Origin of the sequence: Pseudomonas sp. (genome assembly GCF_049300855.1) — a bacterium.
Lineage (GTDB): Bacteria > Pseudomonadota > Gammaproteobacteria > Pseudomonadales > Pseudomonadaceae > Aquipseudomonas.
In genome coordinates, this window is record NZ_JBAQKH010000030.1 from 173015 (window position 1) to 230235 (window position 57221).

The window sequence follows — 57221 nt, forward strand, 5'->3', positions numbered from 1 at the left end:
CTCAGGCACCGATGGCCATCGTTGGCGATAGCGAAACCACCGGCACCCAGATTCACTTCAAGCCATCGGCTGACACCTTCAAGAATATCCACTTTAGCTGGGACATCCTCGCCAAGCGTATTCGTGAACTGTCCTTCCTCAACTCCGGTGTCGGCATCGTCCTCAAGGACGAGCGCAGCGGCAAGGAAGAGCTGTTCAAGTACGAAGGCGGCCTGCGTGCGTTCGTTGAGTACCTGAACACCAACAAGACTGCGGTCAACCAGGTGTTCCACTTCAACATCCAGCGTGAAGACGGCATCGGCGTGGAAATCGCCCTGCAGTGGAACGACAGCTTCAACGAGAACCTGTTGTGCTTCACCAACAACATTCCACAGCGCGACGGCGGTACCCACCTGGTGGGCTTCCGTTCGGCACTGACGCGGAACCTGAACAACTATATCGAGCAGGAAGGTCTGGCGAAGAAGCACAAAGTCGCCACCACCGGTGACGATGCCCGTGAAGGCCTGACCGCGATCATCTCGGTGAAAGTGCCGGATCCAAAGTTCAGCTCGCAGACCAAAGACAAGCTGGTGTCTTCCGAAGTGAAGACCGCGGTCGAGCAGGAGATGGGCAAGTACTTCTCCGATTTCCTCCTGGAAAACCCGAACGAAGCCAAGCTGGTCGTCGGCAAGATGATCGACGCTGCCCGTGCCCGTGAAGCGGCGCGCAAGGCCCGTGAGATGACCCGCCGCAAAGGCGCGCTGGACATCGCTGGCCTGCCAGGCAAGCTCGCTGACTGCCAGGAAAAAGACCCGGCACTCTCTGAACTGTACCTCGTGGAAGGTGACTCCGCGGGCGGCTCTGCCAAGCAGGGACGTAACCGCAAGACCCAGGCGATCCTGCCGTTGAAGGGCAAGATCCTCAACGTCGAGAAAGCGCGTTTCGACAAGATGATCTCTTCCCAGGAAGTGGGCACTTTGATCACCGCGCTGGGCTGCGGTATCGGTCGCGACGAGTACAACATCGACAAGCTGCGTTATCACAACATCATCATCATGACCGATGCTGACGTCGACGGTTCGCACATCCGTACGCTGCTGCTGACCTTCTTCTTCCGTCAGTTGCCGGAGCTGATCGAGCGTGGCTACATCTACATCGCCCAGCCGCCGCTGTACAAGGTCAAGAAAGGCAAGCAAGAGCAATACATCAAAGACGACGACGCCATGGAAGAGTACATGACGCAGTCGGCCCTTGAAGACGCGAGCCTGCACCTGAACGAAGAAGCCCCGGGCATTTCCGGTGAAGCGCTTGAGCGTCTGGTGAACGACTTCCGCATGGTGATGAAGACCCTCAAGCGTCTGTCGCGCCTGTACCCACAGGAACTGACCGAGCACTTCATCTACCTGCCGGCCGTGAGCCTGGAAAAGCTCGGCGACCACGCCGCGATGCAAGAGTGGCTGGCCCAGTACGAAGCACGTCTGCGCACCGTCGAGAAATCCGGTCTGGTCTACAAGGCCAGCCTGCGTGAAGACCGTGAACGTGGCGTGTGGCTGCCAGAGGTCGAACTGATCTCCCATGGCCTGTCGAACTACGTCACCTTCAACCGCGACTTCTTCGGCAGCAACGACTACAAAACCGTCGTCACCCTCGGCGCTCAACTGAGCACCCTGCTCGACGAAGGCGCGTACATCCAGCGTGGCGAGCGCAAGAAAGCGGTCACCGAGTTCAAGGAAGCCTTGGACTGGCTGATGACCGAAAGCACCAAGCGCCACACCATTCAGCGATACAAAGGTCTGGGCGAAATGAACCCGGATCAGCTGTGGGAAACCACCATGGACCCAAGCGTGCGTCGCATGCTGAAAGTCACCATCGAAGACGCCATTGGCGCAGACCAGATCTTCAACACCCTGATGGGTGATGCGGTCGAACCTCGCCGTGACTTCATCGAGAGCAATGCGTTGGCGGTTTCGAACCTGGATTTCTGATCCTCGTTTGCGTCAAATAAAAAGGCCAACGCATTGCGTTGGCCTTTTTATTGGCGGATCAAAAGATCGCAGCCTGCGGCAGCTCCTACATCGATCTCTGTAGGAGCTGCCGAAGGCTGCGATCTTTTGATCTTTTACTCGGAGGCCGCAGACACACTCTCCAACCGATACCCATACCCATAAATCGTCAACAGCTGCCAACCCCGATCCGCCGTCAGCCCGAGCTTGTTCCGGAGCCGATAGATATGCGTATCCAGCGGCCGCGACGAAGCCATCTCCTCATGCGGCCAAAACCGCTCATACAGATAATCCCGCGACAGCGGCCGCCCCAGATTGCTGAACAGACACCGCGCCAGCCGATACTCGCGCTCGGTCATGACAATCGGCTTTCCCTCTCGAGTGACGGTGAGTTCAGCGTCATCAAACGTCAAATCATTGAAGCTCAGCACTTCCGTCGCCGCCGCCCGTTGCTGGCTATGCCGTCGGAGCACTGCAGCCACCCGCGCTTTCAACTCATTCGGCCGAAACGGCTTGCTCACATAATCATCCGCCCCCGCATTCAACGCCTGAACGATATCGCTCTCGCCATCACGGCTGGTGAGCATGATTGCCGCCGGTGGCGCTTCCATGTGTTCACGGGTCCAGCGTAGCAGGGCCAGGCCGGTGAGGTCGGGCAGTTGCCAGTCGAGGATCAGCAGGTCGAAGGTTTCCCGGCGCAGTTGGCGCAGCAGGTCTTCGCCACGCTCGAAGCTGTGCAGTGACCACGGCTGTTCGCCGGCATCGGCCATTTGCTGCAGGGTTTGCTCGACCCGGCGCAGTTCGGCGGGTTCGTCGTCCAGAATCGCAACGCGCATTCGCGGTTATTCCTTGTTGCTTGGGCAGTTGGCGGACAACCATAGTCGCTCGGCCCTCGCAGTGAAAGTAAGCGGCCCGCCGTTGGTCGACGTCCGCTATGATTCTTCGGGTCTACGTCTCAGACCTGTGGCCTATGAAACCATTCAAATTGCCCTGCCCTTTTTCCACATGAACCACGATCGCCGGCGTGAAAGCCGAGAGCCGAGTCAGGTGCAGCGCCTGTTTCGCCAACTGGTGCGCGAATGGTTGTGGATAAGTCTAGTGCTGTTGCCGCTGACTGCGCTGCTGTCTTATCGCGCGCAGATCAACTTGCACGATGCGACTCCCGCCATCGGCGCGCTATTGTCGGTTGCTTTGGTGGCCGGCAGTCTTGGCCTGCTGTTATGGCGTCCGCGTTGGGCGCTCTGGATCACGTTGATCGGCATGGCGTGCGCGCTGCTGGCCAGTGCGGGGTTAGCGGAAATGCGCCGTTGGTGGTCGCCGACACCGGCGGTGCTGGGGATGTTGTTCGGTTATCTGATCTGGAACTGGCGGCGCTTAAGCGTGGTGCTGACCTACTTCGGTTGGGAACTGGCACGGCTGGATCGCGAACCGAAAGTGTTTCCTGAACGCCGTCGCTCGCAATTCACCGGCGCTGATCGCCTGCAGGGTCAGATCATGGCGCTTGAGCAGGCCATGAGCCGTACCCGCGATACGCGGCGGTTTATTGCCGATGGCCTGGAGTACTTGCCGGTCGCCACGCTGATCACTGATCCCAAGGGGCAGATCCTGTTGGGTAACCGCAAGTCCCGCGCGCTGTTTGATCATGCGCTGGTGGGGGATGACGTGCTTGATCAGCTGGCGCGCCTGGGTTATCCGGAATTATCCACAGCGGCGCGACCGACGCTGTCCGCCCTGCCGCTGCTGGAATTCCGCGACAACAAGGAGCGCAGCCTGCGCTTGGAGCGTGCCGCGTTGCTGCCGGTTGACGGCGACACCCCGATAGGCTGGCTGCTCAGCCTGACCGACCTCAGCGCCGAACGGGCCGCCGAGGAGCAACGCGGAGTTCTGCTGCGGTTCCTCTCGCACGATCTGCGTGCTCCGCACTCGGCGATCCTTGCCTTGCTCGATGTCCACCGGCACCAGGCTGGCGCCGATACACCGCTGTTCGAACAGATCGAACGTCAGGTGCGTCGCGCGCTGGATCTGACTGACGGTTTTGTTTTACTGGCGAGGGCCGAATCCGAGGCGTATCAGTTCCAGCCAAGTCTGTTCGCGATGTTGGTGCTGGACGTGCTGGACCAGGCACTGCCCATCGCCCAGCAGAAACGCATTGAGCTGCTCCACAACATGGATGAGGAATCCCAGGAGCGGCTGATCTCGGCTGACCAAGGCTTGCTGACCCGTGCACTGTTCAACTTGCTGGAAAACGCCATCAAGTACAGTCCGCCAGACACCACTGTCCGGTTGCATGTGAGCTGTCAGGAGGAATGGTTGCGTTGCGAACTGTCGGATCAAGGCAAAGGCATCGCCGCCGATGAATTGCCGGATCTGTTCAGTCAGTACCGGCGTTTTTCCTCCGCCCAAGGCATCGATGGCGTGGGGCTGGGCCTGTCGATGGTCAAAGCGGTGGTTGATCACCATGGGGGTAAAATCGAATGCCGCAGCGTGGTGGATCAAGGCACCACGTTCCTGCTGGAGTTACCGCTGATTCACGAATAATCAGGCACAAAAAAACCGGCTATATCAGCCGGTTTTTTTACATCGGAAAAAAACTTATGCACCTTTTACGGTCTTTTATGAGCTTGAGAAATATATAAGTAAATCAATTACTTAATCTCAATATTCAAGCCTTTTCAAACAAACCGTACACAGGTTATCCACAAAATCTCAGACAGCGATCTGATCATTTGCCGCCGGTGCCTGCGGGGCCGGTGGCAGCGAGCCCATTTCGCGTTGGGTCTTCTCGTTCCAGGCTTGTACCCGGTCGTTCAACTGAGCGATGGCGCGCGGGCCTGTGCCTTCGGCGTACATCGGTTCACCGATGACCACAGTGATCACGCCGGACTTTTTGCCCCAACCGACTTTCGGCCAGAACTTGCCGGCATTGTGTGCAATCGGCAGCACCGGAAGCGCCGCATTCACCGCCAAAGCGCTGCCACTGCGGGAGAACTTGCCGACGGTGCCAAACGGCACACGCGTACCTTCCGGGAAGATCAGCACCCAAACGTTGTCCTTGAGCAGCTCATCACCCTTCGCCGCGACCTGTTTCAGCGCCGCTTTCGGGTTGTCACGATCAATCGCGATCGGCCGCAGCATAGCCATCGCCCAGCCGAAAAACGGTACGTACAGCAGTTCGCGTTTGAGCACCTGGCTCAGCGGCGAGAAATAAGCGGAGAGAAAGAATGTCTCCCAGGTGCTCTGGTGGTTCGATTGAATCACGCAGGGCCGGTCAGGCACGTTTTCCGCGCCTTTGATTTCGTAACGAATACCGAGGAACACCTTGGTCAACCACAAGGCGCAACGACACCAGTACACGTTGATAAAACGATAACGCGCCTTGAACGGCAAAAACGGCGCGATAAAAAAACTCAAGCTGCACCACAGCAGGGAGGTGGTGCCCAGCAGCAGGTAAAAGAGAAAAATCCTGATGGCCCGCAGTATCGACATAGTGACGTTTACCGTGACGGGGCAATGCCCGAATGTTCAAGCGCACTCCCGATCAATCCCTGGTCAGGAACTTCAGAAGTACTCTAGTTGTGGATAAGTTCTGCGGCAATCGCCGCCAGATCGTCAAAAATCAGAGTGCCAACCGGCAGGGTTTTGCCCTGAGTCTTTGCGCCTTTTCCGGTCTTTACCAAAACTGGCTGTGAATCGACGGCTTTGGCGGCCTCCAGGTCACCAAGGCTGTCGCCGACGAACCAGACATTGGCAAGCGTGACGTTGTAATGCGCGGCGATGGTTTTCAACATCCCCGGTTTCGGCTTGCGGCAATCGCAACCTTCATCCGGCCCATGCGGGCAATACACGATCAGCCCGACTTCACCGCCCTGCTCCGCCACCAGTTCGCGCAAGCGCGCGTGCATGGCATCGAGGGTAGCGAGGTCGTAGTAACCGCGAGCAATGCCCGACTGGTTGGTGGCCACCGCCACCGTCCAGCCGGCCTTGCTCAACTGCGCAATCGCTTCGATCGAGCCGGGCAACGGAATCCACTCCGCCACGGACTTGATGTAAGCGTCGGAGTCGTGATTGATCACTCCGTCCCGATCGAGAATCAGCAGTTTCAACAGCAATCCCTCAACCCAGCAACGAAATGTCGGCAACGCCGAGGAACAGGCCACGCAGACGCGCCAGCAGCGCGTAACGGTTGGCCCGCACATTGGCGTCGTCGGCATTGACCATCACCGCGTCGAAGAACGCATCGACCGGCTCACGCAATGCCGCCAGGCGTGCCAGCGATTCGTTGTACTGACGCGCCGCAGCCATTGGCTGCACCGCTTGATCCGCTTGCTGGATCGCCGAGTACAGCGAGAACTCGTTGGCGTTGTCGAAATACTTGGCTTGCACCTCGGTCGGCACCGCGCCTTCGAGTTTGCTCAACAGGTTCGATACACGCTTGTTCACCGCCGCCAGCGCTGCCGCTTCCGGCAGTTTGCGGAAGGCTTGTACCGCTTGCACACGCTGGTCGAAGTCCAGCGCCGAACCCGGCTTCAGGGCACGGACCGACAGGTAAGTGGCGACTTCAACGCCTTCATCTTCGTAACGCGCACGCAGACGGTCGAAGATGAACTCCAGCACGGACTCGTTGAGGCCGGCAGCCTTGACCTTGGCACCGAACGCGGCCACGGCGAAAGCCACGGCGTCGTTCAGGTCGAGATCAAGTTTCTTCTCGATGAGGATACGCAGCACGCCGAGTGCCGCACGGCGCAGGGCATACGGGTCTTTGCTGCCGGTTGGCAGCATGCCGATACCGAAAATGCCGACCAGGGTGTCGAGTTTGTCAGCGATGGCAACGGCAGCACCGGTCAGGGTGGCTGGCAGTTCAGCACCGGCACCGCGTGGCATGTACTGCTCGTTCAGCGCCAGCGCGACGTCTTCCGGCTCGCCGTCATTGAGGGCGTAGTAGTAACCGGCGACACCTTGCATCTCCGGGAACTCGCCGACCATTTCGGTGGCCAGGTCGCACTTCGACAGCAGGCCTGCGCGGGCAGCCCAAGAAGCGTTGCCACCGATGCGTGCGGCGATGTACGCGGCCAGCTTGGAAACGCGCTCGGCCTTGTCGTAGACGCTGCCGAGTTTTTCCTGGAACACCACGTTTTTCAGGCGATCGTTAAAGGCTTCGAGCTTCTGCTTCTTGTCTTGCTTGAAGAAGAACTCGGCGTCGGTCAGGCGTGGGCGAACCACTTTCTCGTTACCGGCGATGATCTGCTGCGGGTCTTTGCTTTCGATGTTGGCCACAGTGATGAAACGTGGCAGCAACTTGCCGTCGGCATCCAGCAGGCAGAAGTACTTCTGGTTGTCCTGCATGGTGGTGATCAGCGCTTCTTGCGGCACGTCGAGGAAACGCTCCTCGAACGAGCACACCAGCGGCACCGGCCATTCAACCAGTGCGGTTACTTCGTCGAGCAGTGCCGGCGGAACGATTGCCGTGCCTTCCTGACGGGTGGCCAGCTCTTCGGTGCGCTTGCTGATGATCTCGCGACGTTCGTTGGCGTCGGCCAGCACGTAAGCGCCACGCAGGTCGGCGAGGTAGCTCGACGGCGAACTGATGCGCACGTTTTGCGGGTGATGGAAACGGTGACCACGGGAATCACGGCCAGCCTTCTGCGCGAGGATGGTGCAGTCGATGACCTGGTCACCGAGCAGCATCACCAGCCATTGCGTCGGACGCACGAACTCTTCCTTGCGCGCACCCCAACGCATGCGTTTCGGGATCGGCAGGTCGTTCAGCGAATCTTCGACGATGGTTGGCAGCAGGCTCGCGGTCGGCTTGCCGGCGATGCTCTGGCTGTAACGCAGTTTCGGGCCGCTCTGATCGATTTCGCTCAGATCGACGCCGCACTTCTTGGCGAAGCCCAGTGCTGCTTGAGTCGGATTGCCGTCAGCGTCGAAAGCGGCCTGACGTGGCGGGCCATCGAGGTTGATGCTGCGATCCGGTTGCTGGGTAGCCAGCGCTGTGATCAGCACAGCCAGACGACGCGGCGCGGCGTAGACGGTTTTGGTTTCGTAGCTCAGGCCAGCGGCTTGCAGGCCCTTGTCGATACCGGCGAGGAACGCCTCAGCCAAAGTGTTGAGGGCTTTGGGTGGCAGTTCTTCGGTGCCCAGTTCAACCAGAAAATCTTGCGCACTCATTGTGCTGCCTCCAGCTTGGCCAGTACTTCGTCACGCAGGTCCGGGGTCGCCATCGGGAAGCCCAGCTTGGCGCGTGCCAGCAGGTAGGCTTGCGCAACGGAACGCGCCAGGGTGCGTACGCGCAGAATGTATTGCTGACGCGCGGTCACCGAGATCGCCCGGCGCGCATCCAGCAGGTTGAAGGTGTGCGAGGCCTTCAGCACCATTTCGTAGCTCGGCAACGGCAGCGGCTGGTCGAGTTCGATCAGGCGCTTGGCTTCGCCTTCATAGAAATCGAACAGTTCGAACAGCTTGTCGACGTTGGCGTGCTCGAAGTTGTAGGTGGACTGCTCCACTTCGTTCTGATGGAACACGTCGCCGTAGGTGACTTTGCCCATCGGGCCGTCAGCCCAGACCAGGTCGTAGACCGAATCCACGCCTTGCAGGTACATGGCCAGACGCTCGAGACCGTAAGTGATCTCGCCGGTCACCGGGTAGCACTCGATGCCGCCAGCTTGTTGGAAGTAGGTGAACTGAGTCACTTCCATGCCGTTCAGCCAGACTTCCCAGCCCAGACCCCAGGCGCCGAGGGTCGGCGATTCCCAGTTGTCTTCGACGAAGCGAATGTCGTGGACCAGCGGGTCCAGGCCGACATGCTTGAGCGAGCCCAGGTACAGCTCCTGAAAGTTGTCCGGGTTCGGCTTCAGCACGACCTGGAACTGGTAGTAGTGCTGCAGACGGTTCGGGTTTTCACCGTAACGGCCGTCAGTCGGACGGCGGCTTGGCTGCACGTAGGCGGCGTTCCAGGTTTCCGGGCCGATGGCGCGCAGGAAGGTCGCGGTGTGGAAAGTGCCGGCGCCTACTTCCATATCGTAGGGCTGAAGTACCACACAACCTTGCTCGGCCCAGTATTGCTGGAGCGCGAGGATCAAGTCTTGGAAGGTACGCACGGCTGGCGTAGGCTGGCTCACGAAATTCACCTGTTTCTTGGGCTGCGATTTAAAGAGCGGGAGTATACCCGATTCATTGCTGCGCACGCCCCCTGGAGCCTTATGCCACGCTGCTTTTGGTGTACCGAAGATCCGCTGTACATGGCTTATCACGACCAGGAGTGGGGCACGCCGCTACGCGATGCGCAGGGTTTGTTCGAGTTGCTTTTGCTCGAAGGGTTCCAGGCCGGGCTGTCGTGGATCACCGTGTTGCGCAAGCGCGAGCGTTATCGCGAGGTGCTGTTCGGCTTCGACGTGCAGCGCGTGGCGCAGATGAGCGACGCGGAAATCGACGAATTGATGCTCGATCCGGGGATCATCCGCAACCGCCTCAAACTCAATGCCGCCCGCCGTAATGCCCAGGCCTGGCTGGCGCTGGAGGACCCGGTGGCGTTCCTCTGGTCGTTCGTCAACGACCGACCGATCATCAATCATTTCAAGGATCGCAGCGAAGTCCCGGCGATCACCGCCGAAGCGCTGGCGATGAGCAAAGGCCTGAAAAAGGCCGGGTTCACGTTCGTCGGCCCGACCATTTGCTACGCGCTGATGCAGGCCTCGGGCATGGTCATGGACCACACCCAGGATTGCGACCGCTACGCGCAGCTCGCCAACGGCGGTTAGAATGGCCGCCTAGCGCACCGCACAAGATCAGGAGTGACCTGTGGAAAAGTTTAAAGGCGCCTTGCTGGTAGGCGCTCTGCGGCTGTTTGCCCTGCTGCCATGGCGGGCCGTGCAGGCCGTGGGTTCGGCGATCGGCTGGATCATGTGGAAAACCCCCAACCGCTCCCGCGACGTGGTGCGGATCAACCTCGCCAAATGTTTTCCACAGATGGACCCGGCCGAACGTGAGCGTCTGGTCGGGCAGAGCCTGAAAGACATCGGCAAATCGCTGACCGAAAGCGCCTGCGCGTGGATCTGGCCGGCGCAGCGTTCGATCGATCTGGTGCGCGAAGTCGAAGGCCTCGACGTTCTCAAGGATGCGCTGGCCTCGGGCAAAGGCGTGGTCGGTATTACCAGCCACCTCGGTAACTGGGAAGTGCTCAACCACTTCTATTGCAGCCAGTGCAAACCGATCATTTTCTATCGCCCGCCCAAGCTCAAGGCGGTGGATGAATTGCTGCGCAAACAGCGCGTGCAACTGGGCAACAAAGTCGCCGCGTCGACCAAGGAAGGCATCCTCAGCGTTATCAAGGAAGTGCGCAAAGGTGGTGCAGTGGGCATTCCCGCTGACCCGGAACCGGCCGAATCCGCCGGGATCTTCGTGCCGTTCTTCGCGACTCAAGCATTGACCAGCAAATTCGTACCGAACATGCTCGCCGGTGGCAAAGCGGTCGGCGTGTTCCTGCATGCGCTGCGCCTGCCCGACGGTTCCGGCTACAAAGTGATCCTCGAAGCAGCGCCGCAAGCCATGTACAGCACCGATACCGCCGAGTCCTGCGCTGCGATGAGTAAAGTCGTCGAGCGCTACGTGGCGGCGTATCCGAGCCAGTACATGTGGAGCATGAAGCGCTTCAAGAAGCGTCCGCCGGGCGAAGAGCGCTGGTACTGAGCTTTTTAGATGTGATTGGCATGATCTGTGGATAACCTCATTGGCGAGGTTATCCACAACCGTTCATTCAAGGGCGCAGCAGATGTCCGAACACCGCAAATCGTTTCGCATCAAGATCACCCACGACAGCTTCGGCGAGTGCCTCGGGCAGACGCGTAACCTGTCGCCCACCGGGGTATTTGTGCAACATCCGACTTTGGCATCGTTGCCCAAAGGCGCAGTGGTTTACGGCCAAGTGCAGGATTTACCCACAGGCGCGCCCCGGGTGCGGATGGAAGTGGTAACGGTGGATGCCGAGGGCATTGGCCTGAGGTATTTGTGAAACGTTACGGCGCCTGACGATCGAGCTTCTTCAAGAACACCGTCATTTCTTTCTCGGCCTGCTTGTCGCCGTGGGCGCGGGCGGCTTCCAGACCCTGTTCCCAGGCTTGACGCGCGGCAGCATGATCGCCCAGCGCCAGATGCGCCTTGCCCAAGAGTTTCCACGCTGCTGAATACTTTGGATCGAAACCGACACAGCGCTGGAAGTGTTCGGCGGCTATGGCGTTTTCGCCACGATCCAGATAGCCCTTGCCCAGGCCGAAGCGCAGCAATGAGTTATCCACACCCTTGGCGAGCATTTTTTCCAGGGATTCGAGCATTGGTGGATTCCTTTCTCGGGTGTCTGGTCGTTCCCACGCTCTGCGTGGGAATGCCTCAATGGACGCTCTGCGTCCGCTCTTGGGACGCGGAGCGTCCCGGGCTGCATTCCCACGCGGAGCGTGGGAACGATCAACCTCAGAAGAAGCTCAACCCCACATGAAACAGCTTCTCCACATCGCGAATATGTTTTTTATCCACAAGGAACAGAATCACGTGGTCGCCCGCTTCGATCACCGTGTCATCGTGGGCGATGATCACCTGTTCATTGCGGATCACCGCGCCAATCGTGGTGCCCGGTGGCAGGCCGATCTTCTCGATGGGCTTGCCGATCACCTTGCTCGACTTCGCATCACCGTGGGCAATCGCCTCGATCGCCTCCGCCGCACCGCGACGCAATGAGTGCACGCTGACGATATCGCCACGACGCACGTGCGCCAGCAAGGTGCCGATGGTCGCCAGTTGCGGGCTGATGGCGATGTCGATGTCACCGCCCTGAATCAGGTCGACGTAGGCCGGGTTGTTGATGATCGTCATGACCTTCTTCGCCCCCAGCCGTTTCGCCAGCAGCGACGACATGATGTTGGCTTCGTCGTCGTTGGTCAGCGCGAGGAAAATATCGGCATCGGCGATGTTCTCTTCCAACAACAGGTCGCGGTCAGAAGCGCTGCCCTGCAACACCACAGTGCTGTCGAGGGTATCGGATAGATAACGGCAACGCGCCGGATTCATCTCGATGATCTTCACCTGATAACGGCTTTCGATGGCCTCGGCCAGACGCTCGCCGATCTGCCCGCCGCCCGCAATGACGATGCGTTTGTAGGTTTCGTCGAGGCGACGCATTTCGCTCATCACCGCGCGAATGTTCTCACGGGCGGCGATGAAAAAGACTTCGTCATCGGCCTCGATCACCGTGTCGCCCTGCGGCAGGATCGGCCGGTCACGGCGGAAAATTGCTGCCACGCGGGTTTCGACATTCGGCATGTGCTCGCGCAACTGCCGCAGTTGCTGACCGACCAGCGGCCCGCCGTAATAGGCGCGCACCGCCACCAGTTGCGCGGCGCCTTCGGCGAAGTCGATCACCTGCAAGGCACCCGGATGCTGGATCAGGCGCTTGATGTAGTTGGTCACCACTTGCTCGGGGCTGATCAGCACGTCGACCGGAATCGCTTCGTTCTGGAACAGTTGTTCCTCGCGATTGAGGTAGGAAACTTCGCGCACCCGGGCGATTTTGGTCGGGGTGTGGAACAGCGTGTGGGCGACCTGACAGGCGACCATGTTGGTCTCGTCGCTGTTGGTTACCGCCACCAGCATGTCGGCGTCGTCGGCACCGGCCTGACGCAGCACCGACGGCAGCGAGCCACGGCCCTGCACGGTGCGAATATCGAGGCGGTCGCCGAGGTCGCGCAGGCGTTCGCCGTCGGTGTCGACCACCGTGATGTCATTGGCCTCGCTGGCCAAATGTTCGGCCAGCGAACCGCCGACCTGTCCCGCACCGAGGATGATGATTTTCATCCAGTCACTCCATTGAATCCGTTTAGCCGCGCGCGGCAGCGATCTTGATCAGCTTGGCGTAGTAGAACCCGTCATGCCCGCCCTGCCGGGCCAGCAATTGGCGACCATGGGGCTGCTTGATCCCCGCCGTCGTGGCCAGATCCAGTTCGCGGGCGCCGGGTGTGCGCTCAAGGAACGCGGCGATGACTTCGGTGTTTTCGGTCGGCAGCGTCGAGCAGGTGGCGTACAGCAGGATGCCGCCGACTTCGAGGGTTTTCCACAGGGCATCGAGCAACTCGCCTTGCAGTTGCGCGAGGGCGACGATGTCGTCCGGTTGACGGGTCAGCTTGATGTCCGGATGGCGGCGGATCACACCGGTGGCCGAGCATGGTGCGTCGAGCAGAATGCGCTGGAACGGTTTGCCGTCCCACCATTTCGCGGTATCGCGGCCGTCGGCGGCGATCAGTTCGGCGTTGAGACCGAGGCGTTCAAGGTTCTCCTTGACCCGCACCAGACGCTTGGCTTCCAGATCCACCGCCACCACGCCGGCCAGCGCCGGTTCGGCTTCGAGGATGTGGCAGGTCTTGCCGCCCGGCGCGCAGCAGGCGTCGAGCACGCGTTGGCCCGGCGCCAGATCGAGCAGGTCGGCGGCCAGTTGCGCGGCCTCGTCCTGCACGCTGATCCAGCCCTCGGCGAAACCCGGCAGGCTGCGCACGTCGGCAGCGGCTTCGAGAATGATGCCGTCGCGACTGTAAACACACGGCGTCGCGGCAATTCCGGCTTCAGTCAGCAAGCCGAGGTAAGCGTCACGGCTGTGATGGCGGCGGTTGACCCGCAGGATCATCGGCGGATGCGCGTTGTTCGCCTCGCAAATCGCTTCCCACTGCTCAGGCCAGAAGGCCTTGAGGGATTTTTGCAGCCAGCGTGGGTGGGCGGTGCGCACCACCGGATCACGCTCCAGCTCGGCGAAAATCGTTTCGCTTTCGCGTTGGGCATTGCGCAGCACGGCGTTGAGCAGGCCCTTGGCCCACGGTTTTTTCAGCTTGTCGGCGCAACCGACGGTTTCGCCGATGGCGGCGTGGGCCGGCACGCGGGTATAGAGCAATTGGTAGAGACCGACCAGCAGCAGCGCCTCGACATCGGCGTCGGCAGCCTTGAACGGTTTCTGCAGAAGTTTTTCCGCCAGTGCCGACAGGCGTGGCTGCCAACGTGCGGTGCCGAAGGCCAGATCCTGAGTAAAACCGCGATCGCGATCCTCGACCTTGTCCAGTTGCGTCGGCAGGGAGCTGTTCAGCGAGGCTTTGCCGCTGAGCACGGCGGCGAGTGCCTTGGCGGCGGCCAGACGCGGATTCATTGCGCGTCCACCGCTGCGCCGAGCACGGTGCCGACGGCGAATTTCTCACGGCGGCTGTTGAACAGGTCGCTGAAGTTCAGCGCCTTGCCGCCGGGCAATTGCAGGCGGGTCAGGCACAGGGCTTGTTCGCCGCAGGCGACGATCAGGCCGTCCTTGCTGGCGCTGAGGATCGTGCCCGGTGCACCGTTGCCTTCGACGAGATTCGCCGCGAGCACTTTCAGTGCTTCACCATTGAGGGTGCTGTGGGTGATCGGCCATGGATTGAAGGCGCGCACCAGGCGCTCCAGCTCAACCGCCGGCCGGCTCCAGTCGATGCGTGCTTCATCTTTGTTGAGTTTGTGCGCATAAGTGGCGAGTTCGTCGTTCTGCACTTCGCCTTCCAGCGTGCCTGCGGCCAGACCGGCAATCGCTTGCACCACGGCCGGTGGGCCCATTTCTGCGAGGCGGTCGTGCAGGCTGCCGCCAGTATCTTCAGCGCTGATCGGCGTGACGACCTTGAGCAGCATCGGCCCGGTGTCGAGGCCGGCTTCCATGCGCATCACGGTCACGCCGCTCTCGGCATCACCGTGTTCCACGGCGCGTTGAATCGGCGCCGCACCGCGCCAGCGTGGCAGCAAGGAGGCGTGACTGTTGATGCAGCCCAGACGCGGAATATCCAGCACCACTTGCGGCAGGATCAGGCCGTAGGCGACCACCACCAGCAAATCCGGCTTCAGCGCGGCCAGTTCAGCCTGGGCGTCAGCGTTGCGCAACGTCGGCGGCTGCAACACCTGGATATTATTTTCCAGCGCCAACTGTTTAACCGGGCTCGGCATCAGTTTTTGCCCGCGACCGGCCGGACGATCCGGTTGGGTGTAGACCGCAACGATCTCGTAAGGGCTGTTCAGCAGGGCCTTGAGGTGTTCGGCGGCGAATTCCGGGGTGCCGGCAAAAACGATGCGCAGTGGCTCAGTCATGAAGGGCGTCTCTTGAAAAGAAAAAGGCTTGCCGCAGCAAGCCTTTGAAGGAGGGGCATCAAGCGTTCTGGCGGTGCTGCTTTTCCAGTTTCTTCTTGATCCGGTCGCGTTTGAGCGTGGACAGGTAATCGACGAACAATTTGCCGTTGAGGTGGTCGCATTCGTGCTGGATGCACACCGCGAGCAGGCCTTCGGCGATCAGCTCATAGGGCTTGCCGTCGCGGTCCAGCGCCTTGATTTTGACCTTTTGCGGGCGATCGACGTTTTCGTAGAAACCCGGCACCGACAGGCAGCCTTCCTGGTATTGGTCCATTTCTTCGGTCAGCGACTCGAACTCGGGGTTGATGAACACCCGCGGCTCGGTGCGGTCTTCGGAAAGGTCCATCACGACGATACGTTTGTGCACGTTGACCTGGGTCGCGGCAAGGCCGATGCCCGGCGCTTCATACATTGTTTCAAACATGTCATCGACCAACTGACGCACTTCGTCGTCCACTACAGCCACAGGCTTGGCGATAGTGCGCAGACGCGGGTCCGGGAATTCGAGGATGTTTAAAATGGCCATAGGCTTTGATTGCTGCACACGTTGAGTAAAGTCGGGCGATGGCCTGGCAGGTCCGAAGATGCAGGCTACCGTTGTGAAGCGTAGCTTGTGCATTTTGCACAAGCGAGCCACGGGGGCTCTGACGGTTCACGCGAATGCACATGATAAAGGGATTCACTGCATGAGGAAAACACTACTCGCCCTGCTGCTGTTGGCCTCGGCCGGCGTGGCGCAAGGGCAAGTGCAACTCAGGGATGGTTTTCCACAGCAATACACGGTGGTTTCGGGGGATACGCTCTGGGACATTTCCGGCAAATACCTGCGCGAGCCCTGGCAGTGGCCACAACTGTGGCGGGCCAACCCGCAAATCGAAAACCCCAACCTGATCTATCCCGGCGACACGCTGACGCTCAGCTATGTCGACGGCCAACCGCGGCTGACCCTCAATCGCGGTGAGTCACGCGGTACCATCAAACTCTCGCCACGCATTCGCACCAGCCCGGTGGCCGAGGCGATTCCGAGCATTCCGCTGAAATCGATCAACAGCTTTCTGCTGAGCAACCGCATCGTCGACAAGGTCGAGGACTTCGACAAGGCACCGTACATCGTCGCCGGCGATGCCGAACGCGTGCTCAGCGGTACCGGTGACCGGATCTTCGCGCGCGGCCATTTCGATCCGGATCAACCGGTTTACGGCATCTTCCGTCAGGGCAAGGTCTACACCGACCCGCAGACCAAGGAGTTCCTCGGGATCAACGCCGACGATATCGGCGGCGGTGAGATTGTGGCGACCGAAGGCGACGTCGCCACCCTCGCCTTGCAACGCACGACTCAGGAAGTACGTCTCGGCGACCGTTTGTTCAGCGGCGAAGAGCGCTCGATCAACTCGACCTTCATGCCCAGCGCACCGGGCACCAGTATCAACGGTGTGATCATCGATGTACCACGCGGCGTCACCCAGATCGGCGTGATGGACGTGGTCACGTTGAACAAGGGCAAGCGCGACGGTCTGGCCGAAGGCAATGTGCTGGTGGTGATGAAAACCGGTGAAACCGTGCGTGATCGCATCACCGGTCAGCCGCTGAAAATTCCCGACGAACGCGCCGGTTTGCTGATGGTGTTCCGCACCTACGACAAACTCAGCTACGGCCTCGTTCTCAACGCATCGCGCTCGCTGGCAGTGCTCGACAAAGTGCGAAATCCGTAAGCAAGCTTCACAAGTTACCAACAGAGTTATCCACAGCTTGTTCCGAATGGTTCGGGACTTATAACGATCAAGGATGATCCATGATTTCGTACAGCCTGTACACCGGTTTCCCCAGCGGAACTGGAAGCGCGTCTGCGCCTGCACCGTTTGCCGGAAATCGGTCCCAAGCGTTTTACAAAACTGCTCGAAGCCTTCGGCTCGGCCTCCAAAGCCATCAGCGCGCCGGCCAGCGCCTGGCGTTCGCTGGGTTTGCCGGCGGCCTGCGCCGAAGCGCGACGTTGTCCCGAAGTTCGCGACGGCGCCAGCCATGCAATGCGCTGGCTAGAGCGGCCGGAGCATCATTTGCTGATGTGGGATCAGGCCGATTATCCGGCGTTGCTCGGACAAATTGCGGATCCACCGCCTCTGTTGTTTGTCGCGGGCGATCCACTGATTCTGGAGAAACCGCAACTGGCGATGGTGGGTAGCCGTCGCGCCTCGCGTCCGGGAATGGATACCGCTGCGGCGTTTTCCCGCTGCCTTGCCGGGGCCGGTTTTGTCATCACCAGCGGTTTGGCACTGGGTATCGATGCGGCTGCGCATCAGGCCGCGCTGGATGTTGGCGGGTTGACGGTCGGTGTCCTCGGCACCGGCCTGGAAAATTTTTATCCACAGCGCAATCGACGACTGGCAGACGCCATGATCACTTCGGGCAGCGCGGTGGTTTCGGAGTTTCCGCTGGATGCCGGGCCGACGGCGAGCAACTTCCCGCGTCGCAACCGAATCATCAGCGGTTTGTCCCTTGGCGTGTTGGTGGTTGAGGCCAGCGTGGCCAGTGGTTCACTGATTACCGCGCGGCTGGCGGCGGAACAGGGGCGCGAGGTGTATGCGATTCCCGGTTCGATCCATCACCCCGGCGCGCGCGGCTGTCACCAATTGATCCGCGATGGCGCGGTGCTGGTAGAAACCATCGAACACATTCTCGAAGCCTTGCGAGGCTGGCAGCGCTTGCCGTTATCCACAGACACAGCGAAAGCGGATCATCCGTTGCTCGCCCTGCTCCACGCCGCGCCGCACACCAGTGAAGGCCTGGCCGACAGCAGCGGCTGGACGTTACCGAAAGTGTTGGCGGCCCTCACCGAGCTTGAAATGGATGGCCGCGCGGTGAATGAAAACGGCCGCTGGTTTGCGCGAGTGAACTAACGTTTCTACAGGCTGGGTTTTACAAGGAAGATCGGTAAACTGCGCGAAACCTGTTTGTGGAGAGTTTTTTCATGGTTAACAGTTGGCGTGTGCAACAAGCCGCACGAGAGATTCGCGCCGGGGCGGTCATTGCCTATCCAACCGAAGCCGTCTGGGGGCTGGGTTGCGACCCGTGGAACGAAGAGGCGGTGGATCGACTGCTGGCGATCAAGAATCGCTCGGCGGACAAGGGCCTGATACTGGTCGCCGACAACATTCGCCAGTTCGATTTCCTGTTCGAAGACTTCCCGCAACTATGGATCGACCGCATGGCCAGCACCTGGCCGGGGCCCAATACCTGGCTGGTGCCGCATCAGAACCTGTTGCCCGTGTGGGTGACCGGCATCCACGACACCGTGGCGCTGCGCGTCAGCGACCATCCTCAGGTGCGCGATCTGTGTTCGATGGTCGGGCCGTTGATCTCAACATCGGCCAATCCGCAGGGGCGGCCGGCGGCGCGTACGCGCTTGCGGGTCGAGCAATACTTCCGGGGTCAGATTGACCTGGTGCTGGGCGGCAGCCTCGGCGGGCGGAAAAACCCTAGCGTCATCCGCGACCTGGCGTCCGGTAACGTCATTCGTCCGGACTGACGCGTTTATTGCATTCTGATTGATGCCGTACTCCTCGGTGGTATTCACCGAGGAGTTTTGCGCATGCCGACAATTTCTTCTTAAACAGACCGTATAACTTAAACAGTTTGTTGTTCATGTTGCGCTGTGCGTCAGATAAATCATTAAGTTTGAAATATCAGTGATTTTTCCCACGGCATTATCAGAAGTCACGCAGTGGCGATATTTCTAAAAGCATCCATCCTTTCAATGCGCGCAGAAAACTTCGATAAGTTCACGTTTGCGGAGATGGAATGGATACTACGGATTTGCAACTCAGGGATTATCTCCAGGGGCTACAACAGACATTAACCAGTCAGCAAGGTGATTATCGCGTCGTGATACTCGAGGCGGGTTGCGACCCGCTCGAGTTCCAGCGATTCATCGGTCGGCAATTTCGTCTTCGATTACAGCACTACATGCTGACCTCAAGAGCCCGAGCGCTTGAGACCAGTTTGGCGATTGCCTCGCGCAGTACTCATTTCCTGCTGTATCAGCGCGATCAGATCGTGGCGGTATTGAGGGCGACTCCGTCACCTTTCGAATGGGCCTCGCTGGCGCACCAGCATGTTTCGCCGACCGTGGCACTGGCACGTCATGTCGAGTTCAGTCGCCTGATCACGCACTCTCAACAACACCGGCCGGTAGCAATCAACGGCCTGCTGGCGACCGCCACCGAATGGGCCATCGATCGCGGTTATCAAGGCATTACCGCCATGTGCAGATCGCCTCAGCGGCGACTGTTCCAGCGTTTCGGTCTGACCCCGATCACCTCCAATTCACTTCATATCGAACATCGCGCTCGCGGCGATTACTGGCTGCTGTCTGCGCAATGGCGGCAAATCCTCACAGCGCTGCAACAGCCTTTTCCCATGAACGCCAACTCCCCGGAGAGTCGCGATGAATGCATCCGTCAGTTTTGAACAGCAATTGAGTGTGCTCGATCAACGAATTGAAAAAGCATGGAGCGATATTCTGGATAACTCCCGGCTGGTCAAAGCCATCCGTGAGGGCAGTGTTTCCAGAGCGTTATATGCGATCTATATGATCGAAACCTTTCATTACACTGCGCATAATGCGCGAAACCAGGGTTTGGTCGGTGTGCGACATGCCGATAATCCTGTTTATGCAAAGTTCTGCTTTGAGCACGCGGCGCAAGAAGTCGGTCATGAAAAAATGGCTCTGCATGATGTCATGAGTCTGGGATTGAAAAACGCACCGTTCGATATTCCACCGGCACTTGCTGAAACTGAAGTGCTGATTGCTTATTTATACTGGATTTCTTTTACCGGTAATCCGTTACAACGGCTGGGATACAGTTACTGGGCGGAAAACGCCTATCACTTCATTACTCCGCTGATCGACAAACTGAGCGAAACACTGGCGCTGAAGCCAGCGCAACTGACGTTTTTCATTGCCCATTCGGATATCGATGTCGAGCACTTCAACGAGATCAAACTCATCCTGCAGCGTACCTGCAAGCACCAGGCTGACTGGGATGCCATTACCACCGTGATGGAAACCAGTCTGCGCCTGACCGGCAACATGCTCGACGCGGTTTACAGGCAATACGAAGCCTGGCAAAACGGCGATGCGCCCCGCTACGAATTCCTCCATGCCCTGGATAAAACATGATGCCCTCGCATTTGTCTTCATGCCGGGCAGGCGGAGGTCGACATGGCTGATTACTTCAAGCGATTGAACTACGCGTTGGGGGATGAAGACACGGCGCTCGAGTATGCGATCTTGCCCGAGCAGGCCAGGCATGTGGTGGCTGTTGCCGGGTGTGGCGGGCGGGTCCTGCCGTTGCTGGCGCGCAGACCGGCCCGCCTGACTTGCGCTGATATCAGCGCGCCGCAACTGGCCTTTACCCGCCTGCGTTTTGCCCTGCTGGAGCAGACCGATCACCCGTCATTCATGGACTTCATGGGCTACCGCTCAAGCACGACGGCGCAACAGCGCCAGTCCATTTTTCGCCATCTGGACCTGCCGCCGCTGGATCGCCGCTGGCTGAACGAGCTGTTTCATTCCCGGCACTGGCAAGCACCGATCTATCTGGGTGCCTTCGAGCAGACCCTGCAACGATTGGCAAAGATCAACGGACTGTTCACCGGCAAGTCGGGCCGAGCGATCTTTCAATGCAGCGAACGGGCGGAACAATCGGCTTATTACCAAAGCCACTTCCCTCGCAGGCGCTGGAAAGCCGTGGTCGCATTGTTGGGAAATGCAGCGGTACTCAATTCGCTGCTGTACCGCGGCGCATTTCCCCGCAACAACCTGGGGATCAGCTCCCGCGAGGCCTATCTGGGTATTTTCCATACCCTGTTCACCACGCAGGTCGTGCGCGAAAGCTTTTTCATGCAAATGCTATTTTTCGGTGAGCTGCGATATCCGCAAGGCTTTCCGCTCGAGTGTGATCCGCTAATTTTCCAGCAGGCTCGCACGGCGCTCCGGGAGTGCGAGTTGAGGGTGGTGCAGGGCGATATTTTCGACTGCGTCGCGCACTGCCGGGATGTCGATTTTGTTTCGCTTTCCGATGTGCCGTCATTCTTGCCCCCGGCGGTCGGCACCCGCGTCCTGCAGCGCATTCAGCCTGCCCTGGGCGAGCAAGCATTGACGGTCATTCGCGGCCATTTGCATGTGGTCAAGCCCGATTGCCAAGGCTTCTGCGACGTCACCGCGCAGTTTCAGAACGCAATCGCGCGCGAAAAAACTCAACTCTGGCGGTTACAGGTCTACCGCCAGACATCACCTGTGCAGGTATCTCGATGAATACGCCTCATCCGACCATCAATTGGGTCAAGAACCGCGTCCGTCAGGCCCGTGACGATCAGCAGCAATTGTTCGATGCCGGGCTCAATGGCCTGAAGTTGGTGAAACGCGAGGGCAAGGTCATAGAGTTGGGCTGTGGCGAGCAGTTGACCGAGTTTCTCTCATGCTCCTATCTGGGGCTTGAAAGCGATCCCCGGCTGATTCAAGGCGCCGTGCAAGCGGTTGAAGCCTTCGGTGTGCAGTTCGCCGCCGCCCGCACCCGCGCGCTGCTACCGCCGATGCGTGAGCTCGATGAACAGTTGAATCGCATATTCCACGGGCACACGGTGACGTTCAACTCGGTGGGCAGTGCCCATCTGGGGTGTCTGCCATTGCTGGGTTCCGGCGAGTTGCCCTCGTATCCCTTGCGTCGCGGTCCAGGCTGGATCGTTGATCGGGCCGCCCATGCCTCGATGCAAGTGCTGCAAGGCATTCTGTGGCAGTTCGGCCCGGTGCAGCGCTGCGATTGCAGTGATCTTCAGCAAGTCGAAGATGCCTGTTCCAACGCTGTCGCTGCCGGCAATACGCCGATTATCCTGACTGACAGCATTGGCTCGATGCGCGGGCTTTATCCCGTCCACCGACTGCTGCAACTGGCAGAGCGCTTTGAGGGGTATCTGTATGCGGATGATGCGCACGGCACGTCGATCCATGGCGAGACCGGGGGCGGTTATGCCCTTGTTGCCGCGGCCGGTCGGTTACGCAATCGCCTGATCCTGTTGTCGTCATTGTCCAAGGCCTTCGGTGCAACCGGTGGTGCGATCACCGTGCTGACAGCAGCCGATGCCGAGCTGATTCGACGTCATGCGTCGACCTATACCTTCGGTGGTCCATTGTCCATGGGCGGTGTCGGTGCGGCAGTCGCTTCGGCCAGGATCCATCTTTCTGCCCAGTTGGGCAGTTTGCAGGCCTCGCTGTGGCGAAATGTGGCGGTCATTGACGAGCTGCTCGGGCCGGTGCTGGGCAACCACCAGATCGCTTCACCCATACGTTTCATCCGGGTCGGCGCCGAACGTGACGCCATCCGCCTGGCGTTGCACCTGCGTCGGCACGGCATCGCGGTCACCACGGCCTTGTTTCCGGTGGTGGCCAAAGGCGAGGCGATCCTGCGCCTGGCCATCAGCGCCAATCACAGCCAGGCGCAGTTGGAGCATCTGGCCAGCGCCGTCAACGAAGGGTTTGCTGAATTGAACATTCGTCAGGGAGAGCCGCGTCATGCGCAGTGACTCGATGAGGTATGCCAGTTCGACAGCCATTGACGCGGCCGCAACAGACGCCTTCGCGCGAAAGTTGACCCATGCGCGGTCATTGCCATGGTTCTGCACGTTGTCTCCGCAAATTCGGCAGGTCCAGGGCCTGGAGGATCTGCATCGGATGCCGGTCGTGGCTGTGGAGGATGACCAGGGCGGATTGCTGTTCAGCCATCTCGGCGAAGCGTCACACCGTGCGCCAGGTGGGGGGCTGACGCTGACCTCGGGTGGCAGCACGGGGCACCGCAAGCACATCACCCATTCCTGGGCATTCAATGACAGCATCGTGCCCTTGGGTGCGCGGATGTTCGGTGCGACCGATGAACACCCTCGTGTGGTGGTCAACTGCCTGACGCCCGGCGAAATGCAGGGTGCCTTTCAATACGCGGCGGCCATCGTGCAGCACATAGGCGCGCGTCTGCTGCCCGCTGGCGCGGTGATGGGTATCGCGCGCATTGCCGGTTTGATTCATGCACAAGCGACCGATGCACTGATCTGCACCCCCTCTTTTGCCGCGGCGCTGTTCAATCATGCCGATGTCGGTGAAGGGCAGTTGAGCAGTTTGCGGTGGCTCTATTACATCGGCGAAGCCTGTCATCAGCCGCTACGCGAGCAACTGGCCCGGGACTGGCCGGCGCTGAACATACGATCACTGGGTTATAGCTCGACGGAAACCGGTCCGATCGGATTCCAGTGTGCGCACCTCGAACAGGGTTTCTACCATCTGCATGCAGACGCCATGCTGCTTGAAGTAGTCGATCCGCTGAGTCTGCGAGCGCTGGCCGACGGCGAAACCGGTGAGTTTCTACTGACCCCTTTGCTGCCCGATCACGTGCCTTTACTGCGCTATCGCATTGGCGATCGTGGGCGAATCCTTGGCAGGCAATCAAAGTGCGCCTGTGGCAGCGCTCTGCCAATACTGGAGCTGAGTGGGCGAGTCGAAACCTCGATCAAGCTGGGCGGTGCGATCGTCACTCAACGACAGGTTCTGAGCGTGCTCGCCGAGGTGCTGCCTGACTTGCATGCCTCGGATGTACAGGTGCGGCTTGATCGCCAGACCGACGGGGCGCATCTGCACCTGCTCATCGCTGAGGAGCGATTGCCGGCCACTGCGCAATGCGTTATCGAAAGTGCCTTGCGCCATCAAGCGCAGGCCAGCGCATTGCTCGAGTTGCCCGGTGTGCTGGGCATGCAGGTCCAGCGTCTGCCCCGAAGTGAATTTGCAACCACCGTGGCAGGCAAAACAGCGTTCTTTGTCGAGTGGCGAAGCGACCCGGACGCGTCATGAGGATTGGTCCGGGTGCTCCGTTTGATGGCCGCGTGTCAGGGCAGCAGAATGGTGGAACCCGTGGTGCGCCGCGCCGACAGCTCGGTCTGCGCCTTCGCCGCATCAGCCAGCGGATAACGCTGGCTGATGTCCACCTTCAACTTGCCGCTGATGATCATCTCGAACAATTCATTGGCCATCCGCTGCAGGTTCTCGGCGTTGTTGGCGTAGGTCGCCAGCGTCGGCCGGGTCACATACAGCGAACCCTTGGCGGAGAGAATCCCCAGATTCACGCCGTCCACCGCACCGGAGGCATTACCGAAGCTCACCACCAGCCCGCGCGGCGACACGCTGTCGAGCGAAGTCAGCCAGGTGTCCTTGCCGACGCCGTCATAGACCACCGGGACTTTCTTGCCATCGGTCAATTCCAGCACGCGCTGGGCAACGTTTTCGTGGCTGTAATCGATCGTCGCCCACGCCCCATTGGCCTTGGCCAGTTCAGCTTTCTCTTTGGAACTGACGGTGCCGATCAACTTCACGCCCAATGCCCTGGCCCATTGGCAGGCCAGCGAACCGACACCCCCGGCCGCCGCGTGGAACAGAATGGTTTCGCCACCCTTCAGCTCGTAAGTCTGACGCAGCAGATACTGTACGGTCAGGCCCTTGAGCATGACCCCGGCAGCCGTTTCGAAACTGATTTCGTCGGGCAGGTGCACCAGATTGTCCTGAGGCAAAACGTGCAACTCGCTGTACGCCCCCAACGGGCCACTGCCGTATGCCACGCGATCACCGACCTTGAACCGGGTGACGTCGCTGCCCACGGCATCGACGATGCCTGCACCTTCAGCCCCCAGGCCCGACGGCAAGACTGGCGGCGCATACAGGCCGCTGCGGAAATAAGTGTCGATGAAGTTCAGGCCGATCGCCTTGTTGGCCACGCGCACCTGCGTCGGGGCGGGCGCGGCGGGTGGGTAGTCAACATATTCGAGCACTTCGGGGCCGCCGTGGGCGCGGAACTGGATACGCTTTGCCATCTGCCTGCTCTCCTTGGGTCTTTTCTGAGCCCCCTATCCAACTCCCATGCTTGATCTTCGTCAACTGCGGCGCGCCAGTCTGCGGTGTTATGCTACGCGCCCATTTGCGTCGCCCGCCTGCGGGGCGCCGCCCCGATCCAAGGTGAAGCCATGACGACCCGCACCGACGCCGTAAAGGCCTATCTGCTCGATCTGCAAGACCGCATCTGCGCGGCTCTCGAAAACGAAGACGGCGGCACGCGCTTCGTCGAAGACGCCTGGACCCGGCCGGCCGGCGGTGGCGGTCGTACCCGGGTGATCGAGAACGGTACGCTGATCGAAAAGGGCGGCGTCAACTTTTCCCACGTCTTTGGCAGCGGTTTGCCGCCCTCGGCCAGCGCCCATCGCCCGGAACTGGCCGGTCGCGGCTTCGAGGCCCTCGGCGTATCGCTGGTGATTCACCCGCATAACCCGCACGTGCCAACGTCCCACGCCAATGTGCGTTTCTTCATCGCCGAGAAAGAAGGTGAGGAGCCGGTCTGGTGGTTCGGTGGCGGCTTCGACCTGACCCCGTATTACGGCAACGAAGACGATTGCATTCACTGGCACCGCGTCGCCGAACAGGCCTGCGCGCCTTTCGGGGCGGATGTTTATCCGCGCTACAAGGCCTGGTGCGACACCTACTTCCACATCAAGCATCGCCACGAGCCGCGCGGCATTGGCGGCCTGTTTTTCGATGACCTGAACGAGTGGGATTTCGACACCAGTTTCGCCTTCATGCGCGCTATCGGCGACGCCTACATCGATGCGTATCTGCCGATCGTGCAGCGCCGTAAAAATACTGAATTTACTGCTCAGCAGCGCGAGTTCCAGGAATTCCGCCGTGGCCGCTACGTCGAGTTCAACCTGGTGTACGACCGTGGCACGCTGTTCGGCCTGCAATCAGGCGGGCGTACCGAATCGATTCTGATGTCGTTGCCGCCGCAAGTGCGCTGGGGCTATGACTGGAAAGCCGAGCCTGGCAGCGAAGAAGCACGCCTGACCGAGTACTTCCTGCAAGACCGCGACTGGCTGGCCGAGGCCTGAGGACATCTGATGGATCGTTACGTCGTTTTCGGCAACCCGATCGGCCACAGCAAATCGCCGATGATTCACAAGCTGTTTGCTGAACAGACCGGCCAGAGCCTCGACTACAACACGTTGCTGGCGCCGCTCGATGATTTCACTGGCTGCGCCACGGCGTTTTTCCAGGAAGGTCGCGGCGCCAACGTCACCGTGCCGTTCAAGGAAGACGCCTATCGTCTGGCCAATAGCCTGACCGCTCGCGCCCAACGGGCCGGAGCGGTGAACACCTTGAGCAAACTGGCCGACGGCTCGCTGCTCGGTGATAACACTGACGGCGCCGGACTGGTGCGTGATCTGACGGTGAACGCCGGATTCAGCCTGACCGGCAAACGTATCCTGCTGCTCGGCGCTGGTGGCGCGGTGCGCGGTGCGCTGGAGCCGTTGCTGGCGGAGCAACCGGCATCGGTGATCATCGCCAATCGCACGGTGGACAAGGCTGAGTTGCTGGCTGAGTTGTTCTGTGATCTGGGGCCGGTGTCGGCCAGTGGTTTCGATTGGTTGCGTGAGCCGGTGGACGTGATCATCAACGCTACCTCGGCCAGCCTCTCCGGCGATGTGCCGCCGATTGCGCCGAGCCTGATCGAGCCGGGCCAGACCCTGTGCTACGACATGATGTATGGCAAGGAACCGACGGCGTTCTGCCGCTGGGCCAGTGAGCATGGCGCGGCGGTGTCGATGGATGGTTTGGGGATGCTCGCCGAGCAGGCGGCTGAGGCGTTCTTTTTGTGGCGCGGTGTGCGTCCCGACACGGCGCCAGTACTGGCCGAACTGCGCCGCCAATTGGCCCTTTAAAAGCATCGCTGGCAAGCCAGCTCCCACAAGGATCACCTAAATCCCTGTGGGAGCTGGCTTGCCAGCGATTGAAGTCGACACCGATATTAGGTCAGTCTTCAAACCGGATCGGACACTTCTCCGGCCCTTCCAGCTTCCTCAACTCCTCCACCACCTGTGGCCGCGCCCGGCGCAACGTCAGGCTGCGATTCTGGCTCAGCAAACGCCGCGCCTCCTGATGCAGCATCTCCACCCCTGAATAGTCGATGAAGTTGATCTGCTGCGCCTCGATCACCACCCGCGCGCCGTGCATGCGTTGCAGGCGCACTTGCAGGTAATGGCTGGCGCCGAAGAAGATCGAACCGCCGACGCGCAGCACATCATCCTCACCATCGCGCCAATGCTGCACGCGCGGTTGCGAGGTGCGTTTGAGGTAGAAAAACAGCGAGGCCAGTACGCCCGCGTAGATTGCGGTCTGCAACTCCAGCAGCAATGTCGCCAGACACGTCAGGGCCATGACCACGAACTCGGCGCGACTGACCCGCAGCAGCGCGCGAATACCGCGATGATCCACCAGCCCCCAGGCGATCAGCAGAATGCTCCCGGCCATGGCCGGGATCGGAATGTGCGCGATCAGCCCGGCGCCGAAAATCGCAAACAACGCCACCCAGACCGCCGAAAATACCCCGGCCAGCGGTGAGCACGCGCCCGCCTCGTAACTGAGGCCCGAGCGGGTAAACGATCCGGCTGACAACGATCCGGAAAAGAACGCGCCGACGATATTCGACAAGCCCTGCGCGCGGACTTCCTGATTGGCATCGAGCAATTGCTGCGAGCGTGCCGAAATCGAGCGCGCAATCGACAGGCTGGTGACCAGTCCGAGCATGCCCACCGCCACCGCACTCGGCAGCAGGCGCAAGATCAAATCCAGATCCAGCGGCAACGCACTGAACGGCGGCAACCGCCCGACAAACGCGCTGACCAGATGCACATGGCCGAACATTGCCGGCCACAGCCACACCAGCAGGCTGGCCAATGCGAGGGTTATCAACAGCGTCGGCCAGCGCGGCAGCAGTTGTTTCAGGACGATGCCGACCACGACCGTGGCTGCGCCGAGCACTAGCGAAGGTTTATCCACAGCCCTGAGGTGTTGCAGCAGATCCATCAGACTCGCCAGCGCCGTGGCTTTCGCTGGTAATTCCAGTCCCAACAGATTCGGCAACTGCCCGATGGCAATCACCACCGCCGCGCCGAGGGTGAATCCCAGCACAACCGAATGCGAGACGAAATTCACCAGCGCACCGAAGCGCAGCAAACCGAGCAGCCACTGGAAAATCCCCGCCAGAAACGTCAGCAACAGAATCAGCGTGATGTAGTCCTGCGAGGCTGGCACGGCCAAGGGACTGACGCTGGCGTACAGCACGATCGAAATCGCCGCCGTCGGGCCGCAGATCAAATGCCACGATGAGCCCCACAGGCAGGCGATCAGCACCGGGATGATCGCCGCATAGAGGCCGTATTCAGGTGGGAGCCCGGCGATCAGCGCGTAGGCAATCGACTGGGGTAAGGCGAGAATTGCGCCGCTGAGGCCGACGATCAGATCCCGTCCGACGCTGGCGCGGGTTTGCCGCGGGAGCCAGGTGAGGAAGGGCAAGAGAGAGTGGCGGCTGGGGAAGGCCATGGGTCCTCGCGGTTGGGGTTTTCTTCAAGGTTATCAGGGTGGCAGGGAAAGGGCCCTCACCCTAGCCCTCCCGAAACGTCGGACCGCCCGGAGGGAGAGGGGACTGACCGTGGTGTTTGTCAGAGATTCATCAACCTGCGATTTCAAAGTTGAACGCAAATTTTGAATGCAACAAATATCGGCTCCCTTTCCCCCTCGCCCCCCTGGGGGAGAGGGCTGGGGTGAGGGGGCAAAAATCTCAAGCCAAACCCAATTCCAACCACCCCACAATCAAAGCTTCGCTTTCACCGCCGCCAACGCATCCTTCCCGTCAACCGTCTTCACCCCCTCCAGCCACTTATCCAGCACCGCCGGATTCGCCTTGATCCAGGCCTTCGCCGCCTCGGTATTAGTGACCTTCTTGTTAACCACCTCAGCCATGATGCTGTTCTCCATCTCCTGCGTGAACGACAGATTGGTCAGCAATTTACCCACATTCGGACACGCCTCGGCGTAGCCCTTGCGCGTCAACGTGAACACGCTGCCGGTGTCGCCAAAGTATTTTTCGCCGCCCTTCAGGTAATGCATTTTCAACTGCACGTTCATCGGGTGCGGGGTCCAGCCGAGGAAGGTGACGAATTTCTGCTTCTTCACCGCCCGCGATACTTCGGCGAGCATCGCCTGTTCGCTGGACTCGATCAGCTTCCACTGGCCCATGTCGAAGTCGTTTTTCTTGATGATTTCCTGCAGCGAGATATTCGCCGGCGCGCCGGAGCCGATGCCGTAGATCTTGCGCTCGAACTTGTCGGCGTATTTGTTCAGGTCGGCAAAGTTATGCACACCCGCGTCCCACACGTAATCCGGCACGGCGAGGGTGAACTCAGTGCCGTCCAGGTTCTTCGCCAGTTGGGTGACGTCACCGGTGGCGACGAATTTGTCGTAGAAACCCTGCTGCGCCGGCATCCAGTTGCCGAGGAACACGTCCACCTGGCCGTCCTTCAAACCGCCAAAGGTGATCGGCACCGCGAGGGTGTCGACCTTGGCCTTGTAGCCCATGCCGTCCAGCAGAAACCCGGTGATGGCGTTGGTCGCGGCGATGTCGCTCCAGCCCGGGTCGGCCATTTTCACCGTGTCGCAGCTTTGCTCGGCGAACGCCGAAGCACTGCTCAGCGCGAGCAGGCCGACCGTCACTACTGTGGATAACTTACGCATGGACTTCCCCTTCACATTATTGGTTTTGGCAGGGTTGTGGATAACGTGCTTTGCGCTCCAGATCATCGAGGTCGATGTGGTTGCGCATGTACTGCTGACTGGCGTCGACCAGTGGCTGGTGATCCCAGCTCTTCAGCTTGCCGATGGTCAGTGCGTCGGCAACAAAACGGCGGCGGCGCTGACTGGCCAAGACTTGCCGATGGATCGCCGGAATATCCCATTTGGCCCGCGCTTCAGCGAGAAAATCGTCGAACAGCTGGCGATGTTGCGGCGATTGACTGAGTTCTTCCAATTCGCGCGGATCGTTGCTGACATCGAAGAGTAGGCAAGGGTCGCTTTCACTGTAGATAAATTTGTAGGCGCCGCGACGGATCATCATCAGCGGGCTGACGGTGCCTTCGGCCATGTATTCACCGAACACTTCGTCATGACCGCCCTGCCCTTGCAGATGCGCTAACAGTGAGCGGCCATCCAGTGGCAGGCCCGGTTCCAGCGTGCCGCCGGCCAGTTCGACGAATGTCGGCAGCAGGTCGGCGGTAGACACGGCAGCGCTGACCCGGCCTGAAGCGAACAGTCCAGGCGCACTGATCACCAGCGGCACGCGGGCCGCCATCTCATACCAGTGCATTTTGTACCAAAGGCCCTTTTCGCCAAGCATGTCGCCGTGATCACCCGAGAAGACGATGATGGTGTCTTCGATCAGCCCGGTTTCTTCAAGGGTTTGCAGGAGTTTGCCGACGTTGGCGTCGATATAGCTGCACGCCCCGAAGTACGCCCGGCGCGCGTCGCGAATCTTATCCACAGGCAATGGTTTATCCCACAGGTCATAAACCTTGAGCAGACGCTGCGAGTGCGGGTCGAGTTCGTGCTGATCCGGCGTTGTCGGAAGCGGGATATCGGCAGCGTCGTACAAATCCCAGAACGCCTTGGGAATGGTGTACGGATCGTGTGGGTGAGTCATCGATACGGTCAGGCAGAACGGTTGATCGCCCTCCTCGCGAATGTGATCGAACAGGTACTGCTGCGCCTTGAACACCACCTCTTCGTCGAAATCCAGTTGGTTGGTGCGCACGCAGGGCCCGGCCTGCAGCACCGAAGACATGTTGTGATACCAACTCGGCCGCACATCCGGCTCATCCCAATTCACTGCCCAACCGTAATCGGCCGGGTAGATATCGCTGGTCAGGCGTTCTTCATAACCGTGCAATTGGTCCGGGCCACAGAAGTGCATTTTCCCTGACAGCGCGGTGCGGTAGCCGAGACGGCGCAGGTAATGGGCGTAAGTCGGCACATCGGCAGGGAAATCGGCGGCGTTGTCATACGCGCCGATCTTGCTCGGCAACTGGCCACTGACCAGGGTGAAGCGCGATGGCGCGCACAACGGGCTGTTGCAGTAAGCGGCATCGAACACCACGCCTTGTTCGGCGAGGCGGGAGAGATTCGGTAGTTTGATCGGCGAAGGACCGTAGAACGGCAACATTGGCGCGGCCATCTGATCGGCCATGATGAAAAGAATATTCTTGCGCTTCATGTGATCGCGGCATTCCATAGTGAATATTTATGCGACATTGCTGCGATCGAGCATGGAGCCCATGCTATATCCGGTAAAGCCCGCGCCGGACAATGACTAGGATAAGCACAGCTTATGTATGAAGCCCTTGGCGATTTGTCTCTCGACCTGTTGCGTGCGTTTGAGGCCGCTGCCCGACAGCGCAGTTTCACCGCTGCGGCGGTAGAGCTGGGCACCACGCAGCCGGCGATCAGTCAGCAGATCAAACGGCTGGAGGAGCAACTCGGCACGCGGTTGTTCGATCGGATCTACCGCGGCATCGAGCTGACCGAAGTCGGCGCGATCCTGTTCGAGCAAGTTTCCCTTGGTTTGCAGAATATCGACGCCGGATTGAGCGCGATCAGCGCACAACAGCAACATGAGGTGCTGCAGGTCGCCACCGATTTTGCCTTCGCCGCGTATTGGTTGATGCCACGCTTGCACCGCTTTCATGAGGCGAACCCGCAAGTCGACGTCAGCCTGGTGACCAGCGAACGTAACCACAACATGCTGCGCACCGATATCGACGTGGCGATTCTGTTCGGCGATGGGCGTTTCAAACAGGGCGAAAGCCATTGGCTGTTCAGCGAAGAAGTGTTCCCGGTGTGCAGCCCGCAATTGCTCAAGGAGCGCGCCCTGCCCTTGCCTGCTCAGGCGTTACTGGAGTTTCCGCTGCTGCACCTGCGTGGCGAAAACAGCAGCAACTGGTTTGACTGGAGCGGGGTGTTTCGCGAGTTGGCCATCACCACGCCGCCGGCGCCGGGGCAATTGCGTTTCGACAATTACACGCTGTTGATTCAAGCGGCGATTGGCGGCCAAGGTGTGGCGATCGGTTGGCGGCACCTTGTGGATAACTTGCTGAGCCAAGGATTGCTGTGCCGACCGATCGCCGAAACCACGCTGTCGCGCCTCGGTTATTACGTCGTGCTGCCGCAACGCAAACGTCGGGGTGCGCTGATTCAACTGTTTGTCGATTGGTTGATGACCGAACAGGCGAGCAGCGCTGAATCCCTCAATGGACTCGCACTGCCCTCCATCGCTGTCTAGAGGCTTACTCGCTGGCCGCGACGAAATTTACATGCTGGCCTACGTGCAAATTCAGTCGCAGCTCATCGGCAATCCCCACCGCCACCCGATTCAAGCGCTCCAGCGGCTCGGCCAGGCCTGGTTCGAGGTTGCCGCCGACCTGACTGAAATGCTCGATGGTCAGCCCGGCCACGCCGTGTGGAGCATTGACCAGGGTCCAGTGCAGCGGACTGCTTTGCAGGGCTTCACGAATTTCTTCGGCGGCGTGGCGTTGCAGGCGATCGTCGACATCCGGCTCATCGAGTACGGCAAAATTCCCCACCAGAAACAGCCGCGAAACGTTGGCCGCTTGCAATCCATCGACCAGCGCGTCGACGGCCAGCACCTGCTCGACCGGCCCGAGCACCACCGAGCGTTCAACGTGATCGCTACTGAACGGTAAACCCGGCGCATCCAATAGGCAGATGACCGCCGAACTGCCGGCCACACTTTGATTGACCCGCTCGGAATCGAACAGATCGCCGCTTTTGGTGCGCAGTCCCGGACGCGGTGCGAGTGCGGTCAAATCGTCGAGAATGGCGATGACTTCGTGCTGGCGGCGCAGCAACTCAGCCATCAACGCACCGCCCAGGCTGGCCATGGCACCATAGAGCACCACTTTTACCACCGGGGTTTCGGCATTTTTCATGGCTGATCCCTTTTGTTATCCCTTGTATGGCGTGTGACATACGGGCAACGCCGAGGGTTCGAACCGATTTGCGAGGGTTTCAGATGCAAGCGATCAAGGGCTACCACGCCCACGTTTATTTCGATGCGGGCTGCATCGACCGGGCGCGGGCCTTGTGCGAACGGGCGGCGCAGTTGTTTCCCTTGAAAATGGGCCGCGTCCACGAACGCCCGGTCGGCCCGCACCCGGAGTGGAGCTGCCAGTTGGCCTTCGGCCCTGAGTTGATCGGCGATGTACTGCCGTGGCTGGCGCTGAACCGCAAAGGTCTGGTGGTGTTTCTGCACCCGGACACCGGTGATGATTTGCTGGATCACACTGAGCATGCGATCTGGATGGGTGCAATCAGGACGCTGAATTTGTCTGTTTTTTGATCAGGCTCTTGTAAACCTACAGCGTTTCTTCGGCTTCGCCCGGCAGATGCTCGTCCAGATGCAGCCAGGGCAATTGGCTGTCGGTCCAGATATGCCGTTCGGCGGGCGCCAGTTCCGGGTAATCCAGCGTGGCGATGGTCACGTCGATGCTCTCGGGGCTGAGCTGCGTCACCAACGCCAGTTGCGCGCCGCACTGCGCACAGAAGTACCGCGCGCAACTGGCGGATGAGTCATAACGCGCCGGCTTACCGGCCAGCCATTGAAAACTCACCGCCGTCACGGTGATCCACGTCGTGACAATCCCGCCGCTGACTTTGCGGCAAATCGAGCAATGACAGTGGGCGATGTCGTGCAACGCTCCGCTGAACTGATAACGAATGTGTCCGCAGTGGCAGCCGCCGCTGTGCAATTCGCTCATGGCGAACGCCCTCCTTCCCGTGTTTGTTGACTGTAGTTCGCATCCGACGGCCGGTTGACCGTTCATTCAAAGCTTTCACCAGCGAAAGGTAGCTGAAAGCTTCCCCGATTAGGATCGCCTCCACTTCCGGCAACAGACCGGTTGGCCAACGCGTGTGATACCTCGCACGAACGGCCCAATTAACAACAACAATGGTGATTCTGATGTCCTCTGTAGCCCGCCTTCTCGCTGTCACTCCGCCCGTACGCCTCGTGCTTGCCGCTCTGCGCTGATCCGACCCGATCCGCTCACTCAACTAGCCGCGCTACGCCTGGAGTATTCCCATGCTGACTTTCCTTGGCTTCGCCATGGTCATCACGTTCATGTTTTTGATCATGACCAAGCGCCTGTCCGCGCTGATCGCTCTGATCATCATCCCGATCGTCTTCGCCCTGTTCGGCGGTTTTGCACCGAAGATCGGCCCAATGATGCTCGAGGGCATCACCAAGCTCGCGCCGACCGGCGTGATGCTGATGTTCGCCATTCTCTATTTCGCCCTGATGATCGATTCCGGCCTGTTCGACCCGGCCGTGCGCAAGATCCTCAAACTGGTCAAGGGCGACCCGCTGAAGGTTTCGGTCGGCACCGCCGTACTGGCGCTCGTCGTTTCCCTCGATGGTGACGGCGCGACCACTTATATGATCTGCGTGGCCGCGATGCTGCCGCTGTACAGCCGCATCGGCATGAGCCCGCGGATCATGGCCGGCCTGATCATTCTGGCTGGTGGTGTGATGAACATGACCCCGTGGGGTGGCCCGACTGCCCGTGCGGCGAGTGCGCTGCACGTCGATCCGTCGGACATTTTCGTGCCGATGATCCCGGCGATGGCCGCCGGTGTAGTAGCGATTCTGCTCATCGCCTACTTCTACGGTAAACGTGAGCGTGCGCGTCTCGGTGAGCTGCACCTGGCCGGCGACGAAATCGATCACAGCGAAATCAGCGTGTCGCAATTCCCCGATGCTCGCCGCCCAAAACTGATCTGGTTCAACGGCGCGCTGACCTTCGGCCTGATGTGCACCCTGATCGCCGGCCTGTTGCCGCTGCCGGTGCTGTTCATGGTCGCGTTCAGTATTGCCATGATCGTCAACTACCCTTGCCTGCAGATGCAGAAGGATCGCGTCGCGGCTCACGCCGGTAGCGTGCTGGCAGTGGTCGGGCTGATCTTTGCGGCGGGTATCTTCACCGGTATCCTGAGCGGCACCGGCATGGTCGATGCGATGTCGAAGAGCCTGTTGGCAGTGATTCCGGATTTCCTCGGCCCGTACCTGGCCGTGATCACGGCGCTGGTGAGCATGCCGTTCACCTTCTTCATGTCCAACGATGCGTTTTACTATGGCGTGTTGCCGGTGTTGGCCGAAGCCGCCAGCCACTACGGGATCACCGCAGTGGAAATGGCCCGTGCCTCGATCGTCGGTCAGCCCGTCCACTTGCTGAGCCCGTTGGTGCCATCGACCTATCTGTTGGTGGCCCTGGCCGGCATCGATTTCGGTGACCACCAGCGTTTCACCCTGAAATGGGCGATCCTGGTATGTATCTGCATCCTGATTGCTGCACTGCTGTTGGGGACTTTCCCGGTGTTCAGCACTCTATAAGCCCAAGACTCACCGTTTCGGGTCCTGGCTTCGCGGTTTGAAGCCCGGACCTTTTTCGGTTTAACACTCGCTCAAAGGAATACACATGGATTGGCTGACCAACCCCGAAATCTGGGTTGCCTTCTTCACCCTGACCGCTCTGGAAATCGTTCTGGGCATCGATAACATCATCATGATTTCGATCCTGGTCAGCCGCATGCCCAAACACATGCAGCAGCGCACCCGGATCTTCGGTCTTGGCCTGGCCATGATCACCCGCATCCTGTTGCTGCTGTCGATCACCTGGGTCATGCGCCTCACCGCCGACCTGTTCGAAGTGTTCGGCCAGGGCATTTCCGGTCGCGACCTGATCCTGTTCTTCGGTGGTCTGTTCCTGCTGTGGAAGAGCTCGCAAGAGATGTACCACGCGCTGGAAGGTGAAGACGAAAGCGACGACACCCCTGGCGGCAAGGGCGGCAACTTCCTCTACACCATCATCCAGATCGCGATCATCGACATCGTCTTCTCGCTGGACTCGGTGATCACCGCCGTGGGCATGGTTTCCCACGTGCCGGTGATGGTCGCGGCGATTGTCGTGGCGGTGCTGGTGATGATGCTGGCGTCGGGCAAGATCAGCGAGTTCATCGACAAGCACCCGTCGCTGAAGATGCTGGCGCTGTCGTTCCTGCTGGTGGTCGGTACCGTGCTGATTGCCGAGTCGTTCGACGTGCATGTGCCGAAAGGCTACGTCTACTTCGCGATGGGCTTCTCGCTGGCGGTTGAGGCGATCAACATCAAGCTGCGCGGCGCGATTGCCCGGAAGAAGAAACAGCAGGATCCGGTGAAACTGCGCAAGGACATCCCGGGCCAATAATCGGGATTTCAGCAGAGAGTACAAAACCTGTGGGAGCTGGCTTGCCAGCGATAGCGGAGTGTCAGCTACTTCAATGTTTGCTGAACGGACGCCATCGCTGGCAAGCCAGCTCCCACAGTGTTTTGTGTCGGATTCGGGTGGGTGGATGAACCCATTTTCATGACACTTTTGTTTCAATCCACACTTTAGCTGTGCAATGCTGGCGCCCAGACCGTTAGCCAACTACAGCTTAAGTATCAAAAACGTAGAAACCGCGCGGTACCGTCAACTTGCTCCTCTGGGGCACTGCTATTACAGGGGGTCTGCATGCTCACCCTGCTCAATCTGCTTTCCGCCGTCGCCCTGCTGATCTGGGGCACGCACATCGTCCGAACCGGCATCCTGCGGGTGTACGGCACCAACCTGCGCCATGTGATTGGCCAGAACATGTCCAAGCGCTGGCTGGCCTTTGTCGCCGGCATCGTCGTCACCGCGATGGTGCAGAGCAGCAACGCCACCGCGATGCTTGTCACTTCATTCGTCGGCCAGGGGCTGATGGCGCTGACCCCGGCGCTGGCGACCATGCTTGGCGCCGACGTCGGTACCGCGCTGATGGCGCGGGTGCTGACCTTCGACCTGTCGTGGCTGTCGCCGCTGCTGATTTTCCTCGGGGTGATTTTCTTTCTGTCGCGCAAACAGACGCGGCTCGGGCAGATGGGCCGGGTGTCCATCGGGCTGGGGCTGATCATTCTGGCGCTGCAACTGATCGTCGAAGCTGCCGCGCCGATCACCCACGCCCAAGGGGTGAAGGTGATTTTCGCTTCGCTGACCGGCGATATCCTCCTCGACGCCCTGGTCGGCGCGCTGTTCGCGATGATTTCCTACTCCAGCCTTGCCGCCGTGCTGCTCACCGCGACCCTCGCCGGCGCCAGTGTGATCAGCCTGCCAGTGGCGATCGGCCTGGTGATCGGCGCCAACATCGGCAGCGGCGTGCTGGCGTTCATGAGCACCAGCATGCAGAACGCCGCCGGTCGGCAAGTGGCGTTGGGCAGCCTGTTGTACAAATTGATCGGCCTGCTGCTGATCATCCCGGTGCTCGACCCGCTGGTGCACTGGATCGACAGCCTTGATTTCAGCCCGCAGGAAATGGTCATCGGCTTCCACTTGCTCTACAACACCGCGCGTTGCCTGATTCTGCTGCCTAGCGTTGGCCCGATGGCGCGACTCTGCGCGTGGCTGCTGCCGGAACGTCCGGAGGTCAACGGCACGGCCAAACCGCGTCACCTCGATGCCACCGCACTGGTCACGCCGAGCCTGGCACTGGCCAACGCCGCGCGGGAAACCCTGCGCATGGGCGATCTGCTGGAGAACATGCTCGACGCCACCCTCGATGTGCTGCGCGGCAAGCAAACCGCCGTCACTCAGGAAATACGCCGACTGACTGACGACATCGAAGCGCTGTACAGCGCGATCAAACTCTACTTGGCGCAGATGCCCCGCGAAGACCTCGGCGAGCAGGACAGCCGGCGCTGGGCCGAAATCATCGAACTGGCGATCAACCTGAAACTGGCCAGCGATCTGATCGAACGCATGCTGCGCAAGATCCAGCAGCAGAAAACCTCGCAACGCCGCTCCTTTTCCGAAGAAGGTCTGGAGGACCTAGCCGGATTGCAGCAGCAATTGATCTCTAACCTGCGCCTGGGCCTTTCGGTGTTCCTCAGCGGCGACCGCGAAAGTGCCCGGCAGTTGTTGCGCGAAAAACGTCGCTTCCGCGCCCAGGAACGCCGGTTGGCGCATGCGCATGTCAGCCGTTTGCAACGCAAGATCGTGCAGAGTATCGAGACCAGTTCGCTGCACCTGGAGTTGATTGCCGACATGAAACGGCTCAATTCGCTGTTTTGCGGCAGTGCCTATGTGGTGCTGGAAACGGCGGACACCGGGGCGCTGGAGTCGGATGATATGGCCGATATCACGCATTCGCCTTGAACGACTGGGGCCAGGGTCAGTCAGTAACACAGAGTTCAGTCTCAACGGCCCCATCGCTGGCAAGCCAGCGCCCACAGGGTTTTGTGAGCACCAAAAATCCTTGTGGGAGCTGGCTTGCCAGCGATGGGGACCTGACTGACGACACGGATCTCCAAATCAGCCGTATGGAAGCCTGTTATGCGTTGCCTGTTGTTCGCTTGTCTGTTGCTCGGTTCCCTGCCAGCCTTTGCCCTGGATCGTTTTCAGGTCGAAGGCTATGCGCTGCCCAACGGTTTGCAGTTGTTGCTCAAACCCGGCACCGAGCGCGGGCATGTGGCGATCCGGCTGGTGGTCGGCGTCGGTCTCGACGATTTCGATTGCGATGACAAAGAGCTGCCGCACCTGCTCGAACACTTGCTGTTCAGCGGCATCGATGCCACCGGCGAAGGCGGTCTAGAGGAGCGTATGCAAGCACTGGGCGGTGACTGGAATGCCTTTACCAGCAACGCCGACACCACGTTCGTCATCGAAGCCCCGGCGAAGAATCAGCGCAAGGTCCTCGACCTGCTGCTCGACCTGCTGACCCAGACGCGCATCGACGACAACGCAATCAACGCCGCCAAACGCGTGGTCGAACGCGAGGATGGCGGCCATTACACCCGTTTGCAGCGCTTCCTTGATCGGCAGGATCTTGGTCACACCGCGAGCAATCAGCTCGCCGTCGAACTGGGCCTGAAATGCCCGCAACGCGCCGAGGTAGGTCATCTGACTCAGGAACAACTGGAGAAGGTGCGCAAGGCCTGGTACGCGCCGAACAACATGACCCTGATCGTCGTCGGCGAACTCGACAAACTGCTGCCGGCCTATCTGGAACGCACTTGGGGCGCGCTCGAAGCGGTTGAGCCGAGCGAGCATCGGCCACTGCCGGACATCCGCACCAGCGCCGCCCATGAACGCACCCTCACCCGCGGTTTCATCGGCGACAGCGCCAAGTTGCACTGGCTGGTGCCGGAACCGGTACTCGACGATCAGTACGACGAAACCTTCGACATTCTCAAGGATTACCTCGACTGGGCGCTGTACCGACAGATCCGCCTCAATCATGGTTTGTCCTACGGACCGTGGGCCGAGCGCGAGGTGTTTGGCGGTGTCGGCTTCATGAGCCTGAATGCCGATCTGGATCGCGATGACGTCGACGAAGCCATCCAGGTGCTGGAAGACCTCAAGGCCGATCTGCTGAAAAACGGCCTCGACCCGGACACGTTCGCGAGGATCAAACAGGCTTCGATCGCCCATCAGGCGTGGGCGGTGCAAGGCAACAGCGCGATGGCGGATTACTACTGGAGTGCGCTCGGCGATTACCAGGACGGCCGCTTCGCCAACCCGGCTCGCGAGCTGCAGGGCGTGACGCTGGAAGCGGCGAACAAGGCCATGCGCGAGTTGCTGTTGCAACCGGGCTATCTGCGCATCGAGAAGCCGTTGATCAGTGATGATCAGGTGTTGTGGTTGAGCGCGGGTGGGTTAGGTGTGTTGCTACTGATCCTGATCGGCTGGCGCCTGCACCACCGCCGCAAACCCGCCGAACACTAACCCTGTGGGAGCGAGCTTGCTCGCGAAAGCGGTGTGTCATTCAACAAATGTGGTGACTGACCCGCCGCCTTCGCGAGCAAGCTCACTCTCACAGGGTGAGGTGTTGAATTTACTGACCGGCAGCCTCGCCACAGCGCCCGGCGGGCGCTACTCTGTCGAGGTTTTTTCCTATCCAGTCGTGAACCGCCCAAATGCCGAAAATACAGCTCCTGATCCAGCGCATTCTCGAACTGATGAAGCGCTATCCCGGGGTCATTGCGCTTGGCGGGTTCATCTCCGGCGTCGGCAGTTTCATCATGGTCGATCGTCAGCAAGGGCTGGCGAGCTGGATCACCGTGATCATGCTGCTCAGCTGGATCTGGCTGATGCTGGAAAACACCCTCACCGGCCTCTTCACCCGCGTGTTCAAACGCGAGATTCCCCAGCCGCTGCTGCGTTACGCGACGCAGATGATCCATCAGGAAAGTCTGTTTTTCGTCCTGCCGTTCTTCTTCATCACCACGACGTGGAACAGCGGTCAGCTGGTTTTCACCGGCCTGCTCAGCGTCGCCGCGCTGATCTCCATCGTCGATCCGCTTTATTACAAATGGCTGGCGCCACGGCGCTGGGCGTTCCTCGCGTTGCACACCCTGACCCTGTTCGCCGCTCTGCTCACCGCGTTGCCGGTGATCATGCACCTGACCACGGCGCAGAGCTTCAAATGGGCGCTGGGCATTGCCGTGCTGTTGTCGTTCCCGAGCCTGGCGTCGATCTTCCCGATTCGCACGGTGCGCAACGCGCTGGCGATTCTGTGCATCACCGTCGGCATCGGCGGCGTCGGTTGGGTGCTGCGTTCGTGGGTGCCGCCGGCGACGCTGTGGATGACGGATGTGGCGATCAGCACGCAAATGCAGGATCGCACCCCCGGCGCCAGCCTCGACACGGTCAGCGCCGAGCAGATTCGTGGTGATGGCCTCTATGCCTACACCGCGATCAACGCGCCACGCGGCCTCGATGAGCGGATTTATCACGTCTGGCAGTTCAACGGCAAAGAGGTCGATCGCATCCCGCTCGACATCCATGGCGGGCGCAAGGAAGGCTACCGGGCGTGGACGCACAAGCAGAATTTCCCCGGCAACCCGGCGGGCAAATGGCAGGTGCGCGTGTTGACCGAAGATGGCCAGGTGATCGGCGTGCTGCGCTTCGAAATCACCGACAGCACAGCGATCAAAGAAAAGTAGTCCGGTTCGTGCTATTACGTTAGTTCGCTTAGCAGACGAACAAGCACGGAGCTTATGACCAGCAGCTCGATCAGCGGCAATGCCCAACTGGACACGTCGATCAGCCCTGCCCGCCTGCGGGTTACCGGGGACTGGACGCTTGCCCATTACGCCGAGCTGAAGACGCTCAGCGAAAAGCTCCACGGCCAATACGACGCCAACACCCCGATTGATCTGAACAGCCTCGGCGCCCTCGACACCGCTGGCGCCTCGTTGCTGGTCGAGCTGCTCGGCTCCGAGCGCCTCGGCAAATCCGCCGAACATCCCGATTGCACCCTGACGTCCGCCGACCGCGCGCTGCTGCAAACCGTGTACTGCTCGATGACTGACTTCTGTGTGCCGATCAAGGAACCGGAAATCAGCGTCAGCGTGCAACTGCTGACGCGCATTGGCCGCGCGGTCGACACCGTGTGGCAAGACACCCTGCAATTGCTCGGCTTCGTCGGCCTGATTCTGGAAACCATCGCGCGCAATTTGTTCCGGCCCAAGCGCTGGCGCATCACGCCGATGATCGCGCACATCGAACAGACCGGCCTCGACGCCGCGCCAATCGTGGCGTTGCTGACCTTTCTGGTCGGTGCGGTGGTGGCGTTTCTCGGCGCCACGGTGCTGGCCAGTTTCGGTGCGACGATATTTACCGTGGACCTGGTGGGTTTCTCATTCCTGCGCGAATTCGGCGTGCTGCTGACGGCAATCCTCATGGCCGGGCGCACCGCCAGTGCGTTCACCGCGCAGATCGGCTCGATGAAGGCCAACGAAGAAATCGACGCGATCCGCACCCTCGGCCTCGACCCGATGGAGTTGCTGGTGGTGCCGCGCGTGCTGGCGATGCTGGTGGCGCTGCCGATGCTGACCTTTCTCGCCATGCTCTGCGGGATCATCGGTGGCGGCGTGGTCTGCGCGGTGTCGCTGGATATCTCGCCGGCGATGTTCCTGACGTTGTTGCAGTCGGACATCGGCGTGCAGCACTTTCTGGTCGGCTTGGTGAAGGCGCCGATCTTCGCCTTCATCATCGCCGCGATTGGTTGCCTGGAAGGCTTCAAGGTCAGCGGCAGCGCCGAGTCGGTCGGCGCGCATACCACGTCCGCCGTGGTCCAATCGATTTTCGTGGTGATCGTGCTCGACGCGGTGGCTGCGCTGTTCTTCATGGAGATGGGTTGGTGAGTCGTCTACCCCGCGCGCCCTCGGAGGCGGTGATCGAAGTCCGTGGCCTGTGCAATCGCTTCGGCAGCCAGAGCGTGCACGAGAACCTCGATCTGGATTTGTACAAAGGCGAAATCCTCGCCGTGGTCGGCGGTTCCGGCAGCGGCAAATCGGTGTTGCTGCGCAGTATCGTCGGCCTGCGCCGGCCCAGCGAAGGCATGGTCAAAGTGTTCGGCAAGAACCTGCCGAGCCTGTCTGAGCACGAGCGCTCGCTGGTCGAACGGCGTTTCGGCGTGCTGTTTCAGAAAGGCGCGCTGTTTTCCTCGCTGACGGTGACCGAGAACGTCGCCCTGCCCCTCATCGAACACGCCGGCCTCAGCCGCAACGATGCCGAGCACCTGGCGGCGGTGAAGCTGGCGCTGGCCGGGCTGCCGCTTTCAGCGGCGGACAAATACCCGGCGTCGCTGTCCGGCGGCATGATCAAGCGTGCGGCGTTGGCCCGGGCGCTGGCGCTGGATCCGGACATTCTGTTTCTCGACGAACCCACCGCCGGCCTCGATCCGATTGGTGCGGCGCAGTTCGATCAATTGATCCTGACCCTGCGCGATGCGCTCGGCCTCAGTGTGTTTCTGGTGACCCACGACCTCGACACGCTCTACACCATCACCGACCGCGTGGCGGTGCTGGCGCAGAAGAAAGTGCTGGTCGCAGGACCCATCGATGTCGTTTCGGAAACCGACGACGCGTGGATTCACGAATACTTCCACGGCCCGCGCGGCCGCTCGGCGCTGGACGCCGCCAAATTGCTCAACGAGGTCTGACATGGAAACCCGAGCGCATCATGTGTTGATCGGCCTGTTCACGGTGATCGTGGTGGCAGGTGCCCTGCTCTTCGGTCTCTTCCTGGCCAAGTCCAGCGTCGATACCGAGTTCAAGGACTACGAGATTGTCTTCAGCGAAGCGGTCAGTGGCTTGTCCAAAGGCAGCCCGGTGCAGTACAGCGGGATCAAGGTCGGCGATGTGATCAACCTGCGCCTTGATCCAAAGGATCCGCGGCGCGTGCTGGCGCGGATTCGTCTGGCCGGGGACACGCCGGTCAAAGAGGACACCCAAGCGAAACTGGCGCTGGCCGGGATCACCGGGACGTCGATCATCCAGCTCAGCGGTGGGACGCCCGAGAGCCCGAAACTGCGTGGGCATGACGGCAACCTGCCGACCATCGTCGCTTCGCCCTCGCCTATCTCGCGGCTGCTCAATGACAGCAATGATTTGATGACCGGTATTACCGCGCTGCTGCAGAACGCCAACCAGATGTTCTCCGCCGAGAACGTCGAGCGTGTCAGCAAAACCCTCGCCCATCTGGAGCAGACCACCGGCACCATCAACGACCAGCGCGGTGACATCAAGCAAGCCATGCAGCAACTGGCGACCGTTGGCAAACAGGCTGGCAGCATGCTCGAACAGACGTCGTTGCTGATGCGCAACGCCAATGGTTTGATCAACGATCAGGGCAAACAGGCGCTGGGCAGTGCCGAGCAAGCCATGAAGTCGCTGGAGCAAAGCACCACGACCATCAGCACGTTGCTGAGCAAAAACGAAAACTCCCTCGACAACGGCATGCAGGGCCTCAATGGCCTGGCCCCGGCGATTCGCGAACTGCGCGAGACGCTGACCTCGCTGCGCGCCATCTCGCAACGCCTTGAGGCCAACCCCAGCGGCTACCTGCTGGGCCGTGACAAGAACAAGGAATTCACGCCATGAAGCTGACTCGACTTGCCCTCCTCGCCGGCTTCACGCTGATCAGCGCCTGTTCGATTCTGCCCAAGTCCGAGCCGTCGGATGTCTATCGCTTGCCGACCGCACAGGCGCCCGTCTCGGCCAGTTCAGCGGCGACGCAGCAGTGGTCGTTGCGGTTGAACAAGTTGCAGGCCAGTGAAGCGTTGAATCGGCCGACGATTGCGGTGATTCCACAGGGCGATGTGATCAGCAGCTACAAAGGCTCGCGCTGGAGCGATCCGGCGCCGGTGCTGGTGCGTAATCGGCTGTTGGACGGGTTCGCACGTGATGGTCGGGTGACGCTGCTGAGTACCGATGACAGCAACTTTGCGGCGGATCTGGAATTGGGCGGGAGTTTGCAGGCGTTTCAGACTGAATATCAGGGCACGCAGGCTAGCGTTGTGGTGCGGGTCGATGCGTTGTTGGTGCGCGGTTATGACCAGCGGATTCTCGCCAGTCGCCGTTTTGAAGAGCGCCAGCCGTTGAACGATGTGCAGGTGCCGGCAGTGGTCGCAGGCTTTGGCCAGGCCAGTGACCGCCTGACCGCGAAAATCGTCGCGTGGGCTGTCGACCAAGGCCAAAAACTCACCTCCCGAAAACCTTGAGCCAAACACAACTCCTGTGGGAGCTGGCTTGCCAGCGATAGCGGCGTGTCAGGCAACGTCAATGCTGGCAGTACCGCCGCCATCGCTGGCAAGCCAGCTCCCACAGGGTTCTCTATCAGCCAAAGAACCAGTAGCAGACCGCGATAGCGCCAACCACACCAGCAAACTCCGCCAGCAACGCACACCCCACCGCATGCCGCGCGCGCTGAATCCCCACCGCGCCGAAGTACACCGCCAGCACATAGAACGTCGTTTCAGTACTGCCCTGCACCGTCGCCGCGACCAGCGCCGGGAAGCTGTCGACGCCCGAGGTCTGCATCGTCTCGATCAACAGCGCCCGCGCCGCGCTGCCAGAGAACGGCTTGACCATCGCCGTCGGCAACGCATCGACAAAGCGCGTGTCCCAACCGGCCCACTCGACCAGATGACGGATGCCGTCCAGGCCAAAGTCCAGTGCGCCGGACGCGCGCAGCACGCCCACCGCACAGAGCATCGCCACCAGATACGGCAGCAGATTCTTCGCGACATCGAAGCCCTCTTTGGCGCCTTCGACGAATGCCTCGTAGACCTTCACCTTCTTTAACGCGCCGATCAGCAGAAACAGCATGATCAACCCGAACAGCGTGAGATTGCCGAGGATCGACGACAATCCAGCCAAAGCCGTCGCCGAAAGGGTGCCGAGCAGCGCCATGAAGCCGCCAAGGGCGAGGGCACCTGGAATCAGATACGCCAACACCACCGGATCCCAGATTCGCAGGCGTTGCATGAACGCCACCGAGAGGAAGCCGACAATCGTCGAGCAACTGGTGGCCAGCAGAATAGGCAGAAACACCAGCGTCGGATCCGGCGCGCCTTGCTGGGCGCGGTACATGAAGATCGTCACCGGCAGCAGGGTCAGGGAGGAGGCGTTGAGCACCAGGAAGAGGATTTGCGCGTTACTGGCGATGGTGGCGCTGGGGTTGAGCTCCTGCAGCGCCTTCATGGCTTTCAGGCCGATCGGCGTGGCCGCGTTGTCGAGGCCCAGACCGTTGGCAGCGAAGTTCAGGGTGATCAGGCCGAGGGCAGGGTGACCGGCCGGGACTTCCGGCATCAGCCGCAGGAACAGCGGGCCAAGCACCTTGGCCAGCCACTCGACGATCCCGGCCTTCTCGGCGATGCGCAAGAAGCCCAGCCACAGGGTGAGGGTGCCGAACAGCAGCACCATGACTTCGACCGAGAGCTTGGCCATGGCGAAAATGCTTTCCACCATCGCCGCGAAGATCCCGGCGTTGCCGCCGATCAGCCACTGCGCCAGCGCCGATACGGCTGCGACGATAAAGAAGCCAAGCCACAGGCCATTAAGCATCAGTCAAATCCCCCGAAGAATGCGGCGAATGATAGCGGGGTCGCCAGAAACGACAAACCCCGGATTTCTCCGGGGTTCGTTGGTAAGCCTTGCATCAATCACTGTGGGAGCGAGCTTGCTCGCGAAGGCGGCGTGTCAATCAACATAGTTGTTCAATGTACCGGTCTCTTCGCGAGCAAGCTCGCTCCCACAGAGTTTTGCATTACGGCTTGGAGATTTCGCCGGCTGGCAGCTTTTCCTTGCTGCGCCAGTGCGGCAGGGAGTTCCAGTAGCGCTCGCCCTTGGCGTCGTCGTACATGCCTTCCCAGCGCGAGATCACCAGCACGGCCAGCGCGTTGCCGATCACGTTCAGAGCGGTACGGGCCATGTCCATGACACGGTCGACACCGGCGATGAACGCCAGACCTTCCAACGGAATACCGACACTGCCCAGAGTGGCCAGCAGCACCACGAAGGACACGCCCGGTACACCGGCGATGCCTTTGGAGGTGACCATCAGCGTCAGCACCAGCAGCAGTTGCTGGCTGATCGACAGGTCGATGCCGTACAGCTGCGCGATGAAGATTGCCGCGATCGATTGATACAGGGTCGAACCGTCGAGGTTGAACGAATAGCCGGTCGGCACCACGAAGCTGCAGATGGCTTTCGGTGCGCCGTAGGCTTCCATCTTCTCGATCACGCGCGGCAGCACGGTTTCCGAAGAAGCGGTGGAGTAGGCCAGCACCAGCTCATCCTTGAAGATGCGCATCAGCTTGATCACCGAGAAGCCAAACAGCTTGGCGATCAGGCCCAGCACCACGAAGGCGAAGAAGAGGATGGCGACGTAAACCAGGATCACCAGTTTGGCCAGCGGCAGCAGGGAAGCGAAGCCGAAGTTGGCGACGGTCACCGCGATCAGGGCGAACACGCCGATCGGCGCATAGTTCATGATCATGTGGGTGACTTTGAACATGCTTTCCGAAACGCCCTGGAACATCTTCACCAGCGGCTCGCGCAGGTCCGACTGCAGGCTCGACAGACCGAGACCGAACAATACGGAGAAGAAGATGATCGGCAGCATTTCGCCGCGGGCCATGGCCGCGAAGATGTTCGACGGGATCAGGTTGAGGATGGTCTCGATGAACGCGTGTTCATGCTGTACTTCGGCGGCGGTCGCCTGGTACTTGGAGATGTCCACCGTGCCGAGGGTGCTCATGTCGATGCCGGCACCCGGATGGAACAGGTTGGCGAGCAACAGGCCGACGACGATGGCGATGGTGGTGACGATTTCGAAATAGATGATCGTCTTCAGGCCGATGCGCCCGAGCTTCTTGGCGTCACCGACGCCAGCGATGCCGACAATCAGGGAAGAGATGACGATCGGGATCACGATCATCTTGATCAGACGGATAAAGATATCGCCTGCTGGTTGCAGGACGTTGCTGATCCACCAGGCCTTCTCGGCACTGAAGTGGTTGAGCAACGCACCAATTGCAATACCCAAAACCAGACCGATGAGGATCTGCCAGGCGAGGCTAATTTTTGCCTTCTTCATTATCTTTACCCTTACTTGCGTTTGACTCAGGCACATGCAGGAACTGGAACGCTCTTTAGCGGAAAAGTTTGTGCATCTGCCTCCGTATAAGGTGCCCCGAAGCGCGTGTTTACGGCTCTTCGGCAGGCGAAAAAAGGCGCAACTATTCCGATGCAAGGTTGCGCCGTCTAATGCCGTAAACGCCTACCCTATGCCGAATCGGCATGAGCTTTTTTAAATGAAACTGGCGTCCCAACCGGTTCGATTGTGACATTTCGGCCGGCATAAGTGCCGTGAACCGGCCATCACAGCGAAGGTTGGTTATTTTTTGAACGAGAAAATTCGACGAAAATTTCAGGAAAAAGCCTACACAGGAAGACTAGAAGTCTTACTGTTTAAACGGTCTCTTTGTCGATATACGGTCGCCGTGAAACACCGCGTAATGTTTTTGCGCGCAGTGTCAGCGAAAAAAAGGATGAGCTGGACGCTCTGGATCAACGTTTTGTTGAATTGAAAGCTCAGCGCAAGTCCGTCGAACCTCGGTGGGTCGGCGAACCTGCGGCGCAGCTTTTACCCTGACCCGGCCCTCGCGCAGGCACTCCCTGTACCCGTAGGTCACTCCGACCCTGTAACAGTCAGAACATCCCGGCCCCTTGGTCATGCGCCTGCCTTCCTCAGGCGGGCGCAATGGAGGGCAGCAGGGCTGCTGCCTTCATGTTCAAATCAGTACCACTTCGGATCTTTCTTCAGGGTTTCCATCAGCAGATCCTGCATGCCCTGATCGGGTTTGCCGAGGAAGCGGTAGGTGGCATGTCGCGTTGGCGACTTGTCGGCCGGCAGTCCTTCAGGCACATCGACGAGCATGGCGTATGCATCTTTCTTGTCGAAACTGAACGCGACGATCAAGCGGTGGTTGAGGCATTTGTCTGCAGATTCGCAGAGTGGCCCGACCAGGTACTTGTCACCGTCTTCAGTCACGGCATTCATCTGCTGGTCAGGCGTGCCGGACAGGTTCATCACCCACTCCGGCAGGCGTTCTTCCTTCTTCACCACGCCTTCCCAGGTTTGCCGATATTGCGGGTCGGAACTCAACAGTTCGTTGACCCGCGTCTGGCCGTCATTGGCCGCCATCGCCATGGCACTACCGCCCAGAAGCAGGGCGGCTGCCAGTGTCTTTAACGCACTCATCGTTAACCTCGGCCGCGACGGCCAAAGAAGAAGGAAGCGATGAACATCACCAGGAACACGACAAAGAGAATCTTGGCGATACCCGTGGCGGTGCCCGCGATACCACCGAAGCCCAGTACTGCAGCGATGATGGCAATGATCAAGAATGTAATTGCCCAGCTCAACATGGTGATTCTCCTTACTTCTCTATTTAGGGGTGTTGCATGTCCCGGCGCTGCGCGCCCGAATTCGTTTTGCTCTTTAGAAAACCCAGCGCTCTTCACGTGGCAGTTGATCCAGTGGCTGCGCCTGGTCGACGTCCATCATGCGCATCGAGGCGCTCTCGACCTGGCTGCTGCTGACGGCGCTGAAGTGCGTTTGCGTCTTGTGCTGGATCGAGATCAGCGGCTCAGCCTGCTGGCTGTTTTCCCAGCGCAGGTATTGCTGGCAAGCGATCAGGGTGATCAACAGCGCCAATACGCCAAACAGACCTTGCTGGATATGCAGTGGCGAGATACGCACTTGGGCGGCATGTTGGCGAGTCATCCTGGGTTCCTCACTCTCTTATTCGGTTGGGGCAGTTCATTTCTGCCCGGGCTGAGTAAGCTATTGCAGCCTGCATGCCAGTTTTTTAAATGAAAAATATCCAATAAAATCAATATGTTACGCGGTAATAAAAAAACGCTGGCGACGCATCCTGCACGATGGGGCATCTGGGGTCGTGCGCAATGCACGATTTTTTCGTAGGAGATTTCATTCTTATGGAATTGAGAGCAGGGCGCAGATGTCAGAAAAGTACGCAGGGAATGCCCTGCAAATCGGCAATTGTTTAAAAAATCAACAAAACCAACAACTTGGCTGTAAAGGCAGGAGAGAGCTACCCTCCTATGGCTGGCATCGTTCAGAATCAACCATGCAACTTGCCCGATTTTTCCGGGACTAACCCAAGACCAATCACTATGGAGCGTAGGAAAAATGGAATCTGCCACTGAGCATCAAGGCCGCATTCTGCTGGTGGACGACGAATCCGCCATCCTGCGTACCTTCCGTTATTGCCTCGAAGATGAAGGCTATACGGTTGCCACAGCCAACAGCGCGGCCCAGGCCGACGCCTTGCTGCAACGCCAGGTCTTCGACCTGTGCTTCCTTGATTTACGCCTGGGCGAAGACAACGGTCTCGATGTGCTGGCGCAGATGCGCATTCAGGCGCCGTGGATGCGCGTGGTCATCGTCACTGCGCATTCGGCCGTGGACACCGCCGTCGATGCGATCCAGGCGGGCGCTGCCGACTATCTGGTCAAACCGTGCAGCCCGGATCAATTGCGTCTGGCCACCGCGAAGCAACTGGAAGTGCGCCAACTGTCGGCGCGTCTCGAAGCCCTCGAAGGCGAGATCCGCAAACCCAAAGACGGTCTCGATTCCCACAGCCCGGCAATGAAAGTTGTCCTGGAAACCGCGCGTCAGGTCGCGGGCACCGACGCCAACATTCTCATCCTCGGCGAGTCCGGTACCGGTAAAGGTGAGCTAGCTAGAGCGATTCATGGCTGGAGCAAACGCGAGAAGAAATCCTGCGTAACCATCAACTGCCCGTCATTGACCGCCGAACTGATGGAAAGCGAGCTGTTCGGCCACAGCCGCGGGGCGTTTACCGGGGCCAGCGAAAGTACTTTGGGCCGAGTCAATCAAGCTGACGGCGGCACGCTGTTTCTCGACGAGATCGGCGATTTTCCCCTGACATTGCAACCCAAGTTGTTGCGTTTCATTCAGGACAAGGAATACGAGCGGGTAGGGGATCCGGTCACCCGCCGCGCTGACGTGCGTATTCTGGCGGCGACTAACCTCAATCTTGAGGACATGGTTCGTGACGGTCGTTTCCGTGAAGACCTGCTCTATCGCCTGAACGTCATCACCTTGCATTTGCCGCCACTGCGCGAGCGCGCCGAGGACATTCTGACCCTGGCCGATCGCTTCCTTGCCCGTTTCGTCAAAGAGTACGCGCGTCCGGCGCGAGGCTTCAGTGATGAAGCGCGCGAAGCGCTGCTCGGCTACCGCTGGCCGGGCAACATTCGCGAACTGCGCAACGTCGTCGAGCGCGCGAGCATTATCTGCCCGCAGGAGCGCGTGGAAATCAGCCACCTCGGCATGGCCGAGCAACCGGCCAACAATGCTCCTCGCGTCGGCGCGGCGTTGAGTCTCGACGAATTGGAGAAGGCGCACATCGGCGCGGTGCTTGCCACCGCCGGCACCTTGGATCAAGCGGCGAAAACCCTCGGCATCGACGCCTCGACCCTGTATCGCAAGCGCAAGCAGTACAACCTGTGAGTGCCCGGCGATGAAACTGGCGATGAAGTTGCGCACACGCTTGTTCCTGAGCATTTCGGCACTGATCACCGTGGCCTTGCTCGGGCTGTTGCTCGGGCTGGTCAGCGTGATGCAGATGGCCGGTTCGCAGGAAACGTCGCTGCGTAACAACTTCGTCACTCTCGATCTGGGTCTCAAGCTGCGGCAAACCCTGGGCGATCAACTGGTCCTCATGCTCGCCGAAGAACCCGATCCGGTCGCGTTCGAGGCGTCCAAGCAGCAATACCTCAAGTTGCTTGATGAAGGCATCGCCCAGGAGCAGGTGGGTGATGGCCGCCATTACGGTTTCAGTCAGGCCAAGGCGGATTACCTGAGTTTTCTTCAGGCCTTCGATGTGTCCCATGATCCGGCGGCTGCGTTGAGCAGCAACGCCAATCTCAGAGAACGCTTCAATACGTTGCGCAACGGTTTGATCAGCGAACACAAGCATGCGCTGGACAACATCAATGCGGTCCAGCATCAAGCGCGCGACCGCGCCTTGTTGATTGCCGGCCTACTGGGGGTTGTCGGGCTGGCGGTGCTGATCATCGGTTTCATCACGGCCCACGGCATTGCCCGGCGTTTTGGCGCGCCGATCGAGGCTCTGGCGCAGGCGGCGGACAATATCGGCCAAGGCAATTTTGAAGTGACCCTGCCGATTTCCTCGGCGATGGAAATGAATCAGTTGACCAAGCGTTTCGGGCTGATGGCCGAAGCGCTGCGCGAGCATCAGGCGACCAACGTCGATGAACTGTTGGCCGGTCAGCAACGCTTGCAGGCGGTGCTCGACAGCATCGACGATGGCTTGCTGATGATCGACCGTCAGGGACATCTGGAGCACCTCAACCCGGTCGCTCAGCGCCAGTTGGGTTGGGACGATGATCGCCTCGGCCAAGGCTTGGGCACGGCGCTGCAGCGGCCGGAGCTGGATGCACAGCTGCAACTGGTGTTGCGCGGTGGCTCGCTTGAGCGCGCGCCGGAAGACCTGAGCATCGAGGTCGACGGCGAATCACGCTTGCTCACTTACAGTCTGACGCCGGTCAGCCACACGCAAGGGCATATCCTCGGCGCGGTGATGGTCTTGCATGACGTCACCGAGCAGCGCGCCTTCGAACGCGTGCGCAGCGAATTCGTCCTGCGCGCGTCTCATGAGTTGCGCACGCCGGTCACCGGCATGCACATGGCCTTCGGGCTGTTCCGCGAGCGGGCGAAGTTTGCCCCGGAATCACGCGAAGCCGATCTGCTCGACACGGTCAACGAAGAGATGCAGCGCTTGATGCAGTTGATCAACGACCTGCTCAACTTCTCGCGCTACCAGAACGGTTTGCAGAAACTCACCCTGGCGCCGTGCTCCATCGAAGACTTGCTGGAACAGGCGCAGCTGCGCTTTGCCGAGTCGGCCGCGGACAAAGGCATCGCCTTGAACGTTGAAGTGCAGAGCCCGCTGCCGCGTTTGCAGGCCGATCAGGCGCAGCTCGACCGCGTGCTCGACAACCTCATCGACAACGCCTTGCGTCATACCGCCCGTGACGGCCAGATCCGCTTGCAGGCGCGCCGTCATGGGGAGCGCGTGATCATCAGCGTCGAAGACAATGGCGAAGGCATTGCCTACGGCCAGCAAGGGCGGATTTTCGAACCGTTTGTGCAGGTCGGCCGCAAAAAGGGCGGTGCCGGGCTTGGTCTGGCGCTGTGCAAGGAAATCGTTCAGCTGCATGGCGGACGTATGGGGGTTTATTCGCGGCCGGGGCAGGGCACGCAGTTCTATATGGCGCTCGCCGTTTAGGCTTCGTCGTCCATGCGCCTTCCCGCGAGGCGTCGGCCACGGGTGATCAACTCAATGAATTGCACCGCGCTCAGCGCATGGGCGAACAACCAGCCCTGACCGAACTTCACTCCTTCGCTGCTGAGTAATTGCGCCTGTGATTCCAGCTCGATGCCTTCGGCAATCACTTTCAGATCCAGCGCCTGGGCCATGTGAATGATGTGCGGGGCGACGCCGCTGCTCGCCGCGTCATGGCCCAGTGCATCAATGAACGCCTTGTCGATTTTCAGGCAATCGACCGGCAAGGTCTGCAGGTAGGCGAGGCTGCAATAGCCGGTGCCGAAGTCATCAATCAGCACTTGATGGCCGACATCGCGCAAGGCTTGCAGGTTTTCCCGCGCCACCACCACATCAATCAACCCGCGTTCGGTGACCTCGAAGGCAATCTGCCGCGCGGCGACTCGGTGCAATGTGAGCAAGCGCGCCATGACCAGACCGATGCGCGGCACCATCACGTCGCACGCGGCAAGGTTGACCGAGATGTACAGCGCTGGATTGGCGCGCAGCAACTGGCCGAGTTGCTCCAGCAAGCGTTGCAGGACGAAGTCGGTCATCTGACGGATCTGCCCGGTGTTTTCCGCCATCGGGATGAACAGATCGGGGCTGGTCAGTGTGCCGTCCGGGCGGCGCCAGCGCAGCAAGGCCTCGGCGCCGACGCAATTGCGGCTGTCGAGGTCGAAGATCGGTTGATACAGCACCTGCAACTCACCGCGGCGAATCGCGCCATGCAGTTCGGCATCCAGTGACTGACGCTGGCGCACCAGCAGAAATACCAGGAAGCCGACAATGGCACCGGCGACCAGGCAGGCGGGGATCATCCACCACCAGACGCCGGGAATGTGTATGCCGCTGCGCGGGGTGATCAGCACCAACTGGTATTCAGGATTAGCGGTGGGCATGCGGTAGATCAGTCGCGTTTGCGTGACCTGCAAGGCATCGCGGCTTTTTGGCGGCCAATGTTCCGAGGGTGGCCACGCCTGTTCTGTGCCCAGCACCGGGATGGCGCGGGTGCCGTGATCGAGCACCACCAACAGGCTGCTGCCGGGCGACAGGTCGACCATGTCGGTCAGATGCCCGCGCGAGGTGGCCACGCGGAAATTGCCCCGACCCAGCATCAATGCGGCGCGGTTTTCATCGGGTTCGGTGGTGGTATTCAGCCAATAGCTGTAGGTCGGGCCTTTGATGTCTGGCGCGCGAACCATCGACAGGCCTTCCTGGCGCGGACGGTTGGAGCAGATCCGCGTCGCGTCCATGTAAGCCGCTTCGTAGACGAAGCGATAGTTGAAGGTGACTTGCTGCAATGTCGCAATCATTTCGTCATCGCAACTGCGCAGCGGTTGGGCTTCGAGGTCGTCGAGACTTTCACGCAGTTGGCCGAACAGCTGCTCGAGGCGGGCGAGGAAACGTTCGCCTTGCGCGTTCATTTCCTGGCTTTCGTTTTGCTCGACCTGGCGCATCGCCACGAACATACCGCCGGCGATCAACAGGCTGGCACTGAGGACAGCCGCGATCATCGCCAAAAACCACGGGCGATAAAACCAGCTACGCAGCGTCTCTCGGGTAGCAACCATCATGGAATATCCGAAGAATTACCAATGAGTTATAGCTGCTGATTGCAATTTCGCCCTGACCGTCGGGCGGGCGTCATTATTTTGTCTGATTGAGGACCAGCAACAGCGCTGCCGTTTGCGCATCCGGCGTGCCGTCGAAGCGCGAAGGGCGGAAGTGCATCTGGAAGGCGGCGAGGACGTGGCGCGTGGCGACGTCCAGTTCGCCGGTCTGCGGCGTGTCGTAGCCCAGGTGTGCCAATTGCTCCTGAAACCAGCTAATGCTTGGCAGTTCATTGCTGTTGAACAGCATTTGCTGACGCGCCACCGCCTGTTCGTCTGGCCACACGCCCAAGCCTTCGGCAGCGAGTCGCTTCCATGGGAACAAGGGGCCCGGATCGAGTTTGCGCAGCGGCGCGATGTCGCTATGACCGATGATGTGGCGGGGGCTGATGCCGTTGCGTTGGCTGATGTCCTTGAGCAGGACGATCAGCGCTTGAATCTGCGCTTCGCTGTACGGATACCACAGGCGCCCGGTCGGCGTGTCTTTAAAGCCCGGATTGACGATTTCAATGCCGATGGAGCTGGAGTTGAGCCAGGTTCGGCCCTGCCATTGGCTTTCGCCGGCGTGCCAGGCGCGCTGGTTTTCGTCCATCAGCTTGTAGACGGTCGCGCTCTTGTCGTCGCCGATCAGGTAGTGGCTGCTGACTTCGCCGTGGGTCAGCAGTTGCAGCGAACGCTCAAGCGACGCCGAGGTGTAATGCACGATCACGAACTGGATACGGCTGTCGTGATTGACCGAAGGATGGCTGGTGTCGTAACGCGGGGCGCTGGCACAACCGGCCAGGACGAGCAGCGACGCAAGGAGGGCAAAAAATTTCATGGCAGAAGGCAGTACACGCAAGACAGTAATGCAACAGTGTAACGTACTGCCTTGCGTCTCGACGGTCAGCGGGCGGATTTAAACAAAATGGAACAATTTGCTCAGCCCAGCTCGACCCGGTTGCGTCCGGCATTTTTTGCTCGGTACAGCGCCTGATCGGCTCTTTTCAGCACCAGATCGCTGTGTTCTCCGGCTCGGAATGTCGCCAGCCCCATGGAAAGGGTGATGGTCACGCGCTCACCCTTGAAGTGGAACGGGCAAGCCTCGATCGCTGCGCGCAGGGTTTCCAGCAGTTTTGCGCCGACCGCGGGCGGAGTGGCGGGTAACAGCAGCACGAATTCTTCGCCGCCGAAACGGGCGATGAAATCGGAACCTCGCAGGCGTTTGCGCAGCACCGTGGCGATGATTTTCAAAACCTTGTCGCCAGCGAGGTGACCGTAGTTGTCGTTGATCCGTTTGAAGTGATCAAGGTCGAGCATCGCCAGGCTCAAAGTGTTGCCGTGCTGCTGCCACTGCTTGATCTCATGCTCAAGGCGTTCGCTCCATGCCGCGCGATTAGGCAGACCGGTGAGCGGATCGATCAGGGCTTTCTGCCGCTGTACTTCAAGGTGTTCGCGGAAGCCCTGGGCTTCCTGCTCCATATGCGCCACGCGCTCGGAGAGGCTTTTGAGCCGCGTGGCGACTTCCTGTTCGCGGGCGTCGCGCTGCTTCTGATGCTGATCCATGGTGCCGATCAGGCCTTCGAGATGATTCTCCAGCACTTGCTTGAGGTCATCCAGATCCGCCGCTTCCTGCACGCTGGTCTGCAAACCGTCGACTTGCTCGCGGATCTGCGTGTCCATGGCCCGCGCCGCCGAGCTGTTGTCGGCATGCCCTGCACTGGCGGCTTGCAGATTGCTCTGAAACGCTTCGAGGCGTTCGTTGAGTTGCTGCAGATAGGCTTCGAATTCGTGCTGGCCGCTGTCAGTGATCGCCAGCATCAACGTCGCAAGGTCGTCGAGAATCGGGATCAGTTCGTACCAGTTCAACCCGTGTTTGAGCCGCTCGCGCATGGCCTCGGCTTGCGGCCGGTGGCGTTCCGGCAGGGTCAGGTCGTCGAGCAGGCCGATCAGGGTGTCTTCGATGTGCTTGGCCACCGAGCTGTAGGACGGCTCCGGGGTGTCCGGCAGGGCGAACAGGATGTCGTGCTCGGGCTGCTCCGGGTCGATGGCCGCGAGCGCCTGCGCAATCGGTTCGGGCAGCGGCAGGCTGTCGAGAATCAGCGGTGTCGGATCGCCGGGGTGGATCAATTCATCGGGGTTGAAAGCGGCCGCCATGGCCGGGCTCGGGGCGGCACCTGGGGCAATATCCCCGGCGGGTTTTGGCTCGGCTGCGGGGGCTTCCACCGCAACAGGCCCCACTTCGTGGGTGACGGTTGGCGGTACAAAGGCCACTACGTCAGGTTCTGGCGCTGGCTCCGGGACGGGCGAGGACGCCGCAATCGTGGGGGCAGGATGCTGGACCGTGGGCGCGGTGCTGATCAGCTCCGAAACAGCGACAGCGTGCACGGGCTCTGACTTTGCTTCGGGCCCGGTTTCTGCCGCGACAGGCGTTTGCACTTCACGCGTTACCTGAGCCGGCGCAGATGCTTCTGCGGTCGGTACTGGCGCTTCTTCGCTGTCACGTGTTCCGAACAGACGCTGTAACAAGCCCGGACGTCCAGGCTCTGGCGGCGTCTCCAACTGACTTAACGCCTTGCCCTGCAAACCGCTGAGTTCACTCAGCAGCAATGGCATCTCCCGCGCCGAACCGACGCGGCCATCCAGTTGCTTGGCGAATTTTTTCAGTGGCTGGGCGACTTCACGCGGCAGTGGCAACGCCTGCAACTGGGTGACCAGCGAGGTCAGTGCGCTGCTGACTTGATCGATACGGGT

General features: G+C 60.2%; 52 protein-coding genes (2 of these 52 running past the window's edge). 28 read left to right on the top strand and 24 right to left on the bottom strand.

The window, feature by feature from the left end; genetic code table 11:
* Positions 1 to 1964, top strand: the 3' portion of a protein-coding gene (gene gyrB, locus WA225_RS18410) for a DNA topoisomerase (ATP-hydrolyzing) subunit B (protein ID WP_422609029.1). 454 nt of this gene lie to the left of the window's left edge; only the last 1964 of its 2418 coding nucleotides appear in the window; its start codon lies beyond the left edge, outside the window; it ends in the stop codon at positions 1962 to 1964.
* Positions 1965 to 2098: 134 nt separating this feature from the next.
* On the opposite strand, the gene WA225_RS18415 is transcribed toward gyrB, so the two are convergent.
* Positions 2099 to 2818 (bottom strand): response regulator transcription factor, encoded by a 720-nt coding sequence (locus WA225_RS18415; protein ID WP_034152192.1) that lies wholly within the window; start codon positions 2816 to 2818, stop codon positions 2099 to 2101.
* 169 nt (positions 2819 to 2987) lie between these two features.
* On the opposite strand from WA225_RS18415, the gene WA225_RS18420 reads away from it, so the two are divergent.
* Entirely contained in the window at positions 2988 to 4520 is a 1533-nt protein-coding gene (locus tag WA225_RS18420) for an ATP-binding protein (protein ID WP_422609030.1), read from the top strand.
* A gap of 168 nt (positions 4521 to 4688) precedes the next feature.
* Here the strand turns inward: WA225_RS18420 and WA225_RS18425 are convergent, their stop codons facing one another.
* The 4 genes from WA225_RS18425 to glyQ all read right to left on the bottom strand — a co-directional run bounded on the left by WA225_RS18425 (position 4689) and on the right by glyQ (position 9100).
* Positions 4689 to 5468: a lysophospholipid acyltransferase family protein gene (locus WA225_RS18425; RefSeq protein ID WP_422609031.1), complete on the bottom strand. Its 780-nt coding sequence runs from the start codon at positions 5466 to 5468 to the stop codon at positions 4689 to 4691.
* Positions 5469 to 5551: 83 nt separating this feature from the next.
* On the bottom strand, positions 5552 to 6091 hold the full coding sequence (gmhB, locus tag WA225_RS18430; RefSeq protein ID WP_397483822.1) for a D-glycero-beta-D-manno-heptose 1,7-bisphosphate 7-phosphatase: 540 nt from the start codon (positions 6089 to 6091) through the stop codon (positions 5552 to 5554).
* Positions 6092 to 6095: 4 nt separating this feature from the next.
* Positions 6096 to 8150, bottom strand: coding sequence for a glycine--tRNA ligase subunit beta (glyS, locus tag WA225_RS18435; RefSeq protein ID WP_422609032.1), 2055 nt, complete (start codon positions 8148 to 8150; stop codon positions 6096 to 6098).
* Entirely contained in the window at positions 8147 to 9100 is a 954-nt protein-coding gene (gene glyQ, locus WA225_RS18440) for a glycine--tRNA ligase subunit alpha (protein ID WP_034152298.1), read from the bottom strand. Before glyQ ends, glyS begins: the two co-directional genes overlap by 4 nt.
* 81 nt (positions 9101 to 9181) lie before the next feature.
* Between glyQ and WA225_RS18445 the strand changes: the two genes are divergently transcribed.
* The 3 genes from WA225_RS18445 to WA225_RS18455 all read left to right on the top strand — a co-directional run bounded on the left by WA225_RS18445 (position 9182) and on the right by WA225_RS18455 (position 10989).
* Positions 9182 to 9739 carry a DNA-3-methyladenine glycosylase I gene (locus tag WA225_RS18445; protein ID WP_422609033.1) on the top strand — a complete coding sequence of 186 codons (558 nt, stop codon included), beginning with the start codon at positions 9182 to 9184 and terminating at the stop codon, positions 9737 to 9739.
* A 40-nt stretch (positions 9740 to 9779) separates the two neighbouring features.
* Positions 9780 to 10667, top strand: a complete 888-nt coding sequence (locus WA225_RS18450) for a lysophospholipid acyltransferase (protein WP_422609034.1) — start codon at positions 9780 to 9782, stop codon at positions 10665 to 10667.
* An 82-nt stretch (positions 10668 to 10749) separates the two neighbouring features.
* A complete protein-coding gene (locus WA225_RS18455; RefSeq protein WP_422609035.1) occupies positions 10750 to 10989 on the top strand; it encodes a PilZ domain-containing protein in 240 nt (79 codons plus the stop codon).
* Between the two features lie 4 nt (positions 10990 to 10993).
* Here WA225_RS18455 and WA225_RS18460 read toward each other — a convergent pair whose 3' ends face one another.
* The 5 genes from WA225_RS18460 to def all read right to left on the bottom strand — a co-directional run bounded on the left by WA225_RS18460 (position 10994) and on the right by def (position 15675).
* Positions 10994 to 11308 carry a tetratricopeptide repeat protein gene (locus WA225_RS18460; protein WP_422609036.1) on the bottom strand — a complete coding sequence of 105 codons (315 nt, stop codon included), beginning with the start codon at positions 11306 to 11308 and terminating at the stop codon, positions 10994 to 10996.
* A gap of 136 nt (positions 11309 to 11444) precedes the next feature.
* Complete coding sequence (gene trkA, locus WA225_RS18465) at positions 11445 to 12821, bottom strand: Trk system potassium transporter TrkA (protein ID WP_422609037.1); 1377 nt, start codon at positions 12819 to 12821, stop codon at positions 11445 to 11447.
* A 22-nt stretch (positions 12822 to 12843) separates the two neighbouring features.
* Positions 12844 to 14154: a 16S rRNA (cytosine(967)-C(5))-methyltransferase RsmB gene (rsmB, locus tag WA225_RS18470; RefSeq protein WP_422609038.1), complete on the bottom strand. Its 1311-nt coding sequence runs from the start codon at positions 14152 to 14154 to the stop codon at positions 12844 to 12846.
* A complete protein-coding gene (gene fmt / locus WA225_RS18475) occupies positions 14151 to 15110 on the bottom strand; it encodes a methionyl-tRNA formyltransferase (RefSeq protein ID WP_422609039.1) in 960 nt (319 codons plus the stop codon). The genes rsmB and fmt overlap by 4 nt, the downstream gene beginning before the upstream one ends.
* A gap of 58 nt (positions 15111 to 15168) precedes the next feature.
* Entirely contained in the window at positions 15169 to 15675 is a 507-nt protein-coding gene (def, locus tag WA225_RS18480; RefSeq protein WP_038359594.1) for a peptide deformylase, read from the bottom strand.
* A gap of 160 nt (positions 15676 to 15835) precedes the next feature.
* Here def and WA225_RS18485 point away from each other — a divergent pair, with 160 nt between their 5' ends.
* The 8 genes from WA225_RS18485 to WA225_RS18520 all read left to right on the top strand — a co-directional run bounded on the left by WA225_RS18485 (position 15836) and on the right by WA225_RS18520 (position 24039).
* Positions 15836 to 16861, top strand: a complete 1026-nt coding sequence (locus WA225_RS18485; protein ID WP_422609040.1) for a LysM peptidoglycan-binding domain-containing protein — start codon at positions 15836 to 15838, stop codon at positions 16859 to 16861.
* 120 nt (positions 16862 to 16981) lie between these two features.
* A complete protein-coding gene (dprA, locus tag WA225_RS18490) occupies positions 16982 to 18043 on the top strand; it encodes a DNA-processing protein DprA (protein ID WP_422609119.1) in 1062 nt (353 codons plus the stop codon).
* Between the two features lie 71 nt (positions 18044 to 18114).
* Positions 18115 to 18672, top strand: coding sequence for an L-threonylcarbamoyladenylate synthase (locus WA225_RS18495; RefSeq protein WP_422609041.1), 558 nt, complete (start codon positions 18115 to 18117; stop codon positions 18670 to 18672).
* A 437-nt stretch (positions 18673 to 19109) separates the two neighbouring features.
* On the top strand, positions 19110 to 19613 hold the full coding sequence (locus WA225_RS18500) for a hypothetical protein (protein WP_422609042.1): 504 nt from the start codon (positions 19110 to 19112) through the stop codon (positions 19611 to 19613).
* The gene (locus WA225_RS18505; protein WP_422609043.1) at positions 19591 to 20325 is read left to right on the top strand and encodes an iron-containing redox enzyme family protein; all 735 of its coding nucleotides are present in this window, start codon (positions 19591 to 19593) and stop codon (positions 20323 to 20325) included. Before WA225_RS18500 ends, WA225_RS18505 begins: the two co-directional genes overlap by 23 nt.
* A 42-nt stretch (positions 20326 to 20367) precedes the next feature.
* Complete coding sequence (locus WA225_RS18510) at positions 20368 to 21462, top strand: DUF3419 family protein (RefSeq protein ID WP_422609044.1); 1095 nt, start codon at positions 20368 to 20370, stop codon at positions 21460 to 21462.
* Entirely contained in the window at positions 21459 to 22727 is a 1269-nt protein-coding gene (locus WA225_RS18515) for an aminotransferase class I/II-fold pyridoxal phosphate-dependent enzyme (RefSeq protein WP_422609045.1), read from the top strand. Before WA225_RS18510 ends, WA225_RS18515 begins: the two co-directional genes overlap by 4 nt.
* A 148-nt stretch (positions 22728 to 22875) precedes the next feature.
* A complete protein-coding gene (locus tag WA225_RS18520) occupies positions 22876 to 24039 on the top strand; it encodes a phenylacetate--CoA ligase family protein (RefSeq protein WP_422609046.1) in 1164 nt (387 codons plus the stop codon).
* A 35-nt stretch (positions 24040 to 24074) separates the two neighbouring features.
* Here the strand turns inward: WA225_RS18520 and WA225_RS18525 are convergent, their stop codons facing one another.
* On the bottom strand, positions 24075 to 25052 hold the full coding sequence (locus WA225_RS18525) for an NADPH:quinone reductase (protein WP_422609047.1): 978 nt from the start codon (positions 25050 to 25052) through the stop codon (positions 24075 to 24077).
* A 150-nt stretch (positions 25053 to 25202) separates the two neighbouring features.
* On the opposite strand from WA225_RS18525, the gene hemF reads away from it, so the two are divergent.
* Both hemF and aroE read left to right on the top strand, forming a co-directional pair.
* A complete protein-coding gene (gene hemF / locus WA225_RS18530) occupies positions 25203 to 26117 on the top strand; it encodes an oxygen-dependent coproporphyrinogen oxidase (protein ID WP_422609048.1) in 915 nt (304 codons plus the stop codon).
* A gap of 9 nt (positions 26118 to 26126) precedes the next feature.
* The gene (gene aroE / locus WA225_RS18535; RefSeq protein WP_422609049.1) at positions 26127 to 26948 is read left to right on the top strand and encodes a shikimate dehydrogenase; all 822 of its coding nucleotides are present in this window, start codon (positions 26127 to 26129) and stop codon (positions 26946 to 26948) included.
* Between the two features lie 91 nt (positions 26949 to 27039).
* On the opposite strand, the gene WA225_RS18540 is transcribed toward aroE, so the two are convergent.
* The 3 genes from WA225_RS18540 to betC form a co-directional block, all read right to left on the bottom strand.
* Complete coding sequence (locus tag WA225_RS18540; protein WP_422609050.1) at positions 27040 to 28608, bottom strand: SulP family inorganic anion transporter; 1569 nt, start codon at positions 28606 to 28608, stop codon at positions 27040 to 27042.
* A 270-nt stretch (positions 28609 to 28878) separates the two neighbouring features.
* Positions 28879 to 29799, bottom strand: coding sequence for a choline ABC transporter substrate-binding protein (choX, locus tag WA225_RS18545; RefSeq protein ID WP_422609051.1), 921 nt, complete (start codon positions 29797 to 29799; stop codon positions 28879 to 28881).
* Between the two features lie 16 nt (positions 29800 to 29815).
* Positions 29816 to 31330, bottom strand: a complete 1515-nt coding sequence (gene betC, locus WA225_RS18550; RefSeq protein WP_422609052.1) for a choline-sulfatase — start codon at positions 31328 to 31330, stop codon at positions 29816 to 29818.
* A gap of 114 nt (positions 31331 to 31444) precedes the next feature.
* On the opposite strand from betC, the gene WA225_RS18555 reads away from it, so the two are divergent.
* Positions 31445 to 32395: a choline sulfate utilization transcriptional regulator gene (locus WA225_RS18555; protein WP_422609053.1), complete on the top strand. Its 951-nt coding sequence runs from the start codon at positions 31445 to 31447 to the stop codon at positions 32393 to 32395.
* A gap of 4 nt (positions 32396 to 32399) precedes the next feature.
* On the opposite strand, the gene WA225_RS18560 is transcribed toward WA225_RS18555, so the two are convergent.
* Positions 32400 to 33062: an NAD(P)-dependent oxidoreductase gene (locus WA225_RS18560; RefSeq protein WP_422609054.1), complete on the bottom strand. Its 663-nt coding sequence runs from the start codon at positions 33060 to 33062 to the stop codon at positions 32400 to 32402.
* 83 nt (positions 33063 to 33145) lie between these two features.
* Here WA225_RS18560 and WA225_RS18565 point away from each other — a divergent pair, with 83 nt between their 5' ends.
* Positions 33146 to 33472 carry a DOPA 4,5-dioxygenase family protein gene (locus WA225_RS18565; protein WP_422609055.1) on the top strand — a complete coding sequence of 109 codons (327 nt, stop codon included), beginning with the start codon at positions 33146 to 33148 and terminating at the stop codon, positions 33470 to 33472.
* Positions 33473 to 33488: 16 nt separating this feature from the next.
* Here the strand turns inward: WA225_RS18565 and WA225_RS18570 are convergent, their stop codons facing one another.
* Positions 33489 to 33890: a GFA family protein gene (locus tag WA225_RS18570; protein ID WP_422609056.1), complete on the bottom strand. Its 402-nt coding sequence runs from the start codon at positions 33888 to 33890 to the stop codon at positions 33489 to 33491.
* A gap of 323 nt (positions 33891 to 34213) precedes the next feature.
* On the opposite strand from WA225_RS18570, the gene WA225_RS18575 reads away from it, so the two are divergent.
* From WA225_RS18575 to WA225_RS18615, 9 genes are all read left to right on the top strand, one after another.
* Complete coding sequence (locus WA225_RS18575) at positions 34214 to 35521, top strand: CitMHS family transporter (protein ID WP_034152221.1); 1308 nt, start codon at positions 34214 to 34216, stop codon at positions 35519 to 35521.
* An 85-nt stretch (positions 35522 to 35606) separates the two neighbouring features.
* Positions 35607 to 36374 (top strand): TerC family protein, encoded by a 768-nt coding sequence (locus tag WA225_RS18580; RefSeq protein ID WP_422609057.1) that lies wholly within the window; start codon positions 35607 to 35609, stop codon positions 36372 to 36374.
* Positions 36375 to 36680: 306 nt separating this feature from the next.
* Positions 36681 to 38339 carry a Na/Pi cotransporter family protein gene (locus tag WA225_RS18585; RefSeq protein ID WP_422609058.1) on the top strand — a complete coding sequence of 553 codons (1659 nt, stop codon included), beginning with the start codon at positions 36681 to 36683 and terminating at the stop codon, positions 38337 to 38339.
* Between the two features lie 177 nt (positions 38340 to 38516).
* Entirely contained in the window at positions 38517 to 39908 is a 1392-nt protein-coding gene (locus tag WA225_RS18590; RefSeq protein WP_422609059.1) for a M16 family metallopeptidase, read from the top strand.
* Between the two features lie 191 nt (positions 39909 to 40099).
* Positions 40100 to 41128 (top strand): DUF5924 family protein, encoded by a 1029-nt coding sequence (locus tag WA225_RS18595; protein ID WP_422609060.1) that lies wholly within the window; start codon positions 40100 to 40102, stop codon positions 41126 to 41128.
* A gap of 54 nt (positions 41129 to 41182) precedes the next feature.
* A complete protein-coding gene (locus tag WA225_RS18600; protein ID WP_422609061.1) occupies positions 41183 to 42331 on the top strand; it encodes an MlaE family lipid ABC transporter permease subunit in 1149 nt (382 codons plus the stop codon).
* A complete protein-coding gene (locus WA225_RS18605) occupies positions 42328 to 43131 on the top strand; it encodes an ABC transporter ATP-binding protein (RefSeq protein WP_007911797.1) in 804 nt (267 codons plus the stop codon). The genes WA225_RS18600 and WA225_RS18605 overlap by 4 nt, the downstream gene beginning before the upstream one ends.
* Before the next feature lies 1 nt (position 43132).
* Positions 43133 to 44071: an MlaD family protein gene (locus tag WA225_RS18610; RefSeq protein WP_016986431.1), complete on the top strand. Its 939-nt coding sequence runs from the start codon at positions 43133 to 43135 to the stop codon at positions 44069 to 44071.
* Positions 44068 to 44691 (top strand): ABC-type transport auxiliary lipoprotein family protein, encoded by a 624-nt coding sequence (locus tag WA225_RS18615; RefSeq protein WP_422609062.1) that lies wholly within the window; start codon positions 44068 to 44070, stop codon positions 44689 to 44691. Before WA225_RS18610 ends, WA225_RS18615 begins: the two co-directional genes overlap by 4 nt.
* Before the next feature lie 115 nt (positions 44692 to 44806).
* Here the strand turns inward: WA225_RS18615 and WA225_RS18620 are convergent, their stop codons facing one another.
* The 5 genes from WA225_RS18620 to WA225_RS18640 form a co-directional block, all read right to left on the bottom strand.
* On the bottom strand, positions 44807 to 46036 hold the full coding sequence (locus tag WA225_RS18620) for a nucleoside recognition domain-containing protein (protein WP_422609063.1): 1230 nt from the start codon (positions 46034 to 46036) through the stop codon (positions 44807 to 44809).
* A gap of 202 nt (positions 46037 to 46238) precedes the next feature.
* Positions 46239 to 47570 (bottom strand): glutamate/aspartate:proton symporter GltP, encoded by a 1332-nt coding sequence (gene gltP, locus WA225_RS18625; protein WP_422609064.1) that lies wholly within the window; start codon positions 47568 to 47570, stop codon positions 46239 to 46241.
* 702 nt (positions 47571 to 48272) lie between these two features.
* Complete coding sequence (locus tag WA225_RS18630; protein WP_034152230.1) at positions 48273 to 48737, bottom strand: inhibitor of vertebrate lysozyme family protein; 465 nt, start codon at positions 48735 to 48737, stop codon at positions 48273 to 48275.
* Between the two features lie 2 nt (positions 48738 to 48739).
* Positions 48740 to 48904, bottom strand: a complete 165-nt coding sequence (locus tag WA225_RS18635; protein WP_003177151.1) for a DUF1328 domain-containing protein — start codon at positions 48902 to 48904, stop codon at positions 48740 to 48742.
* 73 nt (positions 48905 to 48977) lie between these two features.
* Positions 48978 to 49262, bottom strand: a complete 285-nt coding sequence (locus tag WA225_RS18640; protein WP_422609065.1) for a hypothetical protein — start codon at positions 49260 to 49262, stop codon at positions 48978 to 48980.
* Between the two features lie 429 nt (positions 49263 to 49691).
* On the opposite strand from WA225_RS18640, the gene algB reads away from it, so the two are divergent.
* On the top strand, positions 49692 to 51038 hold the full coding sequence (gene algB / locus WA225_RS18645) for a sigma-54-dependent response regulator transcription factor AlgB (RefSeq protein WP_007954049.1): 1347 nt from the start codon (positions 49692 to 49694) through the stop codon (positions 51036 to 51038).
* Between the two features lie 10 nt (positions 51039 to 51048).
* A complete protein-coding gene (locus WA225_RS18650) occupies positions 51049 to 52839 on the top strand; it encodes a KinB sensor domain-containing domain (protein WP_422609066.1) in 1791 nt (596 codons plus the stop codon).
* On the opposite strand, the gene WA225_RS18655 is transcribed toward WA225_RS18650, so the two are convergent.
* The 3 genes from WA225_RS18655 to WA225_RS18665 all read right to left on the bottom strand — a co-directional run.
* Positions 52836 to 54449: an EAL domain-containing protein gene (locus WA225_RS18655; RefSeq protein ID WP_422609067.1), complete on the bottom strand. Its 1614-nt coding sequence runs from the start codon at positions 54447 to 54449 to the stop codon at positions 52836 to 52838. The two genes, WA225_RS18650 and WA225_RS18655, sit on opposite strands and share 4 nt — an antisense overlap.
* Positions 54450 to 54525: 76 nt before the next feature.
* Positions 54526 to 55308, bottom strand: coding sequence for an N-acetylmuramoyl-L-alanine amidase (locus tag WA225_RS18660; protein ID WP_422609068.1), 783 nt, complete (start codon positions 55306 to 55308; stop codon positions 54526 to 54528).
* 101 nt (positions 55309 to 55409) lie between these two features.
* Positions 55410 to 57221 carry the 3' portion of a diguanylate cyclase gene (locus WA225_RS18665; protein WP_422609069.1) on the bottom strand. Its footprint extends 270 nt past the window's final position, so only the last 1812 of its 2082 coding nucleotides appear in the window; its start codon lies beyond the right edge, outside the window; the stop codon is at positions 55410 to 55412.

What these genes read in the sequence shown, in the direction of transcription:
- WA225_RS18415 (WP_034152192.1), bottom strand. Translation starts at nt 2,818, where the DNA reads ATGCGCGTTGCGATTCTGGACGACGAACCCGCCGAACTGCGCCGGGTC.
- WA225_RS18420 (WP_422609030.1), top strand. Translation starts at nt 2,988, where the DNA reads ATGAACCACGATCGCCGGCGTGAAAGCCGAGAGCCGAGTCAGGTGCAG.
- WA225_RS18425 (WP_422609031.1), bottom strand. Translation starts at nt 5,468, where the DNA reads ATGTCGATACTGCGGGCCATCAGGATTTTTCTCTTTTACCTGCTGCTG.
- glyS (WP_422609032.1), bottom strand. Translation starts at nt 8,150, where the DNA reads ATGAGTGCGCAAGATTTTCTGGTTGAACTGGGCACCGAAGAACTGCCA.
- WA225_RS18445 (WP_422609033.1), top strand. Translation starts at nt 9,182, where the DNA reads ATGCCACGCTGCTTTTGGTGTACCGAAGATCCGCTGTACATGGCTTAT.
- WA225_RS18455 (WP_422609035.1), top strand. Translation starts at nt 10,750, where the DNA reads ATGTCCGAACACCGCAAATCGTTTCGCATCAAGATCACCCACGACAGC.
- WA225_RS18460 (WP_422609036.1), bottom strand. Translation starts at nt 11,308, where the DNA reads ATGCTCGAATCCCTGGAAAAAATGCTCGCCAAGGGTGTGGATAACTCA.
- trkA (WP_422609037.1), bottom strand. Translation starts at nt 12,821, where the DNA reads ATGAAAATCATCATCCTCGGTGCGGGACAGGTCGGCGGTTCGCTGGCC.
- rsmB (WP_422609038.1), bottom strand. Translation starts at nt 14,154, where the DNA reads ATGAATCCGCGTCTGGCCGCCGCCAAGGCACTCGCCGCCGTGCTCAGC.
- fmt (WP_422609039.1), bottom strand. Translation starts at nt 15,110, where the DNA reads ATGACTGAGCCACTGCGCATCGTTTTTGCCGGCACCCCGGAATTCGCC.
- def (WP_038359594.1), bottom strand. Translation starts at nt 15,675, where the DNA reads ATGGCCATTTTAAACATCCTCGAATTCCCGGACCCGCGTCTGCGCACT.
- WA225_RS18485 (WP_422609040.1), top strand. Translation starts at nt 15,836, where the DNA reads ATGAGGAAAACACTACTCGCCCTGCTGCTGTTGGCCTCGGCCGGCGTG.
- WA225_RS18495 (WP_422609041.1), top strand. Translation starts at nt 18,115, where the DNA reads ATGGTTAACAGTTGGCGTGTGCAACAAGCCGCACGAGAGATTCGCGCC.
- WA225_RS18500 (WP_422609042.1), top strand. Translation starts at nt 19,110, where the DNA reads ATGCTGACCTCAAGAGCCCGAGCGCTTGAGACCAGTTTGGCGATTGCC.
- WA225_RS18505 (WP_422609043.1), top strand. Translation starts at nt 19,591, where the DNA reads ATGAATGCATCCGTCAGTTTTGAACAGCAATTGAGTGTGCTCGATCAA.
- WA225_RS18510 (WP_422609044.1), top strand. Translation starts at nt 20,368, where the DNA reads ATGGCTGATTACTTCAAGCGATTGAACTACGCGTTGGGGGATGAAGAC.
- WA225_RS18515 (WP_422609045.1), top strand. Translation starts at nt 21,459, where the DNA reads ATGAATACGCCTCATCCGACCATCAATTGGGTCAAGAACCGCGTCCGT.
- WA225_RS18520 (WP_422609046.1), top strand. Translation starts at nt 22,876, where the DNA reads ATGCCGGTCGTGGCTGTGGAGGATGACCAGGGCGGATTGCTGTTCAGC.
- WA225_RS18525 (WP_422609047.1), bottom strand. Translation starts at nt 25,052, where the DNA reads ATGGCAAAGCGTATCCAGTTCCGCGCCCACGGCGGCCCCGAAGTGCTC.
- hemF (WP_422609048.1), top strand. Translation starts at nt 25,203, where the DNA reads ATGACGACCCGCACCGACGCCGTAAAGGCCTATCTGCTCGATCTGCAA.
- aroE (WP_422609049.1), top strand. Translation starts at nt 26,127, where the DNA reads ATGGATCGTTACGTCGTTTTCGGCAACCCGATCGGCCACAGCAAATCG.
- WA225_RS18540 (WP_422609050.1), bottom strand. Translation starts at nt 28,608, where the DNA reads ATGGCCTTCCCCAGCCGCCACTCTCTCTTGCCCTTCCTCACCTGGCTC.
- choX (WP_422609051.1), bottom strand. Translation starts at nt 29,799, where the DNA reads ATGCGTAAGTTATCCACAGTAGTGACGGTCGGCCTGCTCGCGCTGAGC.
- betC (WP_422609052.1), bottom strand. Translation starts at nt 31,330, where the DNA reads ATGAAGCGCAAGAATATTCTTTTCATCATGGCCGATCAGATGGCCGCG.
- WA225_RS18555 (WP_422609053.1), top strand. Translation starts at nt 31,445, where the DNA reads ATGTATGAAGCCCTTGGCGATTTGTCTCTCGACCTGTTGCGTGCGTTT.
- WA225_RS18560 (WP_422609054.1), bottom strand. Translation starts at nt 33,062, where the DNA reads ATGAAAAATGCCGAAACCCCGGTGGTAAAAGTGGTGCTCTATGGTGCC.
- WA225_RS18565 (WP_422609055.1), top strand. Translation starts at nt 33,146, where the DNA reads ATGCAAGCGATCAAGGGCTACCACGCCCACGTTTATTTCGATGCGGGC.
- WA225_RS18570 (WP_422609056.1), bottom strand. Translation starts at nt 33,890, where the DNA reads ATGAGCGAATTGCACAGCGGCGGCTGCCACTGCGGACACATTCGTTAT.
- WA225_RS18575 (WP_034152221.1), top strand. Translation starts at nt 34,214, where the DNA reads ATGCTGACTTTCCTTGGCTTCGCCATGGTCATCACGTTCATGTTTTTG.
- WA225_RS18580 (WP_422609057.1), top strand. Translation starts at nt 35,607, where the DNA reads ATGGATTGGCTGACCAACCCCGAAATCTGGGTTGCCTTCTTCACCCTG.
- WA225_RS18585 (WP_422609058.1), top strand. Translation starts at nt 36,681, where the DNA reads ATGCTCACCCTGCTCAATCTGCTTTCCGCCGTCGCCCTGCTGATCTGG.
- WA225_RS18590 (WP_422609059.1), top strand. Translation starts at nt 38,517, where the DNA reads ATGCGTTGCCTGTTGTTCGCTTGTCTGTTGCTCGGTTCCCTGCCAGCC.
- WA225_RS18595 (WP_422609060.1), top strand. Translation starts at nt 40,100, where the DNA reads ATGCCGAAAATACAGCTCCTGATCCAGCGCATTCTCGAACTGATGAAG.
- WA225_RS18600 (WP_422609061.1), top strand. Translation starts at nt 41,183, where the DNA reads ATGACCAGCAGCTCGATCAGCGGCAATGCCCAACTGGACACGTCGATC.
- WA225_RS18610 (WP_016986431.1), top strand. Translation starts at nt 43,133, where the DNA reads ATGGAAACCCGAGCGCATCATGTGTTGATCGGCCTGTTCACGGTGATC.
- WA225_RS18615 (WP_422609062.1), top strand. Translation starts at nt 44,068, where the DNA reads ATGAAGCTGACTCGACTTGCCCTCCTCGCCGGCTTCACGCTGATCAGC.
- WA225_RS18620 (WP_422609063.1), bottom strand. Translation starts at nt 46,036, where the DNA reads ATGCTTAATGGCCTGTGGCTTGGCTTCTTTATCGTCGCAGCCGTATCG.
- gltP (WP_422609064.1), bottom strand. Translation starts at nt 47,570, where the DNA reads ATGAAGAAGGCAAAAATTAGCCTCGCCTGGCAGATCCTCATCGGTCTG.
- WA225_RS18630 (WP_034152230.1), bottom strand. Translation starts at nt 48,737, where the DNA reads ATGAGTGCGTTAAAGACACTGGCAGCCGCCCTGCTTCTGGGCGGTAGT.
- WA225_RS18635 (WP_003177151.1), bottom strand. Translation starts at nt 48,904, where the DNA reads ATGTTGAGCTGGGCAATTACATTCTTGATCATTGCCATCATCGCTGCA.
- WA225_RS18640 (WP_422609065.1), bottom strand. Translation starts at nt 49,262, where the DNA reads ATGACTCGCCAACATGCCGCCCAAGTGCGTATCTCGCCACTGCATATC.
- algB (WP_007954049.1), top strand. Translation starts at nt 49,692, where the DNA reads ATGGAATCTGCCACTGAGCATCAAGGCCGCATTCTGCTGGTGGACGAC.
- WA225_RS18650 (WP_422609066.1), top strand. Translation starts at nt 51,049, where the DNA reads ATGAAACTGGCGATGAAGTTGCGCACACGCTTGTTCCTGAGCATTTCG.
- WA225_RS18655 (WP_422609067.1), bottom strand. Translation starts at nt 54,449, where the DNA reads ATGGTTGCTACCCGAGAGACGCTGCGTAGCTGGTTTTATCGCCCGTGG.
- WA225_RS18660 (WP_422609068.1), bottom strand. Translation starts at nt 55,308, where the DNA reads ATGAAATTTTTTGCCCTCCTTGCGTCGCTGCTCGTCCTGGCCGGTTGT.